Source organism: Streptosporangium sp. NPDC051023 (assembly GCF_040689595.1).
In the GTDB taxonomy this organism is placed as follows: Bacteria; Actinomycetota; Actinomycetes; order Streptosporangiales; family Streptosporangiaceae; genus Streptosporangium.
Window position 1 is genome coordinate 1 of record NZ_JBFBCE010000022.1, and the last position, 57,482, is coordinate 57,482.

At 70.0% G+C, this 57,482-nt stretch carries 50 protein-coding genes and 1 pseudogene (1 of these 51 running past the window's edge); 19 read left to right on the forward strand and 32 right to left on the reverse strand.

All coding sequences use genetic code 11. The features are described from left to right. Positions 1-243: 243 nt before the first annotated feature. On the reverse strand, positions 244-516 hold the full coding sequence (locus AB0395_RS16595) for a WXG100 family type VII secretion target (RefSeq protein WP_184755698.1): 273 nt from the start codon (positions 514-516) through the stop codon (positions 244-246). Between the two features lie 608 nt (positions 517-1,124). Between AB0395_RS16595 and AB0395_RS16600 the strand changes: the two genes are divergently transcribed. Further along, on the forward strand, positions 1,125-2,900 hold the full coding sequence (locus AB0395_RS16600) for a biotin carboxylase N-terminal domain-containing protein (RefSeq protein ID WP_366281385.1): 1,776 nt from the start codon (positions 1,125-1,127) through the stop codon (positions 2,898-2,900). A gap of 285 nt (positions 2,901-3,185) precedes the next feature. Beyond that, a complete protein-coding gene (locus tag AB0395_RS16605; protein WP_366281387.1) occupies positions 3,186-4,556 on the forward strand; it encodes a hypothetical protein in 1,371 nt (456 codons plus the stop codon). 220 nt (positions 4,557-4,776) lie between these two features. Here the strand turns inward: AB0395_RS16605 and AB0395_RS16610 are convergent, their stop codons facing one another. Both AB0395_RS16610 and AB0395_RS16615 read right to left on the reverse strand, forming a co-directional pair. After that, on the reverse strand, positions 4,777-5,133 hold the full coding sequence (locus AB0395_RS16610) for a S41 family peptidase (protein WP_366281388.1): 357 nt from the start codon (positions 5,131-5,133) through the stop codon (positions 4,777-4,779). After that, the gene (locus AB0395_RS16615; RefSeq protein ID WP_366281390.1) at positions 5,134-6,330 is read right to left on the reverse strand and encodes a transposase; all 1,197 of its coding nucleotides are present in this window, start codon (positions 6,328-6,330) and stop codon (positions 5,134-5,136) included. 312 nt (positions 6,331-6,642) lie between these two features. Between AB0395_RS16615 and AB0395_RS16620 the strand changes: the two are divergent. Further along, a pseudogene (locus AB0395_RS16620) lies at positions 6,643-7,272 on the forward strand (pentapeptide repeat-containing protein); the annotation flags it as partial. A 340-nt stretch (positions 7,273-7,612) separates the two neighbouring features. On the opposite strand, the gene AB0395_RS16625 reads toward AB0395_RS16620, so the two are convergent. Next, on the reverse strand, positions 7,613-8,746 hold the full coding sequence (locus tag AB0395_RS16625) for an alpha/beta fold hydrolase (RefSeq protein ID WP_366281392.1): 1,134 nt from the start codon (positions 8,744-8,746) through the stop codon (positions 7,613-7,615). A gap of 108 nt (positions 8,747-8,854) precedes the next feature. Continuing rightward, positions 8,855-10,249, reverse strand: a complete 1,395-nt coding sequence (locus tag AB0395_RS16630) for an NAD(P)H-quinone dehydrogenase (RefSeq protein ID WP_366281394.1) — start codon at positions 10,247-10,249, stop codon at positions 8,855-8,857. A gap of 375 nt (positions 10,250-10,624) precedes the next feature. Here AB0395_RS16630 and AB0395_RS16635 point away from each other — a divergent pair, with 375 nt between their 5' ends. The 3 genes from AB0395_RS16635 to AB0395_RS16645 all read left to right on the forward strand — a co-directional run bounded on the left by AB0395_RS16635 (position 10,625) and on the right by AB0395_RS16645 (position 13,841). Continuing rightward, positions 10,625-11,077 (forward strand): gamma-glutamylcyclotransferase, encoded by a 453-nt coding sequence (locus tag AB0395_RS16635; protein ID WP_366281568.1) that lies wholly within the window; start codon positions 10,625-10,627, stop codon positions 11,075-11,077. A 243-nt stretch (positions 11,078-11,320) separates the two neighbouring features. After that, positions 11,321-12,124 carry a purine-nucleoside phosphorylase gene (locus AB0395_RS16640; RefSeq protein ID WP_366281396.1) on the forward strand — a complete coding sequence of 268 codons (804 nt, stop codon included), beginning with the start codon at positions 11,321-11,323 and terminating at the stop codon, positions 12,122-12,124. A 67-nt stretch (positions 12,125-12,191) separates the two neighbouring features. Continuing rightward, a complete protein-coding gene (locus tag AB0395_RS16645; protein WP_366281397.1) occupies positions 12,192-13,841 on the forward strand; it encodes a phospho-sugar mutase in 1,650 nt (549 codons plus the stop codon). A gap of 199 nt (positions 13,842-14,040) precedes the next feature. On the opposite strand, the gene AB0395_RS16650 is transcribed toward AB0395_RS16645, so the two are convergent. The 4 genes from AB0395_RS16650 to AB0395_RS16665 form a co-directional block, all read right to left on the reverse strand. Continuing rightward, positions 14,041-15,057 carry an alpha/beta fold hydrolase gene (locus AB0395_RS16650; protein ID WP_366281399.1) on the reverse strand — a complete coding sequence of 339 codons (1,017 nt, stop codon included), beginning with the start codon at positions 15,055-15,057 and terminating at the stop codon, positions 14,041-14,043. 117 nt (positions 15,058-15,174) lie between these two features. After that, positions 15,175-16,578, reverse strand: a complete 1,404-nt coding sequence (locus AB0395_RS16655; protein ID WP_366281400.1) for an amidase — start codon at positions 16,576-16,578, stop codon at positions 15,175-15,177. 5 nt (positions 16,579-16,583) lie between these two features. Continuing rightward, complete coding sequence (locus AB0395_RS16660) at positions 16,584-17,873, reverse strand: hypothetical protein (protein ID WP_366281402.1); 1,290 nt, start codon at positions 17,871-17,873, stop codon at positions 16,584-16,586. Positions 17,874-17,888: 15 nt separating this feature from the next. Then, positions 17,889-18,815 carry a nitrilase family protein gene (locus AB0395_RS16665; RefSeq protein WP_366281404.1) on the reverse strand — a complete coding sequence of 309 codons (927 nt, stop codon included), beginning with the start codon at positions 18,813-18,815 and terminating at the stop codon, positions 17,889-17,891. Positions 18,816-18,932: 117 nt separating this feature from the next. On the opposite strand from AB0395_RS16665, the gene AB0395_RS16670 reads away from it, so the two are divergent. Then, positions 18,933-20,042 (forward strand): LacI family DNA-binding transcriptional regulator, encoded by a 1,110-nt coding sequence (locus AB0395_RS16670; protein ID WP_366281406.1) that lies wholly within the window; start codon positions 18,933-18,935, stop codon positions 20,040-20,042. Positions 20,043-20,060: 18 nt separating this feature from the next. Here the strand turns inward: AB0395_RS16670 and AB0395_RS16675 are convergent, their stop codons facing one another. Further along, positions 20,061-20,687 (reverse strand): PH domain-containing protein, encoded by a 627-nt coding sequence (locus AB0395_RS16675; protein WP_366281408.1) that lies wholly within the window; start codon positions 20,685-20,687, stop codon positions 20,061-20,063. A gap of 28 nt (positions 20,688-20,715) precedes the next feature. Next, the gene (locus AB0395_RS16680; RefSeq protein ID WP_366281409.1) at positions 20,716-21,795 is read right to left on the reverse strand and encodes an adenosine deaminase; all 1,080 of its coding nucleotides are present in this window, start codon (positions 21,793-21,795) and stop codon (positions 20,716-20,718) included. 957 nt (positions 21,796-22,752) lie between these two features. Between AB0395_RS16680 and AB0395_RS16685 the strand changes: the two genes are divergently transcribed. From AB0395_RS16685 to AB0395_RS16695, 3 genes are all read left to right on the forward strand, one after another. Next, entirely contained in the window at positions 22,753-23,211 is a 459-nt protein-coding gene (locus tag AB0395_RS16685; protein WP_366281410.1) for a hypothetical protein, read from the forward strand. Between the two features lie 62 nt (positions 23,212-23,273). Continuing rightward, complete coding sequence (locus tag AB0395_RS16690; protein ID WP_366281570.1) at positions 23,274-23,678, forward strand: protein phosphatase; 405 nt, start codon at positions 23,274-23,276, stop codon at positions 23,676-23,678. Positions 23,679-23,849: 171 nt separating this feature from the next. Then, the gene (locus tag AB0395_RS16695; protein WP_366281412.1) at positions 23,850-24,194 is read left to right on the forward strand and encodes a hypothetical protein; all 345 of its coding nucleotides are present in this window, start codon (positions 23,850-23,852) and stop codon (positions 24,192-24,194) included. 731 nt (positions 24,195-24,925) lie between these two features. Here the strand turns inward: AB0395_RS16695 and AB0395_RS16700 are convergent. From AB0395_RS16700 to AB0395_RS16715, 4 genes are all read right to left on the reverse strand, one after another. After that, the gene (locus tag AB0395_RS16700) at positions 24,926-25,912 is read right to left on the reverse strand and encodes an aldo/keto reductase (protein ID WP_366281414.1); all 987 of its coding nucleotides are present in this window, start codon (positions 25,910-25,912) and stop codon (positions 24,926-24,928) included. Between the two features lie 167 nt (positions 25,913-26,079). Continuing rightward, positions 26,080-26,433 (reverse strand): cupin, encoded by a 354-nt coding sequence (locus tag AB0395_RS16705; protein WP_366281415.1) that lies wholly within the window; start codon positions 26,431-26,433, stop codon positions 26,080-26,082. 76 nt (positions 26,434-26,509) lie between these two features. Continuing rightward, positions 26,510-27,139, reverse strand: coding sequence for a hypothetical protein (locus tag AB0395_RS16710; protein ID WP_366281417.1), 630 nt, complete (start codon positions 27,137-27,139; stop codon positions 26,510-26,512). Between the two features lie 233 nt (positions 27,140-27,372). Further along, on the reverse strand, positions 27,373-28,797 hold the full coding sequence (locus AB0395_RS16715; RefSeq protein WP_366281418.1) for an MFS transporter: 1,425 nt from the start codon (positions 28,795-28,797) through the stop codon (positions 27,373-27,375). Between the two features lie 86 nt (positions 28,798-28,883). On the opposite strand from AB0395_RS16715, the gene AB0395_RS16720 reads away from it, so the two are divergent. Beyond that, entirely contained in the window at positions 28,884-29,276 is a 393-nt protein-coding gene (locus AB0395_RS16720) for a MarR family transcriptional regulator (RefSeq protein WP_366281419.1), read from the forward strand. 183 nt (positions 29,277-29,459) lie between these two features. On the opposite strand, the gene AB0395_RS16725 is transcribed toward AB0395_RS16720, so the two are convergent. After that, positions 29,460-30,098 (reverse strand): VC0807 family protein, encoded by a 639-nt coding sequence (locus AB0395_RS16725; RefSeq protein WP_366281421.1) that lies wholly within the window; start codon positions 30,096-30,098, stop codon positions 29,460-29,462. Continuing rightward, entirely contained in the window at positions 30,095-31,273 is a 1,179-nt protein-coding gene (locus tag AB0395_RS16730; protein WP_366281423.1) for an alpha/beta hydrolase, read from the reverse strand. The genes AB0395_RS16725 and AB0395_RS16730 overlap by 4 nt, the downstream gene beginning before the upstream one ends. 98 nt (positions 31,274-31,371) lie before the next feature. Here AB0395_RS16730 and AB0395_RS16735 point away from each other — a divergent pair, with 98 nt between their 5' ends. Next, complete coding sequence (locus tag AB0395_RS16735) at positions 31,372-31,935, forward strand: TetR/AcrR family transcriptional regulator C-terminal ligand-binding domain-containing protein (protein ID WP_366281424.1); 564 nt, start codon at positions 31,372-31,374, stop codon at positions 31,933-31,935. 98 nt (positions 31,936-32,033) lie between these two features. On the opposite strand, the gene AB0395_RS16740 is transcribed toward AB0395_RS16735, so the two are convergent. From AB0395_RS16740 to AB0395_RS16770, 7 genes are all read right to left on the reverse strand, one after another. Then, entirely contained in the window at positions 32,034-33,314 is a 1,281-nt protein-coding gene (locus AB0395_RS16740) for a thymidine phosphorylase (RefSeq protein ID WP_366281425.1), read from the reverse strand. Positions 33,315-33,316: 2 nt separating this feature from the next. After that, positions 33,317-33,712 (reverse strand): cytidine deaminase, encoded by a 396-nt coding sequence (locus AB0395_RS16745; protein ID WP_366281427.1) that lies wholly within the window; start codon positions 33,710-33,712, stop codon positions 33,317-33,319. 114 nt (positions 33,713-33,826) lie between these two features. After that, positions 33,827-35,104, reverse strand: coding sequence for an ABC transporter permease (locus tag AB0395_RS16750; protein WP_366281428.1), 1,278 nt, complete (start codon positions 35,102-35,104; stop codon positions 33,827-33,829). 43 nt (positions 35,105-35,147) lie between these two features. Continuing rightward, positions 35,148-36,299: an ABC transporter permease gene (locus AB0395_RS16755; protein WP_366281430.1), complete on the reverse strand. Its 1,152-nt coding sequence runs from the start codon at positions 36,297-36,299 to the stop codon at positions 35,148-35,150. 70 nt (positions 36,300-36,369) lie between these two features. Beyond that, a complete protein-coding gene (locus AB0395_RS16760; protein WP_366281572.1) occupies positions 36,370-37,920 on the reverse strand; it encodes an ABC transporter ATP-binding protein in 1,551 nt (516 codons plus the stop codon). Between the two features lie 75 nt (positions 37,921-37,995). Beyond that, a complete protein-coding gene (locus AB0395_RS16765) occupies positions 37,996-39,075 on the reverse strand; it encodes a BMP family ABC transporter substrate-binding protein (RefSeq protein ID WP_366281432.1) in 1,080 nt (359 codons plus the stop codon). Positions 39,076-39,434: 359 nt separating this feature from the next. After that, positions 39,435-40,673 carry an amidohydrolase gene (locus AB0395_RS16770; RefSeq protein ID WP_366281433.1) on the reverse strand — a complete coding sequence of 413 codons (1,239 nt, stop codon included), beginning with the start codon at positions 40,671-40,673 and terminating at the stop codon, positions 39,435-39,437. A gap of 575 nt (positions 40,674-41,248) precedes the next feature. On the opposite strand from AB0395_RS16770, the gene AB0395_RS16775 reads away from it, so the two are divergent. Then, entirely contained in the window at positions 41,249-42,577 is a 1,329-nt protein-coding gene (locus tag AB0395_RS16775) for a peptide ligase PGM1-related protein (RefSeq protein ID WP_366281435.1), read from the forward strand. Here the strand turns inward: AB0395_RS16775 and AB0395_RS16780 are convergent. Beyond that, on the reverse strand, positions 42,536-42,754 hold the full coding sequence (locus AB0395_RS16780) for a hypothetical protein (protein WP_366281436.1): 219 nt from the start codon (positions 42,752-42,754) through the stop codon (positions 42,536-42,538). The genes AB0395_RS16775 and AB0395_RS16780 overlap by 42 nt on opposite strands. A 94-nt stretch (positions 42,755-42,848) precedes the next feature. On the opposite strand from AB0395_RS16780, the gene AB0395_RS16785 reads away from it, so the two are divergent. From AB0395_RS16785 to AB0395_RS16800, 4 genes are all read left to right on the forward strand, one after another. Beyond that, on the forward strand, positions 42,849-44,000 hold the full coding sequence (locus AB0395_RS16785) for a D-alanyl-D-alanine carboxypeptidase (protein ID WP_366281438.1): 1,152 nt from the start codon (positions 42,849-42,851) through the stop codon (positions 43,998-44,000). 92 nt (positions 44,001-44,092) lie between these two features. Continuing rightward, positions 44,093-45,343 (forward strand): sensor histidine kinase, encoded by a 1,251-nt coding sequence (locus tag AB0395_RS16790; RefSeq protein ID WP_366281440.1) that lies wholly within the window; start codon positions 44,093-44,095, stop codon positions 45,341-45,343. Continuing rightward, entirely contained in the window at positions 45,334-45,975 is a 642-nt protein-coding gene (locus AB0395_RS16795; protein ID WP_366281442.1) for a response regulator transcription factor, read from the forward strand. Before AB0395_RS16790 ends, AB0395_RS16795 begins: the two co-directional genes overlap by 10 nt. Before the next feature lie 8 nt (positions 45,976-45,983). Beyond that, positions 45,984-46,517 carry a hypothetical protein gene (locus AB0395_RS16800; protein WP_366281443.1) on the forward strand — a complete coding sequence of 178 codons (534 nt, stop codon included), beginning with the start codon at positions 45,984-45,986 and terminating at the stop codon, positions 46,515-46,517. Positions 46,518-46,617: 100 nt separating this feature from the next. Here AB0395_RS16800 and AB0395_RS16805 read toward each other — a convergent pair whose 3' ends face one another. The 3 genes from AB0395_RS16805 to AB0395_RS16815 all read right to left on the reverse strand — a co-directional run bounded on the left by AB0395_RS16805 (position 46,618) and on the right by AB0395_RS16815 (position 49,969). Continuing rightward, positions 46,618-47,562, reverse strand: a complete 945-nt coding sequence (locus AB0395_RS16805) for a YihY/virulence factor BrkB family protein (RefSeq protein ID WP_366281444.1) — start codon at positions 47,560-47,562, stop codon at positions 46,618-46,620. 74 nt (positions 47,563-47,636) lie between these two features. Beyond that, positions 47,637-48,641: a tryptophan--tRNA ligase gene (trpS, locus tag AB0395_RS16810; protein WP_366281445.1), complete on the reverse strand. Its 1,005-nt coding sequence runs from the start codon at positions 48,639-48,641 to the stop codon at positions 47,637-47,639. 14 nt (positions 48,642-48,655) lie between these two features. After that, the gene (locus AB0395_RS16815; protein ID WP_366281447.1) at positions 48,656-49,969 is read right to left on the reverse strand and encodes a hemolysin family protein; all 1,314 of its coding nucleotides are present in this window, start codon (positions 49,967-49,969) and stop codon (positions 48,656-48,658) included. A gap of 122 nt (positions 49,970-50,091) precedes the next feature. On the opposite strand from AB0395_RS16815, the gene galE reads away from it, so the two are divergent. Further along, the gene (gene galE / locus AB0395_RS16820; RefSeq protein WP_366281449.1) at positions 50,092-51,057 is read left to right on the forward strand and encodes a UDP-glucose 4-epimerase GalE; all 966 of its coding nucleotides are present in this window, start codon (positions 50,092-50,094) and stop codon (positions 51,055-51,057) included. Here the strand turns inward: galE and AB0395_RS16825 are convergent. The 3 genes from AB0395_RS16825 to AB0395_RS16835 form a co-directional block, all read right to left on the reverse strand. Continuing rightward, positions 51,054-51,755 carry a hypothetical protein gene (locus AB0395_RS16825; RefSeq protein WP_366281451.1) on the reverse strand — a complete coding sequence of 234 codons (702 nt, stop codon included), beginning with the start codon at positions 51,753-51,755 and terminating at the stop codon, positions 51,054-51,056. The genes galE and AB0395_RS16825 overlap by 4 nt on opposite strands. A 293-nt stretch (positions 51,756-52,048) precedes the next feature. Further along, positions 52,049-53,026, reverse strand: coding sequence for a malate dehydrogenase (locus AB0395_RS16830; RefSeq protein ID WP_366281453.1), 978 nt, complete (start codon positions 53,024-53,026; stop codon positions 52,049-52,051). Between the two features lie 41 nt (positions 53,027-53,067). Beyond that, positions 53,068-54,528, reverse strand: a complete 1,461-nt coding sequence (locus AB0395_RS16835) for an MDR family MFS transporter (RefSeq protein ID WP_366281455.1) — start codon at positions 54,526-54,528, stop codon at positions 53,068-53,070. Between the two features lie 55 nt (positions 54,529-54,583). On the opposite strand from AB0395_RS16835, the gene AB0395_RS16840 reads away from it, so the two are divergent. Continuing rightward, entirely contained in the window at positions 54,584-55,111 is a 528-nt protein-coding gene (locus AB0395_RS16840; protein ID WP_366281456.1) for a PadR family transcriptional regulator, read from the forward strand. Positions 55,112-55,245: 134 nt separating this feature from the next. Here the strand turns inward: AB0395_RS16840 and AB0395_RS16845 are convergent, their stop codons facing one another. Beyond that, a protein-coding gene (locus AB0395_RS16845) for a transporter substrate-binding domain-containing protein (RefSeq protein WP_366281458.1) crosses the window boundary here: on the reverse strand, positions 55,246-57,482 show its 3' portion. The gene runs 91 nt beyond the window's last position; only the last 2,237 of its 2,328 coding nucleotides appear in the window; its start codon lies off the right edge, out of view; its stop codon occupies positions 55,246-55,248.

Here is a 57,482-nt window from a genome sequence, read left to right on the forward strand (position 1 = left end):
CGTCGCGCCCGCCCCCCCGCCCGCCCCCGCGCGGCGCCCGAGGCGGGCGCGGCCCTCCCCCGCGCCCGGGGCGCGCTCCCCCCGCCCCCCCCCGGCCCCCCCTCGGGCGCAAACGGAACAACGGGAAATGACAGGAAATATCGGGAAAACGCCAGGAAAACGATGGAGACATCGTGGAATGTCGAGGAACGCCGAAACACCGCCCCGGCGTCGAAGGACCGAGGCGGCGTGGCGGCGAAAAGATCAGCGCGTGGCGGACTCGATGTTGCCGCGGTAGGTGTTGATGACGCGAGACGCCTCGGCGAGCTCCTCGGACATACGCTGGAAAGCCGCACGGTAGTTCTGCCAGGCTTCGGTGAAACGCTGCGCTCCAGGACCGGTCCAGGCGGTGCCGACCTTGGCGGCCTCCCGGTCCAGAGCGGCCATGGTGGCTCTCACCTGGTCGGCCTGCTGGGTGAACTGGGTGGCCATCTGCTGCATTTCCGCGGGGTTGCCGCCGAGCAAGTTCTGGCTCATGCCAGTCTCCTTCGGGATCGGTGTCGGGGGGCTCACCAAACGAAATCACGATAGGCGAGTGGATCCAGGGGTACCCGGATTATGCCGAGCGGTTATGGATCTTCCCATACACATGGACCGGCTAACACCGCCGTTTGATGTAACTTTTTGCAATACGGGGGTTGTGAAGATGCGAGAGATCGTGATCGCGGGCCCCCAGACGGGGATCGGCTTCGCCGTGGCCTCCGCCCTCGCCGAACGAGAAGAGGGTCACCCGGCGCCGCGCGTGGGTGCGAACCAGCTGGGCGTCTCCCCGGGACCTCGCACGTCACCGGTCAGATCCCCCACGGCAACGGCGGCGTCCACCTCGACGGAGAGGAGCGCCCGGTTCCGGGCGGGGATCCACGTGGAGGCGCGGCCCAGTCCCGGCGAGCGGGAAGTGGAAGCGCGGCCCGATCCCAGCGGGCGGGAAAAGGCCGGGGAATTCCGATCCGGGCAGCCGGAAACCGGGCGTGCGCAATTCCAGTCCTGGCAGGCAGGACCCCGCTCTTCCCAGGCGCGAGGCGGCGCCTAAACTCCGTTGGAGGCCCGCCAGCCCCCGTTCGCATGTGATGAAGGGAACAACGCCGGTGCAGAAGGTCTTGGTCGCCAATCGTGGTGAGATCGCCGTACGGATTGTCCGCGCCTGCAGGGACGCGGGCCTGGCCAGTGTCGCGGTCTACGCCGAGCAGGACCTGGACGCCCTGCACGTCCAGCTCGCCGACGAGGCCCACGCGCTGGGCGGCCAGTCACCGGCAGAGACGTATCTGGACATCGCCAAGCTGCTGGCGGTCGCCGCGGCCAGCGGGGCGGACGCGGTGCATCCGGGGTACGGGTTCCTGGCCGAGAACGCCGCTTTCGCACAGGCGGTGATCGACGCGGGACTGACCTGGATCGGGCCGCCGCCGTCGGCGATCGTGGCACTGGGCGACAAGGTGCAGGCCCGGCACATCGCGCAGAAGGTCGGGGCGCCGCTGGTCGCCGGTACGGCCGAGCCGGTGAGCGGGGCCGCGGAGGTGGTGGAGTTCGCGAGCGAACACGGCCTGCCGATCGCGATCAAGGCCGCTTACGGCGGTGGCGGGCGTGGCTTGAAGGTGGCCCGCACGCTGGAGGAGATCCCGGAGCTGTTCGACAGCGCGGTGCGTGAGGCGGTCGCGGCGTTCGGCCGGGGTGAGTGTTTCGTCGAGCGCTATCTGGATCGGCCGCGGCATGTGGAGACCCAGTGCCTGGCCGACAAGCATGGTGCGGTGGTGGTGGTCTCCACCCGGGACTGCTCGTTGCAGCGCCGTCACCAGAAGCTGGTCGAGGAGGCGCCCGCGCCGTTCCTGTCCGAGGAGCAGATGGGGCTGTTGTACTCCTCGTCCAAGGCGATCCTGCGGGAGGCGGGGTACGTCGGGGCCGGAACCTGTGAGTTCCTGGTGGGGCAGGACGGCACGATCTCGTTCCTCGAGGTCAACACGCGGTTGCAGGTGGAGCATCCGGTCAGCGAGGAGGTGACCGGACTGGACCTCGTAGGGGAGATGTTCCGGGTCGCGGCCGGAGAGCCTCTGGGGTACGACGACCCGCCGGTGCGGGGGCACAGCATCGAGTTCCGGATCAACGCGGAGGACGCGGGGCGAGGATTCCTGCCCGCTCCGGGCACGATCACGGAGGTGCGGTGGCCGTCGGGGCCCGGGGTGCGGGTCGACGCCGGGTACGACGAGGGGATGACGGTGCCGGGGGCGTTCGACTCGCTCGTCGCCAAGGTGATCGTGACGGGGGCGGATCGGGGGCAGGCGCTGGCACGGTCGCGGCGAGCGCTGGCGGAGTTGCGCATCGAGGGGATGCCGACGGTCGCGGAGTTCCATCGGGTGGTGGTGGAAGAGGAGGCGTTCGTCGCTGCGTCGGGAGTGTTCGGGGTGCACACCCGGTGGATCGAGACCGAGTTCGTCAATCCGGTGCCGCCCTACTCGGGTCCGGTGGGAGAGGCGACCGGACCGGTGGGGCGGGAGCGCGTCACGGTCGAGGTTGGCGGCAAGCGGCTGGAGGTGGTGTTGCCGGCCGGGCTGGCCGCCGGGACCGGGTCCGCGGCCGGAGCCGGGGCAGGGGCAGGCGTGCGGGGACGCACGGGCCGCCGCGGTGGCGCCGGGCGGGCCGCGGTGGTGAGCGGGGACGGGCTGGTCAGCCCGATGCAGGGCACGATCGTGAAGGTCGCGGTGGCCGACGGGGATGTGGTCGCGGCGGGCGATGTGATCGTGGTGCTTGAGGCGATGAAGATGGAGCAGCCGTTGACCGCGCATCGGGCCGGAGTGGTGGCGGGGTTGAGCGCGGTGGTGGGGCAGAGCGTGACCGCGGGTGCGGCGATCTGCGACATCCAGGACAACTGACCGGGAGCGGGTCGGTGCGGTGAGCGGAAGGGCTCACCGGGCCGCGCTCCGCGTGGCGGAAAACAGCACAGATGCCTCCGGTGTGACGGAGGCGCGCTTCAAATGTCCCCGGTGCGGTGGAAAACGCCTCGCCGGGGTTCTGTCGCATGCCGGGTGAACAGATCACGCGGGAAGTGTGTCCGGCGGGTGGAGGCGGTGCTCGGTACGAAGTGGGAAGGGATACGGTCAGGAGGGGAACTCTGACGTCCACTCGCTCGTCCTTCAGGACGAAGGAGGCTTTCTGCCGTGACCACCAAGACCACAGCGCCAGGTCGCCTCGGTGCCGCGATCATCGCGTTGCTCGCCGGGCTGCTGGCCATCTTCATGATCGCGCCGGCGGCGAACGCCGCGGCGCCCGACCCGAACACGATCGCGTCAGGACTGAAGGACGGGGACCACTTCTACGTCGACCCCGCGGCGGGCGTTCCCGGCAACGCCAGCGACGCCATGCGCAGCGCCGTCGAGCAGACCTCCTCGGTCTATCTGGCGGTGTTGCCCGAAGGCTCGGTGACCAGTTCGTCCCAGGCGAGGACCCTGCTGAGCTCGGTCCGCAAGGATGTGGGCGGCAAGTCGACCATCCTGATCATGAGCGGCAAGACGCCGTTCGGGGTGTCCAACATCAAGGGTGTCGACGTTGACGAGCTGCTCGGCCGCGCCAAGACGAGCAGCAGCCCGACGGACAATGTGATCAGTTTCGTGAAGCTGGCGGACGACGCGGGCACGGGCGCCGGTGTCGGATCCAGCTCCTCCAGTTCTTCCGGTGGCTCCGGCGCGGGCGTGCTGGTCGGCATCCTGGTGCTGGCCGTGGCCGGTGGCCTGGGCATCTTCTTCTACTCCCGCAAGAAGAAGAAGCAGCGCGAGGCCCGTGAGGCCGCCGAGCTGGCCGCCGTCAAGCAGACGGTCGACGAGGACGTCACCAAGTTCGGTGAGGAGATCACCGACCTGGACACCGACGTCAAGCTTCTCGGCGACGGTTCGGAGCACCTGCAGGACTGGCAGCGCGCCCTCGACTCCTACGAGCGGGCCAAGGTGGAGCTGGCGGCGGTCAAGCGCCCCGACGAGCTCCGCGGCGTGACCACCGCGCTTGAGGAGGGCCGTTACGCCCTCGCCTGTGTGAAGGCCCGGGTGAACCATCAGCCGCTTCCCGCGCGGCGCTCGCCGTGCTTCTTCAACCCGCAGCACGGTCCCTCCGTCCGTGACGTCCGCTGGGCCCCGCCCGGCGGCGCGGTGCGTGACGTGCCCGCCTGCGCGGCCGACGCCGAGGCGGTCGAGCGCGGCTTCGAGCCGCAGACGCGCCAGGTCATGGTCGACGGCCACTACCGCCCGTACTACGACGCGGGCCCGGCCTACCAGCCGTACGCCTACGGCTACTACGGCGGCTTCGGCGACGTCATGAGCGCGATGCTCGTCGGCACCGTGATGGGAAGCGTGCTGAGCGGTGGCTGGGGCTACGGCGGTGGCTATGGCGGCTACGGCGCCGGTTACGAGCAGGGAGTCGCCGACAGTGGTGGCGGCAGCGACTTCGGTGGCGGCGGCGACTTCGGCGGCGGCGGCTGGGGTGACTTCGGCGGTGGCGGCGACTTCGGCGGAGGTGACTTCGGCGGCGGCGACTGGTAGTCGCACCGGTCATCGCTGACAGGTCCGGTGGTCACATCGGTTGAGAGCCAGGACGGGCGCGTTCCCCAAGGGGGACGCGCCCGTCGTCGTTCAGATGTTCCTCACACCAGGACCTCCGCCGCCCTCTGTCCCGGGCCGCTCCCCTGGATCGAAGGCTGCTTTCCCGGGTTCGGAGGCCGCCACGACCGCCCCGTTCTCGGACCCGGAGGTGACTCCATGACTACCGTCGCCGCTGGTTCGCCAGGTAGGAGAGGGCCTTGGCGAAGGAGGTGTCGCGGTCGCCGTTCAGTTCCTCGTCGCTGAGAACGCCGGGAACGGACAGGTGCGACGGGATGCCGGTCACGTCGAAGGATGTCCCGTCCCTGGTCAGGAAACGCTCGTTGGGCAGCGCGAAGCTCCACCCGTTGGGCAGCTTCCGCCACAGGAAGTCGGAGAAGGCTCCCTGGGTGTTCTCTCCGATCCGCTCAGGCCGGGGTGTCCGTCCCGTCATGGCCTGGGTGAAGGTCTCGCCCGCGCTGATGGTCAGGCTGCTGTTGACATCCTCCCCCGCCGGAAGGGCGGGGGATTCCAACGGCAACTACCCCACCAGGAGGAGGTCGCGTTGAGGTTCGCGGTTCACAGGCCCGGCAACCCGGTCGCCTCCCCGCGCATCCACCGCATGCCCCGCGGCAGTGTCTCTGACGTTCTTGGCCGCGTTGACGTCGGCGTTGTCCCGATGCCCGCAGGCGACGCAGCGGAACCGAGATTGGCTCTCTCTCGACTCGGCCGCGCGATGCCCGCAGGCGTTGCAGGTCTGCGACGTGTAACGCGGGTCGATCCTCCGGACGCGGCCGGGGGCCTTGTGCTCCAGCCGCGTCACGAGCCGCCCCCATCCGGCGGCGAGAACGCCCCGGTTGAGACCGGCCTTCTGCCGGACGCCGCCGCCCGGCTCGGCGAGGGTGCCCCTCGCCGAACGGGTCATGCCGGAGACCTTCAGGTCCTCGACGGCGATCACGTCGAACCCGCGGGCCAGACCGGTGCTGATCTTCTCGATCCAGTCCTTGCGCCGATCGGCCTCACGGGCCTTCAGCCTCGCGACGGCGGCCTTGACCCTGCCACGGCGCTTCGATCCGCGCCCGGCGCGGGCCAGCCTGCGCTGCAACCGCAGCAGCCGGGCCTTCTCGGCCTCACGCAGGCCGGGCACGTGAAGCAATTCCCCGGTGGACAGGGCGGCCGAGACGGCGACGCCCCGGTCCACCCCGACCGCCTCGCCCGTCCCGGGAGCGGGGACCGGTTCGGGAACGGCGGCGAAGGCGACATGCCAGCGCCCGGCACGGTCACGGGTGACGCGATAGGACCTCACCCCGCCGGGAACGGCGCGAGACCAGCGAAACCGCACCCAGCCGACCTTCGGGACCCTGACCTCACCCACCCGCCGCGACAGACGCCGCACATCGCCGGGCTTGACCGCGACGATGCGAAACCCCTCGCCCCGGCCGCGTCTGCGCCACACCGGCCGCCGGTGGGTCCTGCCGAAGAAGTTCGCCATGGCCTGGGCGAAATCCTTGAGCGCCTGCTGCTGCACGACGATCGACCCGGCCCTCAGCCAGCCGGACTCCGCCCTGGCCTCGATGAGCTGACGGCACTGCTCGGCGAACCCCGGAGCGTTTTTCCGGCCCGGTTTCCAGCAGGCGTGCTGCTCGACGGCGAGATTCCACACGAACCGGGCGTGCCCGCAGTGCTCGGCCAGCACCTGCTCCTGAGCAGGCGTCGGGGAGAGCCGGTAGCGGGACACGCCGATCAACCTACCGAACCCCACCGACAAAACCCGGAGATCACCATGCGGCATCGTTCCGCGCTTCCTCCCCGCCCTGAAGGACGGGGCATCCGCGCTGGAAGTGCCTGGTGGCGGCGTCCGGTCACATCTATGGGAAAGACGCTGCGAGAAACGTCGAAAAGCCGGATAGGCCCGGCAAAAGCGTGCAAGCAGCCGTCTAGCGGGATGCAATGATCCACTGACACGATCGGGACTGCTTTCAAGGAGGCTCCCGTGCGTCGTTCCGTTTCCCTGGCACTCCTCGCTGCGATCTTCGCGCTGTCAGGGCCCATGATCTCGCCCGCCCAGGCCGCGGCCGGGCCGTGCCGCCCTGGCCAGGGCGCCAACCTGCGCGGCAAGGACTTCACCAACGGCGCCCCGCTGCCCTACAGCCTGCGCTGTGCCGACCTGACCAAGGCGAAGCTGAACGGCGTCGAGCTCATCCAGAAGGATCTGACGGGAGCGATCCTGCGAGGTGCCGACCTCAGGCAGGCCAACCTCACCCAGGCCACCCTGAAGTACGCCGACCTGCGAGGCGCCAACCTCCGCGAGGCCGACCTCGGCCAGATGCACGCCGACCACGCCGACCTGCGCGACGCGATCCTGGTCGACGCCGAGGCCGGGCAGGCCGAGTTCCCGCACGCCAACCTGACCGGGGCCAAGCTGACTCGGGCCGTGCTCACCCAGGTCAACTTCGTCGGCGCCAAGCTGATCGACGCCGACCTCAACGAGAGCAGGCCCGGCCAGCTCAAGGCACGCAAGGCCGACTTCACCCGGGCCAAGCTGCACGAGGCCAAGATGGGGCAGTCCGACCTGGGGCACGCGACGTTCAACGACGCCGACCTGCGTGAGGCCGTGTTCGACCAGTCCGAACTGGACGGCGCCTCCTTCACCGGCGCCCTGGTCGACGACGCCTCCTTCATCCAGGCCGACGACGCGGACCTGACCGGCGCCAAGGGGACTCCAAAGGGCGTGGACGGGCTGCCGCTCACCGTGCCGACCCCCGTCAGCAGCCCCGCGGGCGGCGATGGGACGGAAACCCCCGCCGCCCAGCCCCCGAACTCCCGCAGCGGCCTGTCCATCGGGCTCATCATGGTCGTGCTCAGCGCCGTCGGCCTGGCGGTCACCGTGGTGATCTGGGGGGTCAGCGCCCAGCGGCGGACCCGGCGCAACGCCAAGTTCGCGCTCATGCGACGTGGCGCCGAGGAGGACATCACCCGCCTGGGCGAGGAGATCGACCAGCTCGACTACGAGTTCCAGGTCAGCGGGCGCGGCGGCATGACCGCCGACGGCGACTGGCGGCACGCCATCGACGCCTACGAGGCGGCCAAGAACGCGCTGGCTGTGGCCAGGCGCGAGGAGGAGCTGCACTTCGTGGCGCGTGCCGTACAGGACGGCAGGAACGCCCTGGGCCGGCTGCGGGCGAGGACGTCCCGCTGACACGCCCCCCGTCCCGTGCGCACCGCCACGACAGTCGTGACGGTGTGCACGGGACCGTACGGAAGGGACGGAGGTGGCTCCTCCGATAGAGGCGCGGGGCCGCATGGGAGAGACGGGGACGGCTTTCAGCCCTGGTGGCGGCCCAGGTGGTCGAGGAGGAGCTCGTTGACCTTGTCCGGGGCTTCCAGCTGCAACCAGTGGCCTGGGCCTTCGAGGCGTTCGTACCGCCACGGGCCGCTGACGTGCCCGGCCCCGTACCGGTCATCGCCTCCTCGGTGAGGAACCGGTCACCGGTGCTCCACACCCCCAGCGTGGGCGCCTGGATGGGGGGCAGGTCGAGAGGCGGCGCGACCAGGGTCTCCGGGCGGACACCGGTGCGGTAGACCGCCAGCCCGGCGCTGAGCGCCTCGGGGTCGCGCATGCGCTCGATGACCTCGTCGGCGTCGGGGTGCTCGGCCAGCATCTCGCGGGCGTTGCGGAAGTCGTTCTGGGTGAGCCACTGCTCGGCGATGCCGACGAACTGGAACAGCAGCATGTACCAGGACTTCTCCCGCTGCCGCCAGCCCGCGGCGGCCAGCGCGGCGGGATGGCCGACCGACAGGCAGGTGAGGCTGTTCACCCGCTCCGGCGCGACCGTGGCGAGGATCTGGACGAGCGCCGACCCCCAGTCGTGGCCCACCAGATGTGCCCGCTCGGCGCCGAACGCGTCGAGGACGGCGAGAAGGTCCCCGAGGTAGCGGTCGAGCTCGTAGTTCTCCAGCCCTGCGGGCTTGTCTGAGGCGCCGAACCCGCGCAGGTCCGGGACGATCGTGCGATATCCGGCCGCGTTCAGCGCGGCCACCTGGTGCCGCCAGCAGGCATGGGTGTCGGGATAGCCGTGCGCGAGCAGCACGGCGGGCCCCTCCCCGCTCACCTCGACATTGAGACCGATGCCGTTGACGTCGACACGCATCATGACACTCCGGGCGTCTGGGAGGGCCCGGCGCGGCAGGCGCCGGGCACTGCGAAAGCGCGGTGCGGGACACGAGGGGAACGCGGAGAGGGTGGGACCCCATTCCCCTGGTCAGATCCCGCTGGGGGTCATCGGCTGCATCAGGCGGCGGGCCGCCTCGGTGATGGAGCCGGACATCGAGGGGTAGACCGCGAAGGTGTGGGCGAGCTGGTCGACGGTGAGCCGCTGCTGGACGGCCACGGAGACCGCCAGGATCAGCTCGGACGCCCCAGGGGCGACCACGACGCCGCCGAGGATGATGCCGGTGTGCGGGCGGCAGAACAGCTTCACGAAGCCGTCGTTGAACCCCTGCATCTTGGCCCGGGCGTTTGTGGCCAGCGGCAGCTTGACGACGTTGGCCTCGACCGCGCCGGACTCGATCGCCTTCTGGGTGACGCCGACGGCGGCGATCTCGGGGTCGGTGAAGATGTTGGAGGCGACGGTGGCCAGGCGCAGCGGCTGTACGGCCTCGCCGAGCGCGTGCCAGACGGCGATCCGGCCCTGCATGGCGGCGACGGAGGCGAGCATCAGCACGCCGGTGCAGTCACCGGCCGCGTAGACGCCGGGCGCGGAGGTGCGGGAGACCTTGTCCACCTGGATGAACCCGCCCTGGTCGAGGGTGACCCCGGCCTCCTCAAGCCCGATGCCGGAGGTGTTGGGGATCATGCCGACCGTCATCAGGCAGTGGGTGCCCTCGGCCGTCCTGCCGTCCTCCAGCGTGACGACCACGCCGTCGGCGGTGCGCTTGACGGACTCGGCACGGGAACGGCCCATGACGTTCATCCCGCGGCGGCGGTAGACCTCCTCCAGGACCTCGGCGGCGTCGGCGTCCTCGTTGGGCATCATCCGGTCGCGCGAGGAGACGAGCGTGACCTCGGAGCCGAGCGAGCGGTAGGCGCCCGCGAACTCCGCGCCGGTGACGCCGGAACCGACCACGATGAGGTGCTCGGGCAGCTCCTCCAGGTCGTACATCTGGCGCCAGGTGAGGATGCGCTCACCGTCCGGCTCCGCGGAGGGCAGGATGCGTGGGGTCGCGCCGGTCGCCACGATCACGACGTCGGCCCTGATCGTCCGGTCCCCGACCCTGACCACCTGGGGGTCGACCAGCCGCCCCAAGCCCCGGACCACCTCGACCCCCTCGGCGGCGAGCCGCGCCGCGATGTCGGCGGACTGGGCCTGGGCCAGGTCCTTCACACGCGTGTTGACCAGCGGCATGTCGGCGATGACGCCGCCGACGTCACCGTCGGGGCCACCGGTGAAGTGCACGCCGAGCATGCTGGCGTCGAGAAGCGCCTGCTTTCTGACCGAGGTGGCGATCAGCGTCTTGGACGGCACGCAGTCGGTGAGGACGCAGGCCCCGCCGGGACCGTCCTGTTCGACCACGGTCACCTGTGCGCCAAGTTGCGCGGCCACCAGGGCCGCCTCGTATCCGCCGGGCCCGCCACCGATGATCACGATCCTCGTCACGTACCCCATTGTCCCGCATCTTTCGGACCAATCACTCGCTGGGTCCCCTCAAGTCACTCGCGGGGCCTCATCGGGCAACCTGGAAGTGGCCCCGGGAGGCCCGGCCGGCGATCAACCCGAGCCCGGTTCCGGGACCGGCGCCGGACCGGTTCACGACCGATTCCGAAGCCCGGCACCGAAACCGGAAGCGCGGCCGACACCGGGCCGACACCGATGACGAGATTGGAGACGGCACCGGGGACGAGATCAAAGACGGCATCGGGCCGTCACCGAGGCCGTCACCGGGAGCGGCGGGGATGATCGAGGACAAAGCAGACCGACACGACGTCGAAGCCACGTGAGCATCCGACAGATCTTGGATTAATGTTGGATGCCGTGCCTGTCTACGCCGCCTACGGCAGCAACATGGACCCGAAGCAGATGGCCCTGCGGGCCCCTCACTCCCCCATGCGGGGGTCGGGCTGGCTTCAGGGCTGGCGCCTCACGTTCGGCGGGAACGACCTCGGCTGGGAGGGCGCTCTCGCCACCATCGTAGAAGATCCTTTCGAACAGGTATTCGTCGTTCTCTACGACGTGCCCGAGTGGGACGAGACCTCTCTCGACCAGTGGGAGGGCGCGGTCCGCGGCCTCTACCACAAGGTCAGGCTCCGGGTGCAGACCCTGGAGGGCGAGGTCGTGGCCTGGTTCTACGTGATCGACGGCTACGAGGGCGGCCTGCCCTCCGCGCGCTATCTCGGCATCCTGGCCGAGGCCGCGGAGAAGGCGGGCGCGCCGGACGACTACGTCAAGGATCTGCGCGGCCGTCCCTGCACCTCCCTGGGAGGCTGACCGGGTTCGTCCCACTCCGGGGCCGCCCCCGTCGGGGCCGCCCCGCACGGGATCACCCACGCCGGGACCACCTCACGCGGGACCGCTCCACACCGGAACCGCCCCATACTGGGACCGCCTCAGCCGGGAAGCCGCCCGGCCCTTTCCGGTACCGGGAAACCGACCGGCTTCCCCGCCAGGGAAGCCGGCCGGCGCTGTCTTGCCTGCCCACCGATGGGCGGAATGACGAGTACGCTCGGTGAGGTGACCAACGACCCTTATGCACTCGCCGCCGACGCCGCGACCGCGCTGAAGAGCGCTGTCGGAGTCGACTCCTTCGACGTCGCACTGGTGATGGGTTCGGGCTGGGTTCCGGCCGCCGACGCCATCGGCGAGACGATCGCCGAGATCCCGGCGACCGATCTGCCTGGTTTCGCCCCGCCCGCCGTAGCGGGTCACGCGGGCACGATCCGTGCGGTGCGCGCCGAGTCGGGCAAGAACGCGCTGATCTTCCTGGGCCGTACCCACCTCTATGAGGGCCGTGGCGTCGACCCGGTCGTGCACGGCGTGCGGACCGCGATCAAGGCGGGCGCGGGCACGATCGTGCTGACCAATGCGGCCGGCGGCCTGCGCCCCGAGACCCAGCGGGTCGGCGAGGCGGTGCTGATCAGCGACCACATCAATCTGACCGGCGCCAGCCCGATCACCGGCGCGACCTTCGTGGACCTGACCGACCTCTACACCCCGCGCCTGCGCGACCTCGCCCGGGAGATCGAGCCGTCGATGGCCGAGGGCGTCTACGTGGCCTTCCGCGGCCCGACCTACGAGACGCCCGCCGAGGTCCGCATGTGCAGGATCCTCGGCGGTGACATGGTCGGCATGTCGACGGCGCTGGAGGCCATCGCGGCCCGGGAGGGCGGCGCGGACGTGCTCGGCGTCTCCCTGGTCACCAACCCGGGCGCGGGCCTGGTCGGCGAACCGCTCAACCACGAGGAGGTGCTGGCGGTCGGCCGTGCCACCGCCGCGCGCATGGGCGACCTGCTCTCCAAAGTCGTCGGCAAGCTGTAAAACAGCCGTGAGGGCGGCGGGCGGCCCGGCTGGGCGGTCGTGTCGCGCGCGTGAGCGAGAGGTGACGATGAGCAGCGATCTTGTACGGCTCGCGCGGTCCTGGCTGGCCCAGGACCCCGACCAGGAGACCCGGACCGAGCTGACCGCGCTCCTCGAACAGCTCCCGGAGAGCGGCGACGCGTTGCGTGAGCGGTTCCACGGCAAGCTGGAGTTCGGCACGGCGGGACTGCGCGGCGAGCTCGGCGCGGGTCCCAACCGGATGAACCGGGTCACCGTCATGCGCGCGGCCGCCGGGCTCGCCGGGGTCCTCGGGCCAGGCAGGCATGTCGTGATCGGCTACGACGCCCGGCACAAGTCCGACGTCTTCGCCCGCGACACCGCCGCCGTGCTCACCGGCGCCGGGCTGCGGGCGTCCGTGCTTCCCGGGCCGCTGCCGACCCCGGTGCTGGCCTTCGCCGTACGGCATCTCGGCGCGGACGCGGGCGTGACCGTCACCGCCAGCCACAACCCGCCCCGCGACAACGGCTACAAGGTCTACTGGGGCGACGGTTCGCAGATCGTGCCGCCGGTCGACGCGGAGATCTCCGCCGCGATCGACGCCGTCGGCCCGGTGTCCGGGCTGCCGCTCGGCTCCGGGTGGACCGAGCTGAACGACGACGTCGTGGCCGCCTATCTGGCGGCGGTTACGGCACTACCGCTGGGCGGCGACCGTGGGCTTCGGGTGGCCTACACCCCGCTGCACGGTGTCGGCGGCGCCCTGGCGACCCGTGCCTTCCTGACGGCCGGGTTCGACGCCCCGGCGATCGTCGAGGCCCAGGCCGCCCCCGATCCGGACTTCCCGACCGTCGCCTTCCCCAATCCCGAGGAACCCGGCGCGATGGACCTCGCGCTCGAGCTGGCCCGGCGGATCGACGCGGACATCGTGCTGGCCAACGACCCCGACGCCGACCGGTGCGCGGTTGGCGTGCGCCTGCCCGGCGGGGGCCATCGGATGCTGACCGGTGACGAGGTCGGCTCGCTCCTCGGCGAGCATGTGATCCGGCAGACCTCGGGCGAGGGACGCCTGGTGGCCACGACGATCGTCTCCTCCTCGCTTCTCGGCAAGATCGCCGCCGCGCACGGCGTGCGCTACGCCGAGACTCTCACCGGCTTCAAGTGGATCATGAAGGCCGGAGAGGGGCTGGTCTTCGGCTACGAGGAGGCCCTGGGGTACAGCGTCGGTAACGGTGACGACCGGGGGGTGGCCCTGCCCGTCCACGACAAGGACGGCATCGGCGCGGCGCTGACCGTCGCCGGGCTAGCCGCCCAGGCCAGGTCGCGGGGGCGCACCCTGCTCGACCTCCTCGACGACCAGGCCCGCGAGTACGGCCTGCACTCCACCTCGCAACTGTCCGTCAGGGTCGACGACCTGTCGCTGATCACGGACGCGATGGCCGGGCTACGCGCCGCCCCGCCGGTCGAGCTGGGCGGTCGCAAGGTGGAGTCCGCGGACGACCTGAGCGAGGGCGCGGACGGCCTGCCTCCGACCGACGGCCTGCGCTACCGGCTTTCCGGCGGTGCCCGGGTCGTGGTCCGCCCGTCGGGTACCGAGCCCAAGCTCAAGTGCTACCTGGAGGTCGTCGTCCCGGTCGAGGGGGAGGTCTCCGAGGCCAGCGCGCAGGCCGTACGCGACCTCGACGCCCTGAAGGACGACCTCTCGGCCGCCCTCGGCCTGTAAGCACCGGTACGGCGACCGGAGACGTCCCGGGCCACGCGCCGCTCGAAGGCGCCGGGCACGTCTCTGTCACCGCTCGCCGTACCGGCGCCCGGGACGACACCACGGTCCGGGGAGGACACTCGGCCCCCGACGACACCACGGCCCCAGGAAGAACACTCGGCCTCCGACGACACCACGGTCCGGGGAAGACCGGGCCCTGCTACGCGGCGGGATCGGCGAGCAGGTCGTGGATGGCGCGTTCGATGAAGGCGTTGTCCGCCGGGTTCGCGCCGCGCCCCGCCAGGTGGCCCCAGACTCCGGGGATCACCCGGACCTCACCTCCGGGGATGTGCGTGCCCGCCCACTGCTCGTCCTCCGGCGGGAAGTACAGGTCCTTCTCCGCGGGCACGGCCAGCAACCGCGCCCTGATGGAGCCGAGCGCGCTCTCCAGCTTCCCGCCGTGTCCCGGGGTGACGCCGACGTCGGCGTGCTCCCACGCGCCGAGCATGGCGAGCAGGTCGTTGGCGTCGTGGGCCAGGAAGGTGGCCTCCCACCAGTTGGCGACGAAGTCCTCCAGCGAGGAGAAGCCCAGCTCACGCCAGCGTTCCTGCCAATAGAAGGCCTGCGAGAACCCCCAGCCCGCGTAGACCCTGGCGAAAGCGCGCAGCCCCGTGACGGGCGGCCGCTCGTACGCCCCGCCGTCGAAGCGGGCGTCCGCGGTCAGCGCGGCGCGCAGGCCCATGAGGAAGACGATGTTGTGCTGCGACGTGCGCGGGGACCCGCAGAACGGCAGTGCCCGCGCGACCATGTCCGGGTGGCTGACCGCCCACTGGTAGGTCTGCGCCGCCCCCATTGACCAGCCGAGGACCAGCTGGAGCCGTTCGATCCCGAACTCCCCGGTGACCAGGCGGTGCTGGGCGTTGACGTTGTCCCTGATGGACAGCCGCGGGAAGTGAGCGGCGTCGTAGGGGGCGGGGGTGTTCGACGGGGAGGAGGACAGCCCGTTACCGAACATGTTGGGCACGATGACGAAGTAGCGGTCGGTGTCAAGCGCGCGTCCGGGTCCGATCAACCACTCGTTGTTCACGTGCGTGTCGGCGTACGCCGTCGGATAGAGGATGGCGTTCGAGCGGTCGGGCGCGAGCGAGCCGTAGGTCTGGTAGGCCAGCCGGGCGGGTCGCAGGGTCGCGCCGCCCTCCAGCGTGAAGTCGGGCAGTTCGAGAAACTTGACTGTCACGGTCGTTGTCTCCTTCGAGTCGGGTGAGGGGCACGGGGGCGGTGAGATCCGCGGCGACGGCGAGGTCCGTCCCCGGTCATCGGGTCAGATCCGCGGCGGTGACGGGACTCGCCCCGGTCATCGGGTGAGGTCCACCGCATCGGCGAGATCCGTCCCCGGTCGGCGGAGCCTGGCGGCCAGGGCGAACAGCGACCGTTCCCGGCCAGGCGCGCAGACCAGTTGCAGGCCCACGGGAAGCCCGTCGACCGTCCCCGCGGGGACGCTCAGCGCGGGCAGGCCCAGGAGGTTCCACGGGCTGGTCAGGCCGAGGAGCGCGACGCGGACCATGATCTGCCTGCCGTCGACGTCCACCTGCCGCTCCCCGAGCCGAGGGGCGATGACGGGTACGGTCGGCAAGGCGAGCACGTCGAACCGGCGGAACAGCGCGGCCAGTTCCGCGTTGAGCCGCTCCCGCTCCTCAAGGGCGCGGACGTAGTGCCATCCCTCCGTACGGCCCGCGTCGCGCAGCCGTTCCAGCACCTCGGGGTCGAACAGATGCGGGGCACGCGCGACCCGCTCCGCGTGCACCGCGTAGACCTCACTGTCCTGGATCGCGGCGAACGCCACGGCCGCGGCCTCCGCGCCGGGGAAGTCGATCTCCTCTCCCCCGCGGGCGGCCCCGTCGGCGAGCATGGCCTCCAGGGTCTCCCGCGCGACCTCCTCGACCGCCTTGCCCGTCACGACCAGCGACCCGGGGCGGATCCAGGCCACCCTCGGCACCGGGTCCCCCTCGAGGTGCCCGTCCTGGGGCAGGCCCGCGAGAACGTGGTAGGCGGTCCGGCAGTCGTCGGCCGTGGCCGCCAGCACCCCCACGTGGTCGAGCGAACGGGACAGCGGGAACACCCCGCCCACCGGGATCGCCCCGTAAGCCGGTTTGAAGCCCGCGATGCCGCACAGCGCGGCCGGTATCCGGATGGAACCGCCGGTGTCGGTGCCCAGCGCGAGCGGCACCATGCCCGCGGCGACCGCGGCCGCGCTGCCTCCGCTGGATCCTCCGGACATCCGCGCAGGGTCGGCCGGATTGCGTGAGGGGCCGTCCGCGGAACGGTCTCCCGTCGGGCCGTAGGCGAACTCGTGGGTCCCGGTCTTGCCGACGACGATCGCGCCCGCGCCGCGAAGCGCCGTGACGCACTCGGCGTCGCCGTCCGGCACCCGGTCGGCGAGGTGCGCCGAGCCCACCCGTCCGGGAAGTCGCGCCACGTCGATGTTGTCCTTGACGGCGACCGGTATGCCGTGCAGCGGCCCCCGGTCGACGCCCGCGGTGAGCTCGCCGTCCGCGTGCCGGGCGGCGGCGAGCGCGCCCGCCTTGTCGACCGTGACGAAGGCGCCCAACCCCCTGTCCAGCTCCTCCACGGCGGCCAGTGACTGCTCGGTCAGGTCGACCGCGCTGAGCACGCGCTCACGCAGCATCAGGGCCAGATCGGCCAGGGTGTGGCCGGTGAAGAACCCGCTGTTCCGACCGGCGACATCCGATGTCGTCATCACACTCACCCTCCGTTGAATCCGGGAATCAGTCCCAGCCCCGGCACGATCGTCACGCCGCAGATCGTCATCGCCATGACGTAGCCGGTGAAGGGATGGCAGTACTTCGGTACGCGCCGCGCCAGGACCGCCCCCAGGGGTGGTCCGATGAGGGCGCCCAGGACGGCGCCCGCGACGACGGACTGGGCGGTGCCCCCGTAGGTGAGCACCGTCGCGGGCGCGATCGAAACGATCGGGATGAACGTCGGGTACCAGCCCAGGCGTATCCAGCGCCCGCGCCAGAGCGTCACCCCGATCGCGGCGCTGAGCAGTTGCGCGGCGAGCACGTGGAAGAGCAGGCCCGAGCCGTACACGGACAGCGCCGGGTCGAGCAGGTGACCGAGCAGCACCCCGGCCAGGAGGCCCGCGCTCGCCAGCTCGTTGCCGTTGAAGGGCGCCTCGGTGAAGTCCGCGAGGATCCTGCGCAGGGTCCAGACGGGCCCGTACCCGTGCCCCACGCCCGGCTCCGGCGTGCCCGGCGAGGGTGGCGGGGACGGCGAACCAGGTGTCACGGCCGTAGCGGAAACCGCGGCCGGTGAGCCGGGGAGCGGCCCCTCCCCCGCCGGGACCTGTTCCCCGGGCGTCCGGCCGGGTATCCAGGGCAGCACCCGGCAGATGGCGAGCCCGGCCAGCGCGCTGACCCACATCCCGGTGGTGGCCGCGACCATCCCCGACAGGCCGAGCGGGACGCAGACGGTGTCGAAGACCAGCAGGGCCACCGGCGTGGTGAGCAGCCCGCCGAGCGCCGCGCCGGTGAGCGCGACCGGCCAGCCCGTCCCGTACATCAGCACGACGACCGGGGAGAGCGAGACGAAGGAGACGAACGTCGGCTGCCAGGTCCCGGTGGCGGGGATCACCCATCCCCACACCAGGTTGCCGAAGACGACCCCGAGCAGGGCGCTGGCCGTCATCCACGGCCACACCCCCAGCCCGCAGCAGATGTCGAAGCCCCTCCAGCGCCTGCCGCGTAGGTAGGCCCAGTGGGCGAGCGCGCCACCGAGCAGCATGAGCAGGCCCCCGAGCGTGCTCTTGTAGAACTGGGCGTCGGTGGTGTCGGAGAGGATCCAGGTCAGGAACGAGGGCACGTGGCCGTAGTCGTGGACCCACCCCTGGAAGGTCGCGGGCGCGTCGAACCCGGTCGAGGCGAGGCCGGCGAGCAGCGCCGCGAGCAGAAGGGTCGCGGTCACCGTCCCCGTGGCCGCCGCGTACGCCGCGATGTGCCGCCTCGGGGAACCTGAGCGCTGAGTGGCGGTCATGGCCGTCCCTTCCGTTCAGCGCGGCAGCGCCGAGCCGCCCCGATAGCCGAGCATGGTGTCGTAGAGGTCGGTCCTGCGGTCCCTGATCAGGTCGTTGAGCTCGTTCCAGATCGGCGCGCTGCGCGCGGAGACCAGGTCCACGTCGGCGAACAGGATCTCCTCCTCCTCGGGGCCCGCGACGGCGCCGAGCGGCCAGCCGTTCGTACCCGCGATCACCGAACAGCCGAGGAACCTCGCCCCGCGCTCCGCGCCGACGCGGTCGGCGGCGGCGATGAACACGTTGTTGACGTGGGCGGCGGTCATCGTCAGGTAGGTGGCCATGCACTTGCCCGTCTCGTCGAACAGCGGCGGCGGGGTCCACACCCAGTTGTTGACGCTGCAGATGATGTCGGCGCCCTGCTGGGCCAGCAGCCGGGGGACCTCGGGGAACCAGATGTCCCAGCAGATCAGGAGCCCGATGCGGCCGATCGGCGTGTCGAAGACCGGGTATCCCTCGTCTCCGGGGGTGAACCACAGCTTCTCCCGGTACCACAGGTGCGTCTTGCGGTACCGGCCGATGTAGCCGTCGGGACCGACCAGGATCGCGGTGTCGTACAGGCGCGGCCCGTCACGCTCCGCCAGGCCCGTGACGACGTACACGCCGTGCTCGCGGGCGAAGGCCTCCCAGGCCGTCACGGTCTCGCCGCCGGGAACCGGCTCGGCGTGCGCGTACGCCTCGGCGCGGGTCTCGAAGGAGTATCCGGTGCTCGCCAGTTCCGGCAGCACCACCAGGTCCGCACCGCCCTCGACGGCCCTGGTCGCGAACCGGACGGCCCGCTCCAGGTTGGTCTCGCGCCGGTCGACCCCGACCTGCGGGTCGAGCTGGACCACCGCGACGCGGACGGGGCTCACGGGCCTCGGCGGGAGTGTCTCCTCGATCTGGTGGCTGTGGTCTTCGGTCATCTCTGCCTCCTCTTCGCCTTCGCCGTACGGCCGGGCGCAGAGCTTGGAGCGTTTGCACAAACGTTTGGGCAATGTGTCGACGATCACACAAACGTTTGGGCCAATGGTTTGGGTATCATGCGATGGAGAAACGCCTCCCGTCAAGGTTCGGCAGGCGCGTCCCCGGAAGAAGCCCCGGGGAAAGCACGGGAGAAGGGCGGGCACGCCATGGCGGGCAGGGCGAGACCGACGACGCTCCAGGCGATCGCGGACCAGCTGGGTCTGCACGTCTCCACCGTCTCCCGGGTGCTCAACGGCCCGTCGGGCGAGGGCGGCCGGGCCGCGTCGAGCCGTACGGCCCAGCGCATCCGCGCGCTGGCCGATGACCTCGGCTACCGGCCTAACCCGTACGCCACGAGCCTGCGGACGCGGCGGAGCAACCTCGTCGGCGTGCTGGTCCCCCGCCTTTCCGACATCGTGCTGGCCTACGTCTACGAGGGCATCGAGGAGGCCGCTGCCGAGCACGGGCTGTCGACGTTCGTAATGAACACCCAGGACGACGAGCGCACCCAGGAGGCGCGCGCCACCATGGCGCTCGACCGGCGGGTGGACGGGCTGATCTTCGCCGACGGCCGTGAGGGCACCGGCCTGTTCGACCGCGTCGCAGCGCGGGAGACGCCCTTCGTGCTGGTCAACCGCCATGTCGGCGGCCATCCGGCGATCACCTGCGACGACCACCTCGGCGGGCGGCTGGTGGCCGAGCACTTTCTTGAGCGGGGATACGAGAACGTCGCCGTGATAGCGGGCCCCTCCTACGCCAGCACCGCCGTCGACCGCGCCGCGGGCTTCGTCGACCGCTACCGGGAGGCGGGGATCGTCATCCCCGATGACATGGTGGTCGAGTCCACCTTCGACACCGCGGGCGGCAGGAGGGCCGCCGAGACGATCCTGCGCGGCGGGAACGTCCCCACCGCGATCTTCGCCGTCAACGACTTCGCCGCCATCGGCGCCTCAGGATGCGCCCGCGACCACGGCCTGCTGACCGGCACGGACATCGCGATCGCGGGCTTCAACGACACACCGCTGGCCGCGGAGCTGCCCGTGCCGCTCACCTCGGTCCGCACCCCGATGCACGAGATGGGACGCGAGGCGGTGGAGATGCTCCTGCGCCTGCTCTCCGGCAAGGCAGCCGAGTCGAGGCGCCTGCCCCCCACCCTCGTCGTCCGGAAGTCAAGCCTCCTCGCCTGACCGCTCCCAGCCCCGACCTCAGACGAGGAAGGCGGCGACCACCGCGACGGCCGCGACCGCCAGGGCCGCCAGGGTGGTCGGAGCCCAGGCCACCTTGACCGTCCCCGGGTCGGGCAGGGTGCCCGCGATGCCGGGCGTGACCCGTTTCGCGGATTCGGCGCGCTCAGTGATCTGCTCGGCCACCCAGTCGGCGTGGGTCTTGCCCGCCATGGCCTCCGCCGCTGCCTGCTCCGCCTTCGAGCGCACGGGCTCGGTCCTGAAACGGCCCCCCGCGCGTGGAGGGCTGCTCCTGCGCATGGCCGCCATCCGCTCACGACCGGAGGTCTGCGGCGTCCAGCAGCGGACGCTCCGCCCCCCGGAGGTGATCGTGATCGAGTGGGAGACGGTGACCTCGTCAACCAGGCGCCATGGCACGAAGGTGTTCCTGAGCGGGTTGCGGACCAGCACGCCGTCCTCGGCGAGGACGACCGCGGGGCGCAGGCAGGTGACGAAGACCAGCGCGGTCAGTACGGCCAGCACCGCCGCCGCAACCATCGAGGACGGCCCGTTGTAGCGGACGACCAGGTCGACCGCGTTGAACGCGGCGAAGGCCATCCAGATCCAGCCGAGAACCTGCGCGGCCCTCGACCGGAACACCTGCCTCATCGCGCCGCCCCCACTTCCACAGCCCCGTTCACGCCTGCCACTTGAGCTGCGCGAAGCCGGGCTTGATGACGCCGTTGATGAGCGCCAGCCGTTCGTCGAACGGCAGGAACGCCGACTTCATGGCGTTGATGGTGAACCACTGCAGGTCGTCCCAGCCGTAGCCGAACGCCTCCGACAGCTTGGCGAACTCCTCGGAGACGGAGGTGCCGCTCATCAGCCGGTTGTCGGTGTTGACCGTGACCCGGAAGTTCAGCGCCCGCAGCAGCCCGATCGGGTGCTCGGCGATGGAGGGGGCGGCACCGGTCTGCAGGTTCGACGTCGGGCACATCTCCAGCGGGATGCGCTTGTCGCGGACGTAGGCCGCCAGGCGGCCGAGCTTGGCCTGCCCGTCCTCGGAGACCGCGATGTCGTCGATGATCCGGACCCCGTGGCCGAGCCGGTCCGCGCCGCACCACTGGATCGCCTGCCAGATCGACGGCAGGCCGAAGGCCTCACCGGCGTGGATGGTGAAGTGGGCGTTCTCCCGCTGGAGGTACTCGAAGGCGTCGAGATGACGGGTCGGCGGGTAGCCCGCCTCCGCCCCGGCGATGTCGAAGCCGGCCACGCCGACATCGCGGTATCGAACGGCCAGCTCGGCGATCTCCATGGACCTGGCCTGGTGGCGCATCGCGGTGAGCAGGGTGCCCACCTTGATCCCCCGCCCCTCCGAGCCGACCCTGAACCCCTCCAGCACGGCCTCGATCACCTCTTCGAGGCTCAGGCCCGCCGAGGTGTGCTGCTCGGGCGCGTAACGCACCTCGGCGTAGACCATGCCGTCGGCCGCCAGGTCCTCCGCGCACTCGGCGGCGACCCGTACCAGGGCTTCGCGCGTCTGCATGACGCCAACCGTGTGATCGAAGGTCTCGAGGTAGCGCTCAAGGGAGCCTGAGTCGGACGCGTCCCGGAACCAGGTACGCAGGGCGGCGGCGTCCGTCGTGGGCAGCTTGTCGTATCCCGACTCGCTCGCCAGCTCGATGATCGTTTCCGGCCGCAAACCACCGTCGAGGTGGTCGTGGAGCAACACCTTGGGAGCCCGGCGGATCTCCTCAAGAGCGAGTGGCTGACTCATCTCATCATCCTAGACGGGTGGTTCAGGAGTGACGGCAACGCCGCTGCGACCGCCTCTGGGCGATTCGCAAAACGGCCGTACCGGACGATCCGGTCAGGCGAGGCAGGTGCCGGATGAGCCGGTCAGGCGGGGCGGTTGTGGTAGGCGGCCAGGAGCCACCTGCTGTCATTGCCCGTCATGATCTTTCCTTTTCCGATGCCTGTGATGGCTTCTGTTGCGTGACGGCTGTTCTGTAATGGCTGTTCGATGGCGTGATGTGAGCCGGTGATGCGGCTCGCCGGTACATACCGAGCGCCCAGACGAACTCATCGCCGCCGCGATGACTTGCCGGCCGCAGACCGGTGTGTACCGGCGAAGGGGACAGGTGATCACAGCCCTTCACCCTGCCCGTTTCCACGACCATGACCGTCGGATTCACAATCGAACCCGGTTCGACACAGCCCGAGCTGTCGGCCTCCGGACAGACATCACGAGAATGTAGCATTCTGTGCATTATCAAATACGCAGAGTTACATTTGGCGTTGGTCCGTCGCACATTCCGCGAGGAATCCACCCGGACAGGAGGACGTGACATGGTGGACAAGACCTCATTGGCGCGACCCGCAGACCGGTTTCCCATCGGTCCGCCAGGACGTACGGTCCCGGTGTCGACGGACGCTCCAACGCCAGGTCGCCCCTGGGGCATGGACCACGCCGTCGTCTCTGTCCCGCTGCCCCGTCTCGGCAAGCACGAAAGGCCGACCAGCACCTACACCAGTTCCAAGCCCACCAAGTACAACGTGGACGGGAAAGTCGAGTCAGACGCCCCGGAACGGCAAGGGGCAGGGGCAGGCAACCTACAGCGGTCTGCATGCGGACATCAGACCGTTGAAAGCGTGTTGCAGGCGGTCGGCCTGTTAATGGCATCACAAACCCCCAACAGGCCGCACGGTTCACACCATCACGCAGGAGATCCCGATGAACCGCACCATCCGCACCCTGCTCGGAGTCACCGCCACCACCGGCATCGTCGCCCTGGGAGTCCCGGCCGTCAGCACCGCCGCGAACGCCTCGCCCCCGTCCACCACGGTCGTCACCGGCGCGACCTCCCCCAACGCCGTCAGCAGCCTCAGGCAGGCCCCTCAGTCCTTCCTGTTCAACTACACCTTCAACGGCCACCTCAAGATCGCCGGCGGCAATTTCACCGTCGACCGCCGTGTCTACCTGGTCGTCAAGTACGACACCGGCCGGGTGGCGTTCTCCAGGTGGGAGACCGCCCGGCCGCATTCCATCACTCCCGGCGGAACCATCTACGTGGAGACGACGATCGCCGCTCCCTGCGCCGGAGGCACGAACGGGTACGCCCGTGCGTACGACGACGCCACCAAGACGTGGTCTCCCCGGCTGCCGGTGGCAATCTGCCAGCGGATCGACTGACCCTGTCAGTAACCGGTGGGGAAGGCTACGCTCCCTCCGTGATCACCGCCTGGGAACCCACGATGGCGGGCGTGCTGCGACTGCCCTCGGGGCGGCTTGTGCGTGGCCGGGGACTCCGCCGCCCTCTCCCTGAAGGACCGTTGCCCGTCTTCGGGCTGTACCTGCTGGGTCGCGAGCCGTCCCCTGTTTCCTGGGAGGCGCGCTGGCTGCGCTGGCCGGACTTCTGGCTGCCGTCCGACCGCGCCGCCGCCGGGGACGCGCTGCGCGAGGCATGGGAACGCACTGAGACCGAACGCGTCGAGATCGCCTGCGGTGGCGGACGCGGGCGAACCGGTACGGCACTGGCCTGCCTCGCCGTACTGGACGGGGTGCCCAGCCACGAGGCGGTCGCCTACGTCCGCAGGCATTACGCGCCACACGCCGTGGAGACCCCCTGGCAACGCCGCTTCGTCACCCGCTTCCAGTAACGGAACGGATCCCATGTCCTCGAAGGGATGGTTCAACGACGATCGCCGGTGCGCTCCGGGCAGCGAGATCTTCCACGGCCCGGCCACGCGTGTCTGTGCCGTACGGCGAATCCCACGTGACGTCTCACCGACGACGAGGCCGCCCACGGGAAACACGGCTAACGTGACGGCATGAGCGAATTGGAAGCGCGGACCGCGTTCGACGATCTGGCTGAGGATCTGAGTGGTCGCGGTGTCGTGAGTTCTCAGATGTTCGGCAAACGTGCACTGAAGCACGAGTCGAAGGCCTTCGCCTGCCTTCTGGGCAGCACACTGGCGTTGAAGCTCATGGCTGGTACGGCCGAGCACGCGGAGGCACTGGCCCTGCCCGGCGCGGAGCTGTTCGACCCCTCGGGCAAGCATCGCCCGATGAAGGACTGGGTGGCCGTTCCCGTCGCGTGCGCCGAGCACTGGCGGCCACTGGCCGTGGTCTCACTGGAACGCCTGCGTCCGGCCGAAAGCACCACCTCCTCATGACACGAAACACCTCAAGGCCCCGAGTGATGTGAGAACCTTCGGCGCCACTTCTCAGCCGCATGGGATGTGGGCGGATGACGGTTCCTTTTGGAAAAGCCCTCCGGCGATTCCCCTCGAAAGGCCGAGGGCCACTCCGAAAGCCCACAAGCTGGGGGTCGTCCCCCTGAAGACCGGTACGGCGACGCGCTCCCCCGGCGTGCGTCGGCGTACCGCACGCGTGCGATCCGGAGGAGGGCCCGGACCGCACACCGACATCATGCGATTACCGAGGGCGGAGAACGGCTATTACTGCGTGTGGATGACCCCATCGGTTGCTGCGGCGGGCGATGCGAAGGACACCGAGAGGGAGAAGAAACCGACAGCAGCGATCACCAGTGCAACAATGGCTTTCTTCATGGTTAACCAAGATATCAGTGGAATTCCGGTTCGCCCTCTTCGCCCATACGAAATTTCATTGTTCTCCACAACACCCCTGGCCCGCCCTTTTGTTGCCCTCCTAAAAAGAGGCCACTACCCTGAATATAATCCACACCCCCGTGTTCGGCGTCTTCACGACCGCGAACCATCCTCCCTCGCCCCGTCATGCCCACACCGCCAGGAGACACGGCCTGGGCGGCCCATTGTCCGAACCGGGACCCGCCCCGCCCATCCCGCTGGGACTGCTTTCGGCTCCGGCGCGAAAGCGCCCAAGCCCGCGCCGCCGCCAGGCGGCGCAAATAAGCACAGCGTCGCTATGAGCACGCGTCCAGGCGGGCGCGCTGGTCCTCCGTCAGTTCCAGGTCCACCGCGGCCAGGTTCTCCTCAAGTTGCGCCACCGAGGACGCCCCGGCCAGCGGGATCATCGGGAACCGGCCGCCGATCTGCCAGGCCAGCACGACCTGGTTCACGGTCGCCCCGGTCTCCTTGGCGATCTCGCGCAGCACCGCGAGCCTGGCGGGCGTTCCCGGGTGGTCGTAGTCCGGCGGCACCTGCTTGTCCTCCCGGACGTAGGCGCCGTTGAGCAGCGGGGAGTAGGCGACCAGGGTCAGGTCCGGCTCGGCCCGCAGATAGCTCAGCAGTTCGGCTCCGGCGTGGCCAAGGCTGCCGTCCTGGAAAAATGCGTCGCGCACGTCGAAGCGTGGGCGCAGGTGGCTGTGCTGGTACTGCAGGACCTCGTAGCCGGGCAGCCCGGCCGCCGCCGCGATGGCGCGGGCCCGCTCGACCCGCCAGATCGCGTGGTTACTCACCCCGAGCAACCCGACCGTCCCCTCCGCGACCAGCTCGGCGAAGCCCTCCACGGTCTCGCGCAGCGGGACCGTCCTGTCCTCGATGTGCGCGTAGAGCAGGTCGATCCTGTCGACCCCGAGCCGTTCCCGGCTGCGCTCAGCGGACTCCCGGATCACCTTCGCGGACAGTCCCTCGCCGTTGTCGACGTAGCCGGTGCCGGGGGCGAGCGGCCGTGCGCCCAGCTTGGTGGCGATGACGATCTCGTCACCGACACCACGGCTGCGCCGCCACCGTCCGAGCACTTCCTCACTCTGGCCGCCCTGGCCACCGTCGACCCAGAAGGCGTAGTTGTTGGAGGTGTCGACGAACGTCCCGCCCGCCTCGACGTAACGGTCCAGGACGGCGAAGGAGGTCTTCTCGTCGGTCTCCGACCCGAAGCGCATCGCGCCGAGGGCGAGCACGCTCACCTCGCGGCGGGTCTTCGGGTCGGTGCCGATGGTGCGGTACTTCATGGTGTCCCTTCGGTACGGCCCGTCGTCTCCGGGCCCCGGAAAGGGAGTCTGGGACGTGGAGCGCACTCCAGGTCAAGCCCACAAACGTGGGCACGTAACGGACACCTCATCGTTTTCCAGGACGGTCTTCCCGCTCGCCGTGAGTTCCCGACCGGCCGCCACCTGGTTCACTCGTCGCGGTTGACGGTCTCCGGGGAGAAAGCGGGCAGGCAGACGGCGATGTACTCGGCTCCGTCGGGGCCGCAGCTGTAGCGGATCTTCTCCCCCGGCTCGCTCACGAACGCCTGCCCGGCGTCGACCTCGGTGACGCCCTCGTCGTGCTCCACGAGGACCGTGCCCCTGAGCACCACGGTGTACTCGGTGAACTCCGGCACCTGGGCCGGCTCGCTCCACCCCGGCGGAGCCGTCATGTGCGCGATCGAGATCTGCGTGTCACCGCTGTTGACCCGACCGACGTACTCGTCGATGGTCTTGCCACCCGGAACCGGGATGCGCGTGGCATTGTCGATTTTGCGTACCATCAGGCCAGTTTGCCATCGCGGGCCATAGGCCACGATCTCCAAACGCCTCCTCACCGCGGGTCACGGCGCATGGTGCTCAGTGCGCGACGTCGACGATCAGGCGCTGCGGGTTCCTCTGCTCCAGCACCCTGAAGCCCGCCTTGTGGTCAAGGACGATGCCCACACCGACCACGGCCTCGAAGTCGCCCGTCTTGACCACGGTCTGCACGTTTCCCAGGTCGGCCTGAAAGATCGGGCCGCCGACCCAGGTCGGGGAGCCGGACTCGCCGTGCGCGTTGGCCGGGGTGATCGTCACCTGGAGATAGGCCCCGCCCTTGACGTCGATCGGGTCGCCCGACCCGTCCTGGACGAGCTTGGGCACCCACCGCACGCTGTATCCCGGCAGCCCTCCCCTGAGGTCGATCACCACCCGGTCGAACCCCTCGTGCGCGGCGAATCGTGCCCCGAGGACGAGCGGCGGGTTGTCCGTCGTTCGCCTGACCTCGACCTCCCTGGTGCTCGTCGGAGGCCTGAGCCCACTTTCCGGGGAGGCGGACGACGCCGGGGTCGGCGGTCTCGGCGGGACCGTGGTCGCGGGTGTGGTCGTGGGCGCGAGCGTCGTCACGGGGACGGGCGAGGACGAGATCCCGGACGGGGTGGTCGCGCTGCCGCAGCCGGTCAGCAGGATGAACGGAGCAAGGACAAGGGCAACGCGGGTGCGCTTCATGGTGGCCTCCTGCCCCGTTAGATGCCCAGCTCCCAGAACAGGTTCACCCCATGCGAAGATCTGGCTTGACGTAGTCCTGACATGAGTCAGGAGGTTCATCAGAGGCGGTGGCGGCGCACGAGGATCGGACAGGCGGAAGGCCGCCGACGGTGCCCCGGTGCCCGTCGACGGCCTTCCCCAAGTCGCCCGCGCGCCGTACGAGCCCGTGTTTCCCGTACGGCGCGCGAGTCTTCTCAGACGGTCTCCAGCACCTTCTCCTCCTCGACGGCGGAGACCGTGCCGGGGCGACGCAGGCCGGTGAGCGAGATCAGCAGGCCGACCACGGCGAGGATCGCGGAGACTGTGATCGCCGCGTGGAAGGAGTCCAGCGGGTTGGCGCTCGGGTCGGAGGTGAGCACGGCGGTCACGACGGCCAGCACGATCGCCCCGCCAACCTGCCCCGAGGTGTTGAGCAGGCCGGAGGCCAGTCCCTGCTCGTCGTCCGCGACGCCGTTGGTCGCCTGGATGTTGAGCGAGGGGAAGGACAGGGCGAAGGCGATGCCCACCAGGAACATGCCGGGGATGATCAGCGTGGCCAGGCTGGGGTTCTCGTCGAGCCGCAGGAACAGCGTGAACGCGCCCGCCAGCGCGGCCGAGCCGATCGCGATCAGTTTGCCGGTGCCGAACCGGTCGGCCAGGCTGCCCATCTTGGTCGACGTCACGGCCACCAGCAGCCCGGCGGGCAGGAACGCCAGAGCCGTCGCCAGGGCCGACCAGTGCAGGAAGTTCTGGAAGTACTGCATGGCCACGAACTGGAAGCCGACGTAGGAGCCGAACAGGATCACCAGTCCGAGGTTGGCGCGGACGATCGGCCCCGAGCGCAGGATGCCGAGCCGTACCAGGGGGTGCTTGACCCGCAGCTCGGTCAGCACGAACAGGGCCAGCAGCGCGGCGGCGACCAGCAGGGAGCCGATGGTGCGCAGCGAGAACCAGCCCGCCCCGGGCGCCTCGACCACGGTGAAGACGAGCAGCAGCATCGAGGCGGTGATGGTCACCGCGCCGATGATGTCGTGGCCGCTCTCCGCCCTCTCCTCGTGCCGCTTGGGCAGAACCTTCAGGGCCGAGATCAGCGCGATGATCGCGACGGGCACCGGCATGAGGAACGTCCAGCGCCAGCCGAGCTCGGTCAGGAAACCGGAGATGACCAGGCCCAGGGAGAAACCGCTGGCCCCGGAGGCGGTGAAGATGCTGAGGGCCCTGTTGCGGGCCGGGCCCTCGGCGAAGGTCGTGGTGATGATGGACAGCGCGGCGGGCGCGGTGAACGCGGCGCTCACACCCTTGATGAACCGGGCGGCGATCAGCATCGTGCCGTCGTTGACCAGGCCGCCGAGAAGCGAGGCGACCACGAAGACGGCGAGCGCGACCAGGAAGACCTTACGCCGCCCGAGCAGGTCGGCGGTGCGGCCGCCGAGCAGCAGCAGGCCGCCGTATCCGAGCACGTAACCGCTGACCACCCATTGCAGGGAGGAGGTGGACAGACCGAGGTCGGCCTGGATGGACGGTAGGGCCACTCCCACCATGGAGACATCGAGGGCGTCGAGGAAGATGACAGCGCAGAGCACCGCGAGCGCGGCCCAGAGGCGCGTGTCCCAGCGCTCTTCGGTTGAGGAGGAGGTCATGCGGGCAACAATACATGCAGGCGCATCTAATGCAAACGAATTTAATTCGTGTGCATTAGATGTTCACACATGCTATGATCCGCGACATGAGTGAGGAGTCCGTAGTCCACGCATGGCGGGATGTGCTGGCCAAGCACGCCGCGACCTCATGTGCACTGGAACGCGAGCTCTCCGAGCGACATCACCTGGGCATGAGCGAGTTCGAGGTCCTGGAGCGCATGGTCGAGGGCGGCCAGGAGAAATACCGTGTCCAGGAGGTGGCGGACGCCGTCCATCTCAGCCAGAGCGCGTGTTCCCGGCTGATCGCCCGCCTGGAGAAGGCGGGTCTGGTGTGCCGGGGCATGTGCGAGGCCGACCGGCGGGGCGTCTTCGTCCTCATCACCCCCGAGGGCCGGGCACGCCACGCGGAGGCCGTCTCCACCCACCGTGCTGTGCTGACGGACATCTTCACCTCCGCCTCCCACTCGGCGAAGGTCTGAGCGCGCCTTCCAAAACACGGAACACGGAACACGACCCGCGTTCGAAGCCGCAGGCCGTGTTCCGTGTTCGAGCCCCCGCGTTCAAGCCCCGCGTTCGAGCCCCCGCGTTCAAGCCCCGGGTGCTCAAAGCCCCGTGTTCGAGCCCTGTGTTCGAGCCCCCGTGTTCAAGGCCGCCGGCCGTACTCAGGGCTGCGCGGGCGGCACCGGCGACGGCGGGGCCGATGTGAGCGCCCGCTCGGCCCGGCCCCCGTACCGGGCCGACCAGACGCCGAGCAGAACCAGCGTGCCGATCAGCAGCATCGGCGACAGGCCCGCCATGACGTCCACCGGCAGCAGGTAGACGAGCGGGATGCGGACGGACGACTCGGCCAGCAGGGCGACGGCCCAGGTCAGGGTCATCACGAGGTACACCCTTCTGAAGGCGGGCCGGGCCGTGTAGAGGACGTCCCAGCGGACGGCGGTCGCCTCGTCCTCCGCGCCGAAGCGCTTGGCGATCCCGAACGCCGCGGGGCGCCCCGCCAGGCAGGTTCCGGCCAGGACGAGGGCGAGGACCGTCGTGGTGACCGACTTGATGACCAGCATGAACCGCTCGTCACCGGTGAGGAACGACAGGACCAGGCCGAGCGCGAACACCAGGCCCGTGCAGGCGGCGAAGCCGTCCAGCCTGCGCTCCCTGGCGGCCACGTAGACCACGCGCAGCGCGCCCACGCAGGTCGCGGCGAGCAGCGCGGCGTACTCGCTGAGGCCGAACCAGCGCAGCACGTAGTAGGCGGCGACCGCGGGAAGCACGTCCCACTGCAGCGCGGGCAGCATCTTCTTCATCGGAGGGTCCTCTCCAGCCAGTCACCGATGCGGCCCATGGCCAGGCGCTGGGCGCCCGACTGACAGTGGGCGTCCGCCCCCTCGGCCTCGGTGAACTCGATGAGCGTCTTGTCGCAGGTCAGGTGCGCGTACAAGGTCTCGGGCTGGCCCTTGAAGCTGAAGTCGTCCGGGGCCGAGCAGACGAGCGTCGGGCAGGCGATCCGCTCGGCGACACCGTCGCGCAGGTGGTAGCCGAGCATCGCGGTCAGGTAGCCGCTCGGCGAGGTCCCCGTCACCCAGGTGCCGTGGGTGACGGCCCAGCGGGTGACCGTGTCCTGCGCCATCAGGCCGCGGACGATATCGTCGGCCTCCGGCTGGGCCAGGGCTTGCCTGGTCGCCTCCCGGTCGCCGCCGAACCTCTCCGCGATGACGGCGCCCATGTCGTAGACCCCGTCGAAGGCGATGACCGCCTTGATCCTGGGTTCGAACGCGGCGGCGCGCGGCGCCAGCAGGCCTCCCATGCTGGCCCCGAGCAGCGCCACCCGCTCCGGATCCACGTACGGCCTGGCCAGCAGCCAGTCGAGCACCGGGCCGACCACGTGCTCCCAGTCGGACCGGAAGACCAGGCCCCGGCGCATCGCCCCCGGCTGCCCAGGACCGTCGAAGACCAGCACGTTGAAGCCGCGCTCGTGCAACGCTGCGGCGGCGAAGAAGTGCATCTCCTCGGCGCTGCCGTCGAAGCCGTTGTGCATGACCACCGTGGCGCCCCCGCTGCCCCGGTAGAAGTAGCCGGGCAGCGCGGTGCCCTCGTAGGGGATCTCGACCGGCTCGATGCCGCGGATCTCGGCGAACTTCCTGAAGGAGGCGACCTGCCGCGCGTAGGCGGCGTCGATGCGCGGGTCCGAAGGGTCGCCGTGCAGGAAGAACTCGGCCGCGCGGTAGTAGTTGGACGCCCGCAGGAAGCCGTCGCCCGCGCTGACCGGCTGCCCGGCCGCGAGCCAGTGCTCGGCCTCCGCGGCCACCCGGTCCGCCGTGGCCAGCCACTCGTCGTGCCAGCTGTCGTAGTCGCTCTCGACGATCCGCTGGGCGGTCATGACGACCTCGCCGAAGTCGGCTCCGCCGTAGGTGATGTGACCGAACGAGCGCAGCGTCTCGTACCAGAACGTCGTGTCCTTCTCGAAGATGAACGGGCGCATCTACTAACTCCTTAATGCAAGTTATTTCGCTTCAAGCTCGCTTCAAGGTAGCGCGCCCTTGGCGCTTAAAGCAAGAGGCTTCGCGTTAATATGGTTCCATGCAACCTGCACGCAGGCCGGGTGGCCGCACCGCGAGGGTCCGCACCGCCGTACACGAGGCGGTGCTGGAGCTGCTGCGCGAGGAGGAGTGGGACGACGTGAGCATCGCCCAGGTGGCCGAACGCTCCGGCGTGCACCAGGCCACGATCTACCGGCGCTGGGGCACGCTCAGCGGGCTGATCGACGACGTGGTGTACGAGCGGCTCTCGCAGGGGTCACCCGTGCCGGACACGGGCACGCTCCGCGGCGACATCGAGGCCTACGCGTTGCAGGTCGCCGAGGACGTCTCGGGACCGCTGGCCGCCCTGCTCATGCGGGCGGGCATGGTGGGCTCACGCGGCCCAGAGGGCGAGACCTTCCTGATAAACCGGGGTGTTCAACTACAGGCCATGCTCGACAGGGCGGCGGCGCGCGGGGAGCAGCCGCCCACGCTGCTGGAGCTGATGGAGGTGATCATCGCGCCGCTCTACTACCACGCGATCTTCTTCAACCGCCCGGCCGGGCCCGATCACGCCAGATCTCTCGTCGACAGACTTCTCAGCCTGCGCGGGTCATCGGGGTGACCCGCGCGGGCTGAGAAACCTGCCACCTCCCGTACGGCCCCCGGTCAGGGCCGCGCACCCCGGCACGGTGACGCGGCCGGAGGGAATGTGACCGGAGGTCAGGCGGTGATGCGGTCGATCACCAACGGCAACAGCTCGGGAGCGGGACTCTCGCCGACGGTGTAGGCGCCCTCAAGCGCGGCCAGCGCCCGCTCGAAGCGGGAGGCCTCGTCCGCGTGCAGGGTCATCAGCGGCTGCCCCTCGCGGACGGTGTCACCGGGACCCGCGTGCAGCACGATGCCCGCGCCGAAGGACACCGGGGCCTCCTTGCGCTCCCTGCCCGCGCCGAGCCGCCAGGCGGCCAGGCCGACGCCGTACGCGTCGAGCCTGGTCAGCACGCCCGACGAGGGCGCGGTCACCTCAAGAGTCTCGGCCGCCCTGGGCAGCGGAGCGTCGGGGTCGCCGCCCTGGGCGCTGATCATCCGGCGCCAGACGTCCATCGCGGAGCCGTCCTCAAGGGCCCGCTCCGGGTCCTTGCCCCCGGTCAGCCCGGCGGCGGCCAGCATCTCGCGGGCCAGCCGCACGGTCAGCTCGACCACGTCCGCCGGGCCGCCTCCCGCGAGCACCTCGACGGACTCGGCGACCTCAAGCGCGTTGCCGACGGCCCTGCCGAGCGGCCGGTCCATCGCGGTGAGCAGCGCGACGGTGCGGACCCCGGCGTCCGTGCCCAGCTCGACCATCGTCGTGGCCAGCTCGCGGGCCCGGTCGACGGTCTTCATGAAGGCGCCGGAACCGACCTTCACGTCCAGCACCAGCGCCCCGGTGCCCTCCGCGATCTTCTTCGACATGATCGAGGAGGCGATCAGCGGGATCGACTCGACGGTGCCGGTGACGTCGCGCAGCGCGTACAGCTTCTTGTCCGCGGGGGCGAGCCCGTCCCCCGCCGCGCAGACGACCGCACCGGCCTTGCCGAGCACGTCGAGCATCTCGTCGTTGGACAGCGAGGCACGCCAGCCCGGAATGGACTCCAGCTTGTCCAGCGTGCCCCCGGTGTGGCCCAGACCCCGCCCGGAGAGCTGGGGCACGTAACCGCCGCACGCGGCGACCAGCGGGGCGAGCGGTAGTGTGATCTTGTCGCCGACGCCGCCGGTCGAGTGCTTGTCCGTGGTAGGGCCGGGCAGCGCGGACCAGTCCATCCTGGCGCCGGAGCGGATCATGGCCTGGGTCCACTCGGCGATCTCCCGCCGGTTCATGCCGTTGAGCAGGATGGCCATCGCGAGCGAGGACATCTGCTCCTCGGCGACGACGCCCCTGGTGTAGGCGTCGACCACCCAGTCGATCTGCTCGGCGGACAGCTCACGGCCGTCTCGCTTGGTGACGATGACGTCGATCGCGTCCACGGTCAGTTCCCCCGGTTCAGGTCGTCGGGCCCGAAGGCGTACGGCAGGATCTCCGCCATCGGCTTCGGGCCGTCCACGGTCTCGACGAGCAGCTCGGGCCCGCCGAACTCGAACAGCAACTGGCGGCACCTGCCACACGGCATGAGCAGCTCCTCGTGCCCGTCGACGCAGGTGAACGCGACCAGCCTGCCGCCGCCCGTGGCCTGGAGCGCGGAGACGAGGCCGCACTCGGCGCACAGGCCGATGCCGTACGAGGCATTCTCCACATTGCAGCCGGAGACGAGGCGCCCGTCATCGACGAGCGCCGCAGCGCCGACGGGGAACCTGGAGTAGGGGGCGTAGGCGTTCGCCATGGCCCGTACGGCCTCCGCCTTGAGGGCGGCCCAGTCGATGGTCATCCGGCTCGCTCCACTCGTGGACGGGTGATCACCCGCGCCCTGCCCGCCACCCTACTCAAAACAGTCATTCCCCACTGAAAACCGCCGCCCCACCCGGCGCCGCGCCCGGCGCGGTCACTTCGCCTGTCCCCTGCGGTACGGCACGCCATCGGCCGCGGGCGGCCGGAGCCGCTGGGCGGCCAGCGAGAGCACCAGCAGCGTGGTGATGTGCGGGGCGACCGAGGTGAACTCGGACGGGACGGTCTGGGTCAGCGCGAACACCGTGAAGACGGCGACCGCCGCGACCCCGCTGATCAGCGCGGCTCTGGTGCGCCGCTGCGCGACGAGCTGGTAGACCGCCGCCGCGGCGACGAGGATGGCGACCACCAGCAGCAGCGCGTGCACCGACTCCCCGCCCCTGCGGAGCTGGAGCGCGTCGGTGTAGCCGAACAGCGTCGCACCCGCGGCCAGGCCGCCGGGACGCCAGTTGCCGAAGATCATGGCGGCCAGGCCGATGAAGCCCCGGCCTCCGGTCTGTCCCTCGCGGTAGGCGGTCGCGGCGACCAGCGAGAGGAACGCGCCGCCGAGCCCCGCCATGGCGCCCGAGACGAGCACCGCGACGTACTTGTAGGCGTAGACGTTGACGCCCAGCGACTCCGCCGCGACCGGGCGCTCGCCGCAGGAGCGCAGCCGCAGGCCGAACGCCGTACGCCAGAGCAGGTAGTAGCTCAGCGGGACCAGCGCGATCGCCAGGACGGTGAAGAGCGAGACGTTCGTGAGCAGGCCCCGCAGGATGCCCGCCACGTCGGAGACGAGGAACCAGTGGTTGGACTCCAGCGAGGCCAGCAGGTCCCCGATCCCCGGCACGCTCACGATGCCCGGCTTGGGCACGGGAGGCGACTGCGTGTCGCCGCCACCCGGCATCTCGGCGAATGTGATCTTGGAGAGGAACTGGGTGACGCCCAGGCCCAGGATGTTGATCGCGACGCCGGAGATGATGTGGTCGACCCCGAAGGTCACGGTCGCGATCGCGTGCAGCAGGCCGCCGAGGAGACCGCCGATCGCGCCCGCGAGCACGCCCGCCCAGGGGTTGCCGAAGTGCAGCGCGCCCCAGGCGCCGCACCAGGTGCCCAGGACCATCATGCCTTCCAGGCCGATGTTGACCACACCGGCCCGTTCCGACCACAGGCCGCCAAGACCGGCCAGGCCGATCGGCACCGCCAGTGCGACGGCGGCGTTGATCGCCCCCGCCGAGGTGAGGTCGACGGCGCCGGTGACGGCCCTGGTGATCGACAGCAGCAGGACCAGCCCGCCGAAGGCGGACAGCAGGACCTGCCAGGTGACCCTGAACCTGCGGGGTTTGGGGGGCTCAACGACGGGGGCCTTGGCCAGGGTGAGACCGCCTTCGCTCATGCCGACGCTCCTTCGACCCGGACCGGGATGAGACGGTCTCCGCTCATGCCGACGCTCCTTCGGCCTGGACCTGGGTCCCGCCCGTCAGTTCCTTGCTGACCCTGCGCTGTCCCGCCGAGATCTGGTAGCGGTGGACGAGCTCGTAGGCGATGATGACCGACAGCACGATCGTGCCCTGCATGATCTGAACGATCTCCGGGGAGATCTCATGCAGCTGCAGGATGTTCGACGAGGTGTCGAGGAAGGCCCACAGCAGGGCGCCGAAGGCGATGCCGACGGGGTTGTTGCGGCCGAGCAGCGCGATCGCGATGCCGATGAAACCGAGCCCCGGCGGGAAGTTCAGGCTGTAGCTGTAGGACTCACCGAGCAGGTTCGGCATGCCGGCCAGGCCCGCGACCGCGCCCGACAGGACCATCGCGATGAGGACCATCCGCTTGACGTTGACGCCGCTGGCCACCGCCGCGGGCTCGGAACGCCCGGTGGCGCGCAGGTCGAAGCCGAAGCGGGTCCGGTTGAGCACCACGTAGTACAGCACGCCCATGACGGCCGCCAGGATGATCAGCCCGTCCACCTTCAGCGGGGTTCCCGGGATGAGCGGGATCCCCGGGACCTGTCCGGAGGGGCCGAGCGGCTTCGTGCCGATGTTGTTGCTGCCCGCGACCTCGACCGCGAGCCGGTCCTTGTTGAGCAGCCAGGAGCCGAGCGCGGTGGCGATGGCGTTCAGCATGATCGTGGAGATGACCTCGCTGACGCCGCGCCTGACCTTGAGCAGGGCCGCGATCGACGCCCAGCCCGCGCCGACCAGCACCGCGACGAGGATGATGGCGGCGACGTGCAGCGGGCCGGGCAGCGTGATCGCACCGCCGACCGCCGCCGCGATGAGCGCCGCGAGACGATACTGCCCGTCGACGCCGATGTTGAACAGGTTCATCCTGAACCCGATCGCCACCGCCAGCGCCGAGAGGTAGTAACCCGACGCCAGGTTCAGCGCCAGCACCATCGACCGGGGCTGCACGCCGTAGTCGACCATGACGCCCAGCGTCTCCAGCGGGGGGTCGCCGGTGATCAGCAGGACGATCGAGGTGATCAGGCCTGCGAAGACGACGGCGAGGATCGGCGCGGCGAGCGAGAGCAGGCCGCCGAGCTTGACCCGGCCGAGCAGCCGGTCGGCGAAGGTCGGCTCCGTGGAACTCACGCGACCACCCCCGCGAACGTGCGCGCCGTACGGACGCCCGCCCTCACTGGCGTATGGGTTGTGTGGATGTTCACGCCGCCTCCCCGGCACCGGTCATGGCCGATCCGAGCTGCTCCGGCGTGACCGTCAGCGGATCGACGTCGGCGACAAGGCGCCCGCGCAGGATGACCTTCAGCGTGTCGGACAGGCCGATGAGCTCGTCCAGGTCAGCCGAGATCAGCAGTACGGCCAGGCCCGCGGCGCGGGCGGCGCGCAGGTGGTCCCAGATCGCGGCCTGCGCCCCGACGTCAACGCCACGGGTCGGATGGGAGGCGATCAGGAACACCGGGTTCCCGCTCATCTCCCTGCCGACGATCAGCTTCTGCTGGTTGCCGCCCGACAGCGCGGCGGCGTCCACGTCGATGCCCGGCGTGCGGACGTCGTACTCCTCGACGATGCGCCGGGTGTCCTTGCGGGCGCCCGCGCGGTCGATCCAGGGGCCTTTGACGTTCGGCCGTTGCGTCTGGTGGCCGAGGATCCTGTTCTCCCAGAGCGGCGCCTCGAGCAGCAGGCCGTGCCGGTGCCGGTCCTCGGGGATGTAGCCGATGCCCGCCTCGCGGCGGCGCAGCGTCGGCCAGGCGGAGATGTCCTCCTCACCGAGGCGGATCTCGCCCTCCGAGGACCGCATGCCCATGACGGCCTCGACCAGCTCGGCCTGGCCGTTGCCCTCGACGCCCGCGATGCCGAGCACCTCGCCCCTGTGAATGTCGAAGCCGACCCCCTCGACGAGTGGCCTGCCGTCCGCCGAGCGGACCGTCAGGTTCCGCACCGACAGCGCGACCGTCTCGGTGACGGTCGACTCACGCGTCTCGGGACTGGGCAGCTCGCTGCCGACCATCAGCTCGGCGAGCTGCCTGGCGGTGACGTCCCCGGGATTCACCTCCGCGACGGTCGTGCCGCGCCTGATGACGGTGATGGCGTTCGCGACGGAGAGCACCTCGTCCAGCTTGTGGGAGATGAAGATGATCGTCAGCCCCTCGCGAACCAGCCCGCGCAGGTTTTCGAAGAGCTCGTCGACCTCCTGCGGCACGAGCACGGCGGTCGGCTCGTCGAGGATGAGGATCCGGGCGCCCCGGTAGAGGACCTTGAGGATCTCGACCCGCTGCCTGGCTCCGACGCCCAGGTCCTCGACCGTGGTGTCCGGGTCGATGCCGAGGCCGTAGGAGTCGGAGATCTGCCTGATCTTCCTGCGGGCGGCGCCGAAGTCGATCGCGATCCCCCCTGCACGGGGCTCACTGCCGAGGATCACGTTCTCCAGCACGGTCAGGTTGTCGGCGAGCATGAAGTGCTGGTGGACCATGCCGATGCCCATGGCGATCGCGTCGGCGGGGGATTTGAAGGTCACGGGCTTCCCGGTGACACGGATCTCGCCCTCGTCGGGGCGCTGCATGCCGTACAGGATCTTCATGAGGGTCGACTTGCCCGCGCCGTTCTCACCGACGACGGCGTGCACGTGACCTTGCTGGACGGACAGGGAGATGTCGCGGTTGGCGACGACGCCGGGGAACCGTTTGGTGATCCCCTCTAGCTCGACGGCCGGTGTCGAGGTACTGATGACGGCCCCCTCCGTGCGGATGGCCATGACTACGGAACGCAACGCGGAAAGCTACCCAAAGGGCCCGGGGAAAAATCCGCCGGGCCCTTCATTGACATCGAATCAGGAGGTCTTGTCCGGGACGACGATCTCGCCGGAAATGATCTTCTGCTTGAGCTCGTCGAGCTGGGCCTTGATGTCGTCGACCTGGCCGCCGGTGGTCGAGTAGTCGACGCCGCCCGCCTTGAGGTCGTAGGTCGTGACGCCCGGCTTCACCGAGTTGGAGGTGAAGCTCTTCAGGAAGTCGAAGACGGCGACATCGACCTTCTTGATCATGGAGGTCACGATGACGCTCTGTACGTCGGCCGCGGCGGTCTTGGCCTGGTCGGAGTCGACGCCGATGGCCAGGCCCTTCGCGGCCTTCGCGGCCTCGAACACGCCGCCGCCGGAACCGCCCGCGGCGTGGTAGACCACGTCGGCGCCCGCGTCGAACATGCCCTGGGCCGCGGTCTTGCCCTTGGCCGGGTCGTTGAAGCCGGTGAAGTCCGGCGGCTGGGTGAGGTACTTGACGTCGACCTGGATGTCGGCCTTGACCTTCTTGGCCCCGGCGAAGAACCCCGCCTGGAACTTCTGGATCAGCGGCACCTGAACACCGCCGACGAAGCCGATGTGCTCCTTCTTCGACTTCAGCGCCGCCGCGGCGCCGACGAGGTAGGAACCCTCCTGCTCGGCGAAGAGCAGGTTGGAGACGTTGGGCGCGATGGCCGCGGCGTCGTCGACGATCGCGAACTTCACGTCGGGGAACTCGGCGGCGACCTTCTTCAGCGAGCCCGAGTAGGCGAAGCCGATGGCGATGACCGGGTTGTAGCCGCCCTGGGCGAGCAGCCTGAGCCGCTCCTCCTTGGCCGCCTCGGTCTCGCCGCTGCCCGCCTCGAGCTCCTTGGTGTCGGCGAGGCCGAGCTCGGTCTTGGCCTTGTCGAGACCCGCGGCGGCGGCGTCGTTGAACGACTGGTCACCCCTGCCGCCGATGTCGTACGCCAGGCCGACCTTCGGGCCCTTCGCCGCCGGGGGCGCGCTGCTCGCGCCGCCCTCCGGCTTGGCCGACGTGGCCGGCGCCTCGCTTCCACCGCACGCGGCAGCCCCCATGAGCATGCCGCCTGCGACCACGGCCGCGGTCAGCCTGCCGAATCGGTTCTGAAGCAAGATGGACCCCCTTCGCGTTCAGTGCACGCGCGAAGAGACGCACGGCAACCCTGCACGGAAGATAGTTGGTTGACCATGCTTGACCAAACCAGCGCACCAGTCCGCAACAGGTCCGTTATGCAGCTCACGCCACCTCGTGACCCTCAAGGACGGCCGATCCTACCTAACGGTAGCTTCGGCCGCCCTCACGATAGCGTCACGGTAAGGCATCGCCCCCCACCGCAGGTCCACCGGCGATCAGCCCGCGGGTCCCACCCGTCGTCCGGCGGCCGCCGGACGACGGAACAGCGGCGGCCGGACGACGCGGTGCCAGACCGCGAAGCCGGGCGAAGGAGCCAGGCGAGGGAGCCAGGCGACGGTCAGGCGATCGCGATGCCCGCGACCGGCTCGGTCGCGCTCGGCCGCCGCCCCTCCCAGAGGGCGGTCAGCGCGGTGGCCGCCATGAAGCGCACGCCCGCGGCGATGCAGGCCTCGTCCACGTCGAACGTGCCCTGGTGGATGTCGCCGAGGTGCGGGGAGCCCGGGGTTCGGGTCCCGAGCCTGGCGAAGGCCCCGGGGATGGACTCGAGGTACCAGCCGAAGTCCTCGCCGCCCAGGCTCTGCTGCGTCGGCTCCGCGGCACCCTCCCCCAGCACGCCTCCCGCGGCCTCGGCCAGCATCTGCACGCTGACCTCGTCGTTGACCACCGGCGGCACGCCTCTGACGTAGTCCATGCGGGCCTCGACCCCGTAGGCGCCCGCGACGGACTCGAGCAGAGTCTTGATCATGTCGGGGGCCGCATGCCACGCCTGCTCGTCCAGGCAGCGCACGGTGCCCTCGGCGAGGCCCTCGTCCGGGATCGCGTTCGCCACCGACCCCGCCTCGACCCGGCCCCAGACCAGGCTCAGCGACGAGCGCGGGTCGATCCTGCGCGACAGCGCGGCGGGCAGCTCGGTGAGGATCTTGGCCAGGGCGAAGACCAGGTCCGCGGTGAGGTGCGGCCTGGCGGTGTGCCCGCCGGGACCGCTCACCCGGATGAAGACCTTGTCGCAGGCGGAGGTGATCGGCCCGGTCTTGAGCCCGACCTTGCCGACGTCGACGCGGGGGTCGCAGTGCAGCCCGAAGATGCGGTCGACGCCGCTGATGCCGCCCGCGGCCATGACCTCGAGCGCGCCACCGGGAAGCTCCTCGGCGGGCTGGAAGATCAGCCGGACCCTGCCGGGCAGCAGCCCGGCCTCCGCCTGCTTGGCGAGGAAGAGCGCGGTGCCGAGCAGGATCGTGGTGTGCACGTCGTGGCCACAGGCGTGGCAGACACCGGGGACCGTCGAGCTGTAGGAGACGTCCTTCTCATCGGGCACCGGCAGCGCGTCGATGTCGGCCCGCAGCGCGACGGTCGGCCCGTCGCCGCTGCCGACCTCGCAGATCAGGCCGGTGCCGCGCGGCAGCACCGAGGGGACGAGCCCGGCGGCGGTCAGCCGGTCCGCGATGCGCTGCGTCGTCCGGTACTCGGCGAACGCCAGCTCGGGATGCATGTGCAGGTCACGCCGGAAGCCGATCAGTTCCTGCTCTGATCCGGCGAGGAAGGCGTCGAGTTCTCCCCGCAGATTACGCCCCCGCATTGGTACACCGTCCTATCCGCGCCGGCAGTCTTGATCCTCGACGCACCATGCCACTGCCCAGAATCGGGCGATCCATGAAGCAGCCCCGAAAAAGTGATCGCCGCACCGGTGGGCCCGAGGGGGTGCTCAGGGCCGTGTCGGCGCGGACCGATGAACCGCCAGCACGGAAGCGGCAGGCCGGTCTGAGGCCACCGGCGTGTTGACGATGACTCGACTTTATCCCCCCTCGGACACAGCTCGCCGTCATCTCTGCCAAATGTTTTGCTGCCCCATGCTCTCCATTCACACCTCCTGACCCACTTGGACCAGGGATGATGACCCGGATTGACTACCGGCGCGCTAGCCGCCCCCTACCGGAGGCCCATGGAGGGGCCCGGTCCCGGCCCTGTTGAAACATCGAGGGGCTGGCAATTTACGTGACCTCAGGTACTACTCATAGAACCCGACGGAGTGATGCAAACAGGAGGAATGCATGTTTAACTCCGTTTATGATCACTTGCATCCCGTTCGGGGAGAAGCATTCGAGATTGAGCATCTTCGAACCGGACGAAGGGACCATAGTGATCGTCCCTTCGTTGTCCCTCCCCCAGGACGAACTACGCAGGATCACCGGGGCCCAGTGTTACGAGGAGCGGTTGCTGTTCCTCCTGCTGACCCTCAGGCAACCGGGAGTCGAGATCGTCTACCTCTCCTCGGCGCCGGTGGACACCGCGACGGTTGACTATTACCTGAGCTTCCTCGACGACCCCGGCGAGGCCCGCTCACGGCTACATATGATCAGTTTGGACGATCTCGGCTCCGGGCAGCTCACCGAGTCGCTGCTGCGGCGCCCCGACCTCCTCACGAGGGTCCGTACGATCCTCGACCGCACGGACGACGCCTGGATGGTGCCGTTCGTGGTCAGCGAGCACGAGGAACGGCTCGCCGAGATCCTGAACCTGCCGATCTACGGCCCCGCGACCGCGCTGGCCCCCCTGGGCTCGAAGAGCGGGGGGCGCGCGATCGCCGAGGCGGCCGGGGTCCCGGTGGTGAAGGGCTTCTCCGACCTACGCTCGCTGACCGAGGTCGAGCACGCGGCCCGCGCGCTCAACCCCGGCTCCAGGCTGATGGTCAAGCTCAACAACAGCTACTCGGGACTGGGCAACGCCATCGTGAGCAGGGTCGACGGGCCCCTCACCACGAGCCCGACGAGTTTCTCCGCCCCCGACGAGACCTGGGTGACGTTCGCCGAGAAGATCGCCGAGCGGGGCGCGGTGCTCGAGGAGTTCATCGAGGAGCGCCCGCTGTACTCCCCGAGCGCCCTGGCCATGATCACCCCTGGCGGCTCGTACGACGTGGTCGCCACGCACGAGCAGATCCTCGGCGGCCAGAACGGCGACGTCTACAAGGGCTGCGTCTTCCCCTCAAGAGCCGACTACCGCACCGAGGTCGGAGAATGCGCGGAGCGGATCGCCGAGGTGCTCGCCGCGCGCGGCGTGGTCGGGCTGTTCGGCGTCGACTTCTTCGCCGTCAAGACCGACGCCGGGTACCACGCGCTGCTGTGCGAGATCAACCTGCGCATCGGCGGCACCACCCATCCGTTCGGCGCCGCGCTGCTCACCACTGAGGCGACCTACGACCGGCCGAGCGGCACGCTGATGCGCGACGGCCAGTCCAAGTACTACGTGGCGACGGACAACTGCGCCGCGGAGCGGCTGCTCGGCCGTACGCCCGCGGAGATCGTCAAGTTCGTCAACGACAGTGGGCTCGGCTTCGACCGTGAGCGCCGTACCGGGAACGTGCTGCACCTGCTCGGCGCGCTTCCCGAGCACGGCAAACTCGGCTTCACCAGCATCGGGAACTCACCGGACGAGGCGACCGAGCTACACGGGCGGACCCTGAGTGCGCTTTGCCAGTCCGCGTAGGCCGATCACGCCGAGCACAACCGCCAAGACGATGTTGACTCCGATCAGGATGCCGTGCACCACGTAGAAGGCCGTCGGATGACCCTCGGCGAGGTTGAAGCCGAGGTTTATCCACTCGAAGATCATGAAAACTGCGACGCCGACCAGGAATCCGGCGATCTTTCGCGACATTTGCATGGCATCAGTATTCCTTCGCACCATTCCGCCCCTGATCAGGGCGTCGCTCGCATGATACGAATCGGCACGAAGCTACCCTGAGATCATTATGGGGATGAGACATGTCGCGCCCGTCGGGGTGCTGCTGGCGGCGAACGCCCTGCTCGGGGTTCCCGCGCACGCCGGTGACAGACCGGTCGCACACACCGGCAACGGATCCGCAGGCGGCACCGCGCACGCCGACAACGGGCCCGTCGGCGGCACCGCGCTCGGCGGGCGTGGCATCGTCGCCCCCCCGGGGATGAAGGCGCCCCCCAAGACCGCCGCGAAGTCCTACGTGATCGCCGACGCGGAGACCGGGGAGGTCCTCGCCGCGAAGGACCCGCACGGACGCTACCTTCCCGCGAGCACGCTCAAGACACTGACCGCACTCACCCTGATCCCGAAGCTCGACAAGGCCATGAAGGTCAGGCCGAGCAGCCGCGCGGTGAACGAGGAGGGCAGCGCCGTCGGCCTGGTCTCCAAGCCCCTCTACACCGTCGAGGACCTCTTCAAGGCGTTGCTGCTGGTCTCGGGCAACGACTGCGCGATGGCGCTGGCCGAGGCGAACGGCGGCCTCGCCAAGACCCTGCGGGACATGAACGCCGAGGCCAAGCGGCTGCAGGCCTTCGACACCGTGGCCAAGACGCCCAGCGGCCTCGACAAGCCCGGCCAGAGCAGCTCCGCCTACGACCTGGCGCTGATCGCCAGGGCCGGGCTGGCCAACCACGACTTCCAGCGCTACACCAGCACGAAGACCGGAAAGTTCCCCGCCCCCAAGGGCTACTACGAGATCGGCAACCACAACAAGCTGCTCTGGCGTTACAAGGGCATGATCGGCGTCAAGAACGGCTGGACGTCCAAGGCCCTGGGCAGCTTCGTCGGCGCGGCCAGGCGGAACGGCCACACGGTCATCGTGACGATCATGCGGCACGACGGCTATTTCTGGAACGAGGTCGCCGACCTGCTCGACTGGGGGTTCGCCGCCCGCGGCAGGGTGGCGCCGGTCGGCCGGCTGGTCGACCCGCTCCCCGAAGCGACCCCCACCCCGACCGGCCAGGCCGCGGCGCCCCAGGTAGCGCGGTCCACCACCCCGCGGGCCACCGACGACGGCGAGCGGAGCCAGGGCCCTTCCCCCGTCCTCTACGTGCTCGGCGCGGGCGTTCTCGGCGGCGGGGCACTGCTGGTGTACGGCCTGCGCAGACGGTCCCGCAGAAAACCCTCCTAGGCACACCGGAGGCGGGGTGTAGCCTGCCTCACCGTTTTCCCGGATACCTCGGCCATGTCCACCGGATGACGGCATTCCTTACCTTTGGTGCTATGAACGACGTCGAGGTGCTCACCCCCTGGGACAGGATCTGGAGCAGGATCCGTGTCCACTGGTCGGCGCCGACATGGTTGCGCACCGCACACGTGGTGACGGGGCTGCCGATCGGCCTGGCGGTCTCAGCCGTGATCGCGGGCCTGATCGCGGCCTCGGTGCTGCTGGTGTGGACGGTGATCGTCCCGGTCATCGCACTGACGCTGCTCTGCCTCGCGATGCCACTGTTCACCCGGCTGCAACGGGCCCGCTTCCAGGCGTTCCTCCGCGTGGACATCCCGCGGATGCCACGGCGCCCGGGGATCCGCAACCCCTTGAAGCGGCTGGTGCGCGAGGCACGGACCGGCAGCACCTGGCGGCAGCTCGCCTACCACCTGTCGGCGCCGCTGATCGGCCTGGTCGGTTTTCTCGGGGTGGTCGCGGCCTGGGCGACCGTCCTGCTCTCGATCATGATCGCCGTACACCTGTGGAACATCGGCGGCGGATGGTACGGCGCGATACCCGCCGCAGTCGCGCTGGTGCTGCTCGTCGTCACGCCGTGGGTGGCGCGCGGGATCACCGCGCTCGACGTGATCGCCGCCGGGGCCCTGCTCGGCCCCAGCACGAGCGACCTGCTGGCCCAGCGGGTCGAGAGCCTGCGCGAGAGCCGCGCCGAGGTCGTCGACGCCGCGGACGCCGAACGCCGCCGTCTCGAAAGGGACCTGCACGACGGCGCGCAGCAGCGGCTGGTGTCGCTGGCGATGAACCTGGGCATGGCCCGCACCACCCTCACCGACCTGCCCGAGCCCGCCCACGAGGTGATCGTCCAGGCGCACGAGGAGGCCAAGCAGGCGCTCAAGGAGCTGCGCGACCTCGTACGCGGCCTGCACCCGGCCGTGCTCAACGACCAGGGGCTGGACGCGGCGCTGTCCGGTGTCGCGGCGCGGGCCCCCTTCCCGGTCAAACTGGACGTCGAGGTGGCCGAGCGCGTCTCCCCGACCATCGAGGCGGTCGCGTTCTTCGTGGTCTCCGAGGCGCTGACCAACATCGCGAAACACGCCCGTGCCTCAAAGGCCGTGGTCACGGTGCGCCGCAGCGACCGGCTGCTGCACGTGACCGTCCACGACGACGGCAGGGGCGGCGCGACCCCCGACGGCGGCACCGGGCTGCGCGGCCTGGCCCAGCGGGTCGGCTCCGTCGACGGGACACTGGGCATCGACAGCCCCAACGGGGGCCCGACGACCATCGCGGTGGAGCTGCCATGCGGGTGATCCTGGCCGAGGACTCGGTTCTGCTCAGGGAGGGGCTCGTCCGCCTGCTCGCCAGCGCCGACATGCACGTCGTCGCGGCGGTCGCCGACGCGGAGGGGCTGTTGCGCGCGGTCGAGGAGCACGAACCCGACCTGGTCGTCACCGACGTGCGCATGCCGCCCTCGCACACCGACGAGGGCCTGCGCGCGGCGCTCGTGCTGCGCAGTCAGCACCCGAACCTCCCGATCCTGGTGCTGTCGCAGTACGTCGAGGAGCGCTACGCCACCCAGTTGCTGTCCACCGCGACCAACGGCATCGGCTATCTCCTGAAGGACCGGGTCGCCGACGTCGCCGAGTTCCTCGACGCCCTGCGCCGGGTCGCCGACGGCGGCACGGCGCTCGACCCCGAGGTGGTCGCCCAGCTCCTGCTGCGCGGGCGCAGCGACCCCCTCGACCGGCTGACCCGCAGGGAGTACGAGGTGCTCGCGCTGATCGCCGAGGGCCGGTCGAACGCCGGGATCGCCGAAGCCCTGGTCGTCTCGGAGAGCGCCGTCGGAAAGCACATCAACAACATCTTCGCCAAGCTCGACCTCTCCGGCGCGGACAAGGACCATCGCCGGGTGCTCGCCGTACTGCGGTTTCTGAAGATCTGAAAGAGGACATGACCATGCGCAACGGCGTCAGGATCGGCTGGATCGTCGTGGGCGGGGCGCTCAGCGTGATGCTCGTGGCCGTCATCACGGTGTCGGTGTGGGTCCAGCTCAGGCTGCCCCACCCCTACGACTTCGCCTATCCCGGCTCCTACGACTCCTCCCTCGTCAGCAGGCAGGCGTCGGAGAGCGACGCCCCGACCGTCTACACGCTCACGTCGCCGTGGGTCATCGTGGACGCCACGGGGCGGGTCGGCGTCAGAGTCGTCCCCGGCGCCGCGGGCAGGCTCTCGGTGAAGAGGGAGATCGCCTGGCCCCGGGCGTCCCACGGGCTCAGGGAGACGTGGGAGAACGGCAAGACCCTGCGGGTCAGGCTGACCTGCTCGGAGAGCGAGGGCGCCAACGAGTCCTGCCTGGCCGACTACACGCTGGGCGTCCCCTCCGGCGCCAAGGTCATGATCGCGACCCCGTCCGGGACCGAGCAGTGCCCGCTCAAGGCCACGGAGACGATCTGCCGTTATCCGTCAGGGGGAAGGACGGAGTGAGACGTTTCCCGGCTCCGGACGACGGGGCACGGGTACGGCCAGGCGGTCCTCAGGACGGCTCAGAGGCCCTCGGAGCCGTGCAGGCCGGCCTTCGAGCCCTTCAGGACAGTTCCTCCTGCGGGGGGCCCATCCCGGGGACGGGGGTCGGCTCCGGCGGCGGGCCGAGCGTGGCGGTCTCCGTCCAGGCGGCCGCGTAGAGGATCACCCTGGAGGAGAGGTTGATCCAGATCAGCAGGCCGACCATCACCGCGAACACCCCGTAGATGGGGTTGTTGAGCGTCCGCGACAGGATCAGCGCGGCGAGTTGCTTGAGGAGGCCGAAGCCGACCGCGCCGAGCAGCGCGCCCCGCAGCACCACCCTGATCGGCTGCCGCGACCGGCCCATCCAGTGCAGGATGATCACGAAGACGACGGTGTCGGCCAGCAGGCTGACCGCCAGGCCCAGGAGCCTGAGCGACCAGCTCTCCGCGGCCGAGCTGGACAGGCCCAGTTTCTCCGCGACGACCCCGCCTGCCTGGGTCGCGAAGCCGCCGACCAGCACCGAGGCGATCATCGTGATGCCCACGAGGGCGAAGGCGGTCAGGTCCCTGAGCTTGGCCAGGAAGAAGTTGAGCGGTGGCTCGGTGGTCATGGACATCTCGCGGAGCGCGCCGCGCAGCGCGTCGATCGCGCCGAGCCCGGCGTAGAGCAGGCCGAGAAGACCGATGATCCCGACGCTGGCCCTGGAGTCGGCGATCTGCTGGATCGGAAGCTGAGCGGCCAGCCCGGGGAGGTATTGGTCGATGGCGCGCTGCAGCGTCTTGACGGCGTCCGGCCGCACGGACAGGAAGTAGCCGAAGACCGCGAAGGCCAGCGCGATGATCGGGAAGAACGACAGGAACGCGAAGTAGGTCACCGCCCCGGCCAGCCGGTCGCCCGCCTGGAGCTGGTAGCGCTGCACGGTCCTGATCAGATGGTCGAGCCAGGGCCACCTGACCCGGTCCGCAGCGATCTTCGTTCTGCCCCACTCACGGACCGCGACGATCCGTTCCTGCACGCTTGTCACGCGCGGTCACCTACCCAAATACCGCCGGACCGTACGTAAGACCTCACATGAGACGTACGGCCCCGCGGGGCGGGTCACACCGTGGGCAGGAATCCGACCCGGTCGCGCACCTTCGCCATGGTCTCCGCGGCGACCGTGCGAGCCCGCGCCGCGCCGACGGCGAGCATCCGGTCGAGCTCGGTCTCGTCGGCCAGCAGTTTCTCGGTCCGCTCCCTGATCGGCGTGAAGATCTCCACGACGACCTCGGCGACGTCCTTCTTGAAGGTGCCGTAGCCCTGTCCGGCGTAGCGGGCCTCAAGCTCGGGGATCGGCGTGCCGGTCAGGGCCGACTGGATGCGCAGCAGGTTGGTGACACCGGGCTTGTTCTCGTCGTCGGCGAGGACCTCGGAACCGGTGTCGGTGACCGCGCGCATGACCTTCTTGCGCAGCGGCCCCGGCTGCTCCAGCAGGTCCAGGATGCCGCCGGGCGAGGAGGACGACTTGGACATCTTCGCCGTCGGATCCTGCAGGTCGGTGATCTTCTCCACGGCCTTGACGATGTGCGGCTGCGGCAGCGTGAAGGTCTCGCCGAAGCGGTGGTTGAAGCGCTGCGCGAGGTCGCGGGTGAGCTCCAGGTGCTGCTTCTGGTCGGCCCCGACCGGGACCCGGTCGGCCTGGTAGAGCAGGATGTCGGCCGCCTGCAGGATCGGGTAGGTGAACAGCCCGACGCTGGTCGAGCCCTCGCCGTACCGGGCGGACTTGTCCTTGAACTGGGTCATCCGGCCCGCCTCGCCCATACCGGTCAGGCAGATCAGCACCCAGGCCAGCTCGCTGTGCTCGCGGACGTGGCTCTGCACGAAGACCGTGGACCGCTCCGGGTCGAGGCCCGCGGCGAACAGCTGGGCGGCGGCGATCCTGGAACGCCTGCGCAGCGCCTCCGGCTGGTAGTCCACCGTGATCGCGTGCAGGTCGACGACGCAGTAGAAGGCGTCGTGGCCCTCCTGCATGGCGACGTACTGCCGGACGGCACCGAGATAGTTGCCCAGGTGGAAGGAGTCCGCGGTGGGCTGGATTCCGGAGAAGACACGGGGACTGGCCATAGCACGTAATTGTGTCAGCTGTCGGGAGTGTTCGGTGCCTCCGGCGCGGATGCGCGGCGTTTTATCCGGACTCTGGACACCCTGCGGCCGTCCATGCCCGTTACGGACAGCTCGAATCCGGGGATCTCAACACGCTCCCCCATCCCCGGGAGATGACCGAGGGCCGCCATGACGAATCCGGCGAGGGTCTCGTAGGGCCCCTCCGTCAGCCGGATGCCGGTCTCGGTCTCCACCACGTCGAGGTTGGCCAGGCCGTCGAGCTCGACCTCCCCCGCGGGCAGCACGGCCCGCTTGTCCTGGATGTCGTGCTCGTCGCGGATGTCGCCCACGAGTTCCTCGACCAGATCCTCCAGCGTGACGATGCCCGCGGTCCCGCCGTACTCGTCGATCACGATCGCCAGGTGGTGCCCCTCCCCCCGCATCTCCGACAGCGTGGCGAGCACCCGCTTGCTGATGGGGACCAGCTTGACGGGGCGGATCGGCACCAGCTCGCTGATCGGCTCGATGGATCCGGTCAGCACCGGGTCGAGCAGGTCCCTGATGTGGACGAAGCCCACGACGTCGTCGTAGGAGTCGCGGTAGACGGGGAAGCGGGAGTGCGGCATCGCCGCGGCCAGCACCGCGGCCTCGGCCAGCGGGGTGTCGACCGCCATGAACTCGACCTCGGTGCGCGGCAGCATCACCTCGCGGAGCTGGCGCTTGGCCGCGGCGAACACCTCCGCGATCAGGTGGCGCTCGTCCACGGTGAGCTCGTGGTGACCGACGACCATGTCGCGCAGTTCCTCGGTCGTGATCTCCTCGCGGTCGGCCTCCGGGTCTCCACCGAGCAGCTTGACCACGCCGTCGGTCGACGTGGAGAGCGCCCAGATGACCGGGCGCGACAGCGCGGCCATCCGGTCGAGGAACGGCGCGACCACCAGCGAGAGCCCCTCGGCCCGCTGCAGGGCGATCCGCTTGGGCACCAGCTCGCCCAGCACCAGCGAGACGTAGGAGATCGCCAGCGTCACCAGCACCAGGGCGAGCGGGGCGGCGACCGCCTGGGGCACGCCCCAGGCCGTCACGATCGGCAGGAGGTCCCTGGCGAGGGTGTCCGCGCCAAAGGCCGCCGACAGCATGGTCGCCACGGTCACGCCGATCTGGACGGCGGACAGGAAGCGGTTGGGGTCGTGGGCGAGCTTGGCAACCCTGGCCCCCCTGCGGCCCCGGGTTGCGAGCCTGCGCACCTGGCTCTCTCTGAGGGAGACCATCGCCATCTCCGCGGCCGCGAAGAACCCCCCGATCAGGATGAAGACCAGGACCAGGGCCGCGTTCGCCAGGACGCTGTTCACGAAATTGTCTCCGTCATGGCCGCCGCCCGTTCCGACTGTGGCCGATATTTGATGTGCAAGCATATGCTGGCACTGGCCTTACAAAAATAAACACATTCAAACATCATCAAACAGGAGGCTCCGTGAAGTTGCTGGTCACCGGTGGTGCCGGATACATCGGAAGCGTCGTGGCGGCGCAGCTCGTCGAGGCGGGTCACGAGGTCACGGTGCTGGACGACCTCTCCACCGGCCACGCGGACGCGGTCCCCTCCGGCGCGCGCTTCGTCGAGGGGTCGATCACCGACGCCTCCGGCGTGCTGACCGGTGTGGACGGCGTCCTGCACTTCGCGGCGAAGTCCCTGGTCGGCGAGTCCGTGGAGAAGCCGGGCCTGTACTGGGACCGCAACCTGGGCGGCACCCTGGCCCTGCTCGACGCCATGCGGGCCGCCGGGGTCGGCCGGATCGTCTTCTCCTCCACCGCCGCCACGTACGGCGAGCCGGAACGCTCCCCGGTGCTGGAGACCGACCCGACCCGGCCGACCAACCCGTACGGCGCCTCCAAGCTCGCGGTCGACACCACGCTGACCGCGTTCGCCGGGCTGTACGGCCTGGCCGCGGTGAGCCTGCGTTACTTCAACGTCGGCGGCGCGTACACCGCCGGGGACGGACGCCTCTACCGCGAGCGGCACACCGTGGAGACCCACCTGATCCCTAACGTCCTCGCCGTCGCGCTCGGCGGACGCGAGCCGGTCAACCTGTTCGGCACGGACTACCCCACCCCTGACGGGACATGCGTGCGCGACTACATCCATGTCGCCGACCTCGCCAGGGCGCACCTGCTGGCGCTCGACTCCTGCTCCGCGGGCGAGCACAAGATCTACAACCTGGGCAACGGCACCGGCTTCTCGGTGCGCGAGGTCCTGTCGGTCTGCCGCGAGGTCACCGGGCACGAGATCCCCGCGGTCGAGCGCGAGCGCAGGCCGGGCGACCCCGCGGTGCTGGTCGCCTCATCCGACAAGATCCAGCGAGAGCTGGGCTGGAAGCCGGAGCACCCCTCGATCAGGGACATCGTCACCGACGCCTGGACCGCCCTGCGCGGCGCCCTCTAGCGCAGACTGATGCGAGCCATGTTGTTCGCCGGGCGGCGGTCTCCCACCTGGGTGGAGTAGACCGTCGCCTTGGCTTTCGGCGCGCGCCTCCTGGCGCGGAAGGCGAGCCTGAGGCTCACCTGCCTGCCCGAACCGACCGCGCCCAGCGCGCAGCCGACGTAGCCCGCGTACGCATGGCACCGCGCCCCCTTCGCCGACAGGAAGCGCGCCTTGACGGTACGGAGGAAGACGGAGGCGTCCTTGACGACCCTGGGGCCCCGGTTGCGCACCACGGCGTCCATCGTCACGAGGCGCCCGGCCCTCGTCCTGTGCGACAGCCGTACCGCCAGGTCGGCACCCTCGTCGACCGGGGTCGTCAGCCGAGCGGAGTTGTTCGTCTCATCGCCGTCGACCACCTCTGAGGAGAGCACGGCCGTCGCCGTCAGCGGGCCGCGCGCGCCCGTCCTGACGATGCCGTTGATGGTCACCCCGCCGTCGGTCCCCGCGAGGACGTCCTGCTGGGAGGCGCAGACCACCTCTCCGGCCGTCCTGCCCGGCAGACACTCCGCGACGTTGACGCCGAGGATGTCGACGCCGTGCGGCAGCCGTACGACGAGCAGCGGCAGCACCGCGTCCTCCGGGCCCGCGTTGTGCACCTCGACCCGGTAGGTCAGCGGCTGCCCCGGCTGTGCGATCCCCGGCGAGACCTGGAGTCGCACCGACAGATCCGCTCCATTCCATCTCCCCTCCGCGCCCTCCGCCTGCACCGTCCCCGGCATCCAGAAAAGGGCGAAACTGACAACTCCAGCGACGAGCCGCGCCGCACCATGCGCTGTGAACACCGATCCCCCGAACATCAGTGGTCATTCAACGCTGAGACACCCTCCCGGGGCATGATGACACGCCGCCCGTCCGCACCTCGGAGACATGAACCGGTTCACCGCGCAGAACGCGAGAAGGGGCCCCGGCGGACCGGGACCCCTTCTCACAGGGCCTTTCGAGGGCTCGGGCTTTAGATGAGGCCGAGCTCGCGCACCGCGGTGCGCTCCTCCTCAAGCTCGCGCACCGAGGCGTCGATGCGCTCGCGGGAGAAGGCGTCGATCTCCAGCCCCTGGATGATCTCCCACTTGCCGTCGCGCGAGGCGACGGGGAAGGAGGAGATGATGCCCTCGGGCACGCCGTACGAGCCGTCGGAGGGGATCGCGGCGGAGGTCCACTCGGTGCCGTTGACCCAGTCGTAGACGTGGTCGATCGCGGCGTTCGCGGCGGAGGCGGCCGAGGAGGCGCCCCTGGCCTCGATGATCGCCGCGCCGCGCTTGGCGACGGTCGGGATGAAGGTGTCGCGCAGCCAGGCCTCGTCGACCTGCTCCGCGGCGATCTTGCCGCCGACCTCGGCGTGGAACAGGTCGGGGTACTGCGTGGCGGAGTGGTTGCCCCAGATGGTCATCTTCTTGATCTCGGTGACCGGGACCTGCAGCTTGGCGGCGAGCTGGGACAGCGCGCGGTTGTGGTCGAGGCGGGTCATCGCGGTGAAGCGCTCCGCCGGGACGTCGGGGGCGTGCTGCTGGGCGATGAGCGCGTTGGTGTTCGCCGGGTTGCCCACGACCAGGACGCGGATGTCGTCGGCCGCGTTGTCGTTGATGGCCTTGCCCTGCGGGCCGAAGATGCCGCCGTTGGCCTGCAGCAGGTCACCGCGCTCCATGCCCGCCGTACGCGGGCGGGCGCCGACCAGCAGCGCGACGCTGGTGCCGTCGAAGGCCTTGTTGGCGTCGTCGGTGACCTCGATGCCGCTCAGCAGCGGGAACGCGCAGTCGTCGAGCTCCATCGCGGTGCCCGCGGCTGCCTTGACCGCCTGCGGGATCTCCAGCAGGCTCAGCTTGACCGGGACGTCGGCGCCCAGCAACTGGCCCGACGCGATGCGGAACAGCAGCGCGTAGCCGATCTGACCGGCGGCGCCGGTGACGGTGACCTTTACGGGAGTCTGGGCCATGACCTTCCCCCACTCGAAGGATGAATTGTGACGCTCGGATGTTACCCGTCCAGGGTCGCCGACCTCGCGGCGAGTGCCTTGATCCGGCCTCCGGGCAGCGCGACCAGCGCGACCAGCGCCACGACCGCCCCGCCGACGGCGAGCCAGGGGACGACGCTCGCGGTCGCGGCGGCGTGTGCCGCGCTCAGCCCGTGCGTGGGCGCCTCGGTCCTGACGACGGAGGCGTAGAGGGTCCCGGCCAGGGCCAGGGCGACCGAGCCGCCGATCTGCCGGAAGAACGTCAGGTTCGCGCTCGCGGTGCCGATGAACTTCGGCGGGACCGCGTACTGGATCGCGACGGTCAGGCCCGACAGCATCGGTCCCATGCCGAGACCGAGGAGCGCCATCCATCCGGCGAGTGCGAGGCCCGAGGTCCCGGTCGTGAGCCCGGAGCACAGCACGCCGCCCGCCGCGATGAGGAACGCCCCGGCGACCAGCCACGGCTTGTAGCGCATGCTCTTCGAGATGAGCGCGCCCGTGACGGCGCTGCCCGCGACCATGCCGAGCATGAGCGGGTAGATACGCAGGCCCGACTCGGTCGCGCTCAGCCCCATGGCCTCCTGGAAGTAGCGCGGCAGGAAGACCACACCGGCGTACAGGCAGAACGCGGTGAGGAACGAGGCCGCGTTCGCCAGGGTGTAGGTCCGGTTGCGGAACAGTTCAAGGGGGATGATCGGCTGCGCCGCACCGCGCTCGACGAGGACGAACAGCGCGAGCAGCAGGACGGACGCCACGATGGGCCACAGCACGGGCCCGCTGGTCCAGGTGTGCCCGTCAAGTCCCTTCTCGGTCAGGCCGATGAGCAGTGAGCTGATCGCCACGCTGAAGACGGCGATGCCGAGGTAGTCGGGACGCACGCCGCGTCCCTGCCCCGCGACGTGCGGCAGCCGGGCCACGATGATCGCGATAAGGGCCACTCCGATGGGCAGGTTGACCAGGAACGCCCAGCGCCAGCTCGCCTGGTCGGTGAAGACACCGCCGAGGAAGGGTCCCGCGATGTAGCTCAGCGCCATCACCCCGCCGAGCGCACCCTGAACCCGGCCGCTCTTGCCGGGCGGGAACAGGTCGGCGACCAGCGCGAGGGAGAGCGGTAGCAGCGCCCCCGCGCCCAGGCCCTGCAGCGCGCGGAAGGCGATGAGCTGGCCCATGTCCTGCGCCGCCCCGCACAGCACGGAGCCGAGCAGGAAGATCGCGATGCCTGTCAGCAGTAGCGGCTTGCGGCCGTAGGTGTCCGACAGCCTGCCGTACAGGGGGACGGTGATCGTCGAGGTCAGCAAATAGGCGGTCACAACCCAGGTGTAGAGGCCCGCGCCGCCGAGTTCCTGGGTGATCCGGGGCAGCGCGGTCCCGACGATCGTCTGGTCGAGCATGGCCAGAAACATTCCGCCGAGTACGGCGAGCAGCAGCAGCCCGTTCTTGGGAGAGCGAGTCTCCGCCGGGGGGTTCAATACGTCAGTAGACACATGTTGATGGTGACATGTCATTATTGACATGTCAATCCGTAGCTATGATGGAGAGATGTCTCTTCGGATCGCGCTTCTCGGCCTGCTGACAGCCGCGGGCCCCGCCAGTGGCTACGACCTGACGAAACTCTTCGAGAGCTCGATCAGCAACGCCTGGCAGGCCCGGCACAGCCAGATCTATCCGGAGCTGAACAAGATGGCCGCCGACGGCCTGGTCACGGTCGAGGAGGCGGGACCGCGCGGCAGGAAGACCTACGAGATCACTGCCGAGGGCTCGGGAGAGCTGCGCACGTGGCTGCTGGAGAAGGAGCCGTCACGGTCGTATCGCAGCGAGGGGGCGCTGCGCGCGTTCCTGCTGCCCATGCTGGAGTCACACGAGGCCGTGGCGCTGCTACGCACCGAGGCACAGGCCTACGCCGTCAGGCTGGCCGAGCTGGAGGCCATCTGCGCGGCGCAGCCCTCATCGAAGAAGTCCGGCTTCGGGCACTACGCCCTCGACCTGGGCATCCGTCAGGCACGGCTGATGCGTGACTGGGCCGAGGAGACCGCAGCCGAGATCGAGAACCTGGCCAAGGAGACCTGACCATCGGGAACCGGCTTGGGCGCGCCGGTGTCTGGACTGAGGAGCGAAGGAGCGAAGCGGATGAGCGACGAGGGAAGGCACCGGCACTGGGGCGCCCAGGCCCGCGACGCCGCCAGGCGTCGCCATCAGCACAGCTAGCCGCACCCGGCCATGGTGGGAAGGCGGTCCTCCCGGGTGGGGAAGTCGACCTTGGAGAAGTGCTCGTCGAGCAGTTTGCTCACCGTGCCGTCGCGGTAGAGGCTCACGATCGCGCCCTGCACGGCCTTGCAGGTGCGCCTGTCGCCCTTCTTGACGGCCACCGCGTAACGCTCGTCGGTGAGCTTGAGCCCGACCACCTTGTAGCGGATGCTCTCCCGGTTGGCGAAGCCCGCCAGCACCAGGTCATCGCCGGGGACCGCGTCGACCTCACCGGCCAGCATCAGGTTCATGCACTCGGTGTAGGTGTTGGCGGCGACCAGGTCGAGACGTTTCACCGCGCCCTGCAGGACGCCGACCGAGGCGCTCGCGCCGGGCTGGCAGAGCCGCCCGCCCTCGAGGTCCGCGACGGAGGTGATCGAGGAGCCGCTTTTGACGAGCACGTCGACGTGGGCGAGATAGTACGGCCCGGCGAACGTGACGTCGTCCGTCTTGTTGATCGAGTAGGTCGAGACGACCAGGTCGATGTCGCCGGAGGCCAGCAGCTTCGGCCGCTCTTCTCTGCTGGTCGCCCTGAAGGTGATCCCGCTCGCGGGCACCCCGAGCTTCTTGGCGATCTCGGTCGCCATGTCGACCTCGAACCCCTGCCAGGTGTCGCCGTTCTTCAGCGCGATGCCCGGCAGGAAGTCACGCATGCCGATGGTGATCTTGTGGGTACTGGCCGCCTTGTCGGCCACCGAGGAGAACGTACCCGGGATCGAGGCCTCCGGGGTCGGGCTGACCTGCGTCCCCGCGCCGAACTGCGGCCGCCAGCCCGTCGAGTACACGGCCGCGCCCGCGCCCGCGACCAACAGGAAGGCGACGGCCGCCGCGATCCAGCGACCCCGGTTCGAACGCCCCCGCGGAGCCGCAGGCGCCGTGCTCTGGCCGGCGACCGTCGTCTGCCAGCTCGGCGGCGAGACGTCCTGCGAGTGTTCGCCGTAGACCGGCGGAGAGGCGTACTCGCCGTACGTCGGGGACACCGGGCGCTCTCCGTAGAGCGGGGCCGGGTGCTCGCCATAGGCCGGGGCCGGGTGCTCGCCGTAGATGGGAGACGGGTTCGGGGCGCGGCCAGGGGACGACGGGTGATCGCCGTGAACCGGGACCGGGGCCTGCAGGTGCTGGGCGTGGCCCTGGGGCGACGCCACGTGCCCCTGGTACGGCGGCTCGGCCTGTCCCTGGGGCGACGGCCCGGGGTGGCCCTGGGAGGAGCCCTGCCGGTCGCCGACGTGGCCCTGGGAGAGGCCCTGCCGGTCGAGGGACGGCGACGACGGGTGCTGCAGCAGGCCCTCGGGGGACGGACTCTGCTCGCCGTACCCGGGATGCCGCGCGCGGACCCCCGTGGACGGCGGCTGCGGGCCGCCACGCCGGGACTGGTCGGTGACGGTCGCCGGCATCCGGATGGGGCTGGTCGCGTCGTCGGGACCCGCGATCTGCGCCCCCTGGTTGAGCACGGCGGGCGAGGCGTTCACACTCTCCGGGTGACCGAGCATCCGCAGCAGGATTTGATCGGCCGAGGGACGCTCCGTGGGCGCCTTGGCCAGCGCCGCGCGGACCACGCCGCGTAACGGCTCCGGCATGGCGTCGACGTCGACCTCGTGGTTGAGGATACGGTTCAGCACGACCGCGATCGAGCCACCCGCGAACACCGTCTCGCCCGTCGCGGCGAACGCGATGGTCGCCCCCCAGGCGAAGACGTCCGTGTGCGGGCCGACGTCGGCGCCGGAGATCTGCTCGGGCGCCATGTAGGCGGGGGTGCCGATGGCCCGGCTGGTGATCGTGCCGGTCGAGTCGAGGATGCGGGCGATGCCGAAGTCGACGACCCGGGGCCCGTCCGCGGCGATGAGCACGTTGTCCGGTTTGAAATCGCGGTGCACGATCGCGGCCTGGTGGATGGCGGTGAGCGCGGTCGCCGTACCGATCGCGAGGCGCTGCAGCGCCGTGCCGCGCAGCGGCCCCTCTGCCTCGACGACCTCCCGCAGCGACCTGCCCTCGATGTACTCGCTCGCGATGTAGGGGGTGTCGCCCTCCAGGTCGACGTCGACCACGCCCGCCGTGCAGAAGGAGGCGACCCGCTGCGCCGCCCGCGCCTCCCTGGCGAATCGGGACCTGGCGATCGCGTCACCGGAGAACTTCACGTGCAGCAGCTTGATCGCCGCCCGCTCTCCCTCGGGGTTCTCCCCCAGGTAGACGATCC

Coding starts and splice junctions, on each gene's coding strand:
- AB0395_RS16770 (WP_366281433.1), bottom strand. CDS start 40,673: ATGCGGGGGCGTAATCTGCGGGGAGAACTCGACGCCTTCCTCGCCGGA.
- AB0395_RS16680 (WP_366281409.1), bottom strand. CDS start 21,795: ATGAGTCAGCCACTCGCTCTTGAGGAGATCCGCCGGGCTCCCAAGGTG.
- AB0395_RS16750 (WP_366281428.1), bottom strand. CDS start 35,104: ATGAGCGAAGGCGGTCTCACCCTGGCCAAGGCCCCCGTCGTTGAGCCC.
- AB0395_RS16655 (WP_366281400.1), bottom strand. CDS start 16,578: ATGACGACATCGGATGTCGCCGGTCGGAACAGCGGGTTCTTCACCGGC.
- AB0395_RS16735 (WP_366281424.1), top strand. CDS start 31,372: ATGCAACCTGCACGCAGGCCGGGTGGCCGCACCGCGAGGGTCCGCACC.
- AB0395_RS16795 (WP_366281442.1), top strand. CDS start 45,334: ATGCGGGTGATCCTGGCCGAGGACTCGGTTCTGCTCAGGGAGGGGCTC.
- AB0395_RS16780 (WP_366281436.1), bottom strand. CDS start 42,754: ATGCAAATGTCGCGAAAGATCGCCGGATTCCTGGTCGGCGTCGCAGTT.
- AB0395_RS16790 (WP_366281440.1), top strand. CDS start 44,093: ATGAACGACGTCGAGGTGCTCACCCCCTGGGACAGGATCTGGAGCAGG.
- AB0395_RS16800 (WP_366281443.1), top strand. CDS start 45,984: ATGACCATGCGCAACGGCGTCAGGATCGGCTGGATCGTCGTGGGCGGG.
- AB0395_RS16625 (WP_366281392.1), bottom strand. CDS start 8,746: ATGATGCGTGTCGACGTCAACGGCATCGGTCTCAATGTCGAGGTGAGC.
- AB0395_RS16670 (WP_366281406.1), top strand. CDS start 18,933: ATGCGATGGAGAAACGCCTCCCGTCAAGGTTCGGCAGGCGCGTCCCCG.
- AB0395_RS16830 (WP_366281453.1), bottom strand. CDS start 53,026: ATGGCCCAGACTCCCGTAAAGGTCACCGTCACCGGCGCCGCCGGTCAG.
- AB0395_RS16705 (WP_366281415.1), bottom strand. CDS start 26,433: ATGGTACGCAAAATCGACAATGCCACGCGCATCCCGGTTCCGGGTGGC.
- AB0395_RS16690 (WP_366281570.1), top strand. CDS start 23,274: ATGGCGGGCGTGCTGCGACTGCCCTCGGGGCGGCTTGTGCGTGGCCGG.
- AB0395_RS16720 (WP_366281419.1), top strand. CDS start 28,884: ATGAGTGAGGAGTCCGTAGTCCACGCATGGCGGGATGTGCTGGCCAAG.
- AB0395_RS16685 (WP_366281410.1), top strand. CDS start 22,753: ATGAACCGCACCATCCGCACCCTGCTCGGAGTCACCGCCACCACCGGC.
- AB0395_RS16715 (WP_366281418.1), bottom strand. CDS start 28,797: ATGACCTCCTCCTCAACCGAAGAGCGCTGGGACACGCGCCTCTGGGCC.
- AB0395_RS16745 (WP_366281427.1), bottom strand. CDS start 33,712: ATGACCATCGACTGGGCCGCCCTCAAGGCGGAGGCCGTACGGGCCATG.
- AB0395_RS16675 (WP_366281408.1), bottom strand. CDS start 20,687: ATGAGGCAGGTGTTCCGGTCGAGGGCCGCGCAGGTTCTCGGCTGGATC.
- AB0395_RS16665 (WP_366281404.1), bottom strand. CDS start 18,815: ATGACCGAAGACCACAGCCACCAGATCGAGGAGACACTCCCGCCGAGG.
- AB0395_RS16700 (WP_366281414.1), bottom strand. CDS start 25,912: ATGAAGTACCGCACCATCGGCACCGACCCGAAGACCCGCCGCGAGGTG.
- AB0395_RS16785 (WP_366281438.1), top strand. CDS start 42,849: ATGAGACATGTCGCGCCCGTCGGGGTGCTGCTGGCGGCGAACGCCCTG.
- AB0395_RS16760 (WP_366281572.1), bottom strand. CDS start 37,920: ATGGCCATCCGCACGGAGGGGGCCGTCATCAGTACCTCGACACCGGCC.
- AB0395_RS16840 (WP_366281456.1), top strand. CDS start 54,584: ATGTCTCTTCGGATCGCGCTTCTCGGCCTGCTGACAGCCGCGGGCCCC.
- AB0395_RS16725 (WP_366281421.1), bottom strand. CDS start 30,098: ATGAAGAAGATGCTGCCCGCGCTGCAGTGGGACGTGCTTCCCGCGGTC.
- trpS (WP_366281445.1), bottom strand. CDS start 48,641: ATGGCCAGTCCCCGTGTCTTCTCCGGAATCCAGCCCACCGCGGACTCC.
- AB0395_RS16645 (WP_366281397.1), top strand. CDS start 12,192: ATGAGCAGCGATCTTGTACGGCTCGCGCGGTCCTGGCTGGCCCAGGAC.
- AB0395_RS16730 (WP_366281423.1), bottom strand. CDS start 31,273: ATGCGCCCGTTCATCTTCGAGAAGGACACGACGTTCTGGTACGAGACG.
- AB0395_RS16695 (WP_366281412.1), top strand. CDS start 23,850: ATGAGCGAATTGGAAGCGCGGACCGCGTTCGACGATCTGGCTGAGGAT.
- AB0395_RS16710 (WP_366281417.1), bottom strand. CDS start 27,139: ATGAAGCGCACCCGCGTTGCCCTTGTCCTTGCTCCGTTCATCCTGCTG.
- AB0395_RS16595 (WP_184755698.1), bottom strand. CDS start 516: ATGAGCCAGAACTTGCTCGGCGGCAACCCCGCGGAAATGCAGCAGATG.
- AB0395_RS16660 (WP_366281402.1), bottom strand. CDS start 17,873: ATGACCGCCACTCAGCGCTCAGGTTCCCCGAGGCGGCACATCGCGGCG.